This is a genomic window from Nitrosomonas sp. (genome assembly GCF_019752095.1).
In the GTDB taxonomy this organism is placed as follows: Bacteria; Pseudomonadota; Gammaproteobacteria; order Burkholderiales; family Nitrosomonadaceae; genus Nitrosomonas.
The window spans coordinates 57,672-110,697 of sequence record NZ_JAIEMO010000004.1 but is presented as its reverse complement, the minus strand read 5'-3'; the positions used below and the strand labels follow the sequence as shown (position 1 = coordinate 110,697).

Below are 53,026 nucleotides of genomic sequence, written 5' to 3'. Positions count from 1 at the left end.
AGTAGCTCAGTCGGTAGAGCAGAGGACTGAAAATCCTTGTGTCGGTGGTTCGATTCCGCCCTTGGCCACCAATAAAATCAATCTCTTAACAACAAAATATCTAAGTGATTTTTATTTCGCCATGTAAGGCTAGTGTAAGAATATCCGCTGAATACTACACAACAAGAAAACCCGCCATTCGGACGGGTTAATTATTATATTTCTGTTCGACTAGCCATTACCCGCTAGCTCAAGTCTTGGACGTTTAAATTTATTTTCACTTTGTATAACAATACTGTAATGATCTAATATAACGCCACACTTCCATCAACATCGAACACCGACTTAATTTAATATTATCAGATAGTTAGATATCATGCAGTGGCCCACGGGATAATTGTATTTGGATAGCCTCAGCATCCTTTGACATGTATGTAAATTAATAGATATTATAAGCGAATTGGTATTCAATCTGGAGAAAGGCTGCTTAATAAACTATCCAGTTTTGTGAAGCGTCAAACTCTGGTGTGCGTTAACGCCCCCCCCCGCAGATCACCCAAGACGTTTCGTCATTTATACCGCATAATGATCCATATGAGAGAATGGGTTCCGAGCAATACCATTTCTTGCCACAACGTTTCTGAATATAACAGGAGAGCAAATTGATCGAAAAACTAACTCCTGGTCTTGGCTACAAAGAAAAGGAGCCTTCGTCCAAAAAACCCGAAGAGCCACTTTCACTGCAGATTAAGCGGCTTATAGAATCCCAGCCCTTTGCTGTTTTATGTACGCAGGGCGAACAGCATCCTTATGGATCGCTGGTGGCTTTTTCAATGACCGAAGATTTGACCTCAGCAGTCTTTGCCACTCCTGTCACCACCAGAAAATTCAAACTGCTGAATCAGAACGATCGGGCAGCCCTCTTCATCGATAATCGATGCCAGCATCCCGACAACATGATGAATATTGAAGCCGTCACGGCTACAGGTCAAGCCAGACGAGTTGAAAGAGGAAAAGATTTTGAATTATGGTCGCATTTGTTAACAGCTCGTCATGAACATCTTTCCAGTTTCGTTCATTCGCCATCTGTGGCTCTTTTTCGCATTGAAATCGTGAGATATTTTCATGTAGTCCGTTTTCAGGAGGTCCTACAGTGGATTCCCGAAAGAATACCTGGATAGTCTCTCTTGGCGAAACTTCAGCGCTTGACGTAAATATCGCGGGAGGAAAAGCCGCTTCTCTCGCAAAATTGATCAGTGCAGGCATTCCCGTCCCCTCTGGTTTTTGTCTCACTGTTTTTGCCTACCAGCACTTTCTTGCTCAATCAAACCTGCCGAGAATCCTACAAATGGAATTGGAGCGGAAACCGCTGGACAAGATGCGTTGGGAAGAAATATGGGATGCCGCCTTACGAATCAGATCGGCCTTTCTTAAAACTTCTCTCCCTCCCGAGCTGGTGCAGGCGGTCGATGAAGCTTTGCTGCAGCTTCACCCCCAGCGTTCCCTCGCAGTAAGATCTTCAGCGCCTGCCGAAGACTCTGCTCAGCGTTCTTTTGCCGGACTTCATGAATCCGTCACTGATATTCTGGACAAAGATTCGGTGATTCGGGCGATACGAACAGTCTGGGCATCACTGTGGTCGGATGCGGCCTTGCTTTATCGCCAGGAATTGCACCTCGACCCCATGCAAAGTCGCATGGCGGTCATTATTCAGGAAATGATCCCGGCCGAAACTTCTGGAGTGGCCTTTGGCCGGGACCCCCGCAACCAGAAAGTAGACAGTGAAATTGTAGAAGCAGTGCCCGGCGCATGCTCAAATTTGGTTGATGGTCTATTGGAACCTGATCGCTGGATACTGCAGCGGAGTTCCGGTGAGATCGTTGAATGGGTTGCCGGAAAGCGGAATACCGATCAACATGGCTTGCCTCTATTGGATGAGGATGACCTCCGAGCACTCCATACCAGGCTTGGACAAACGGAGGAATTGTTCGGATGGCCACCTGACATGGAATGGGCAAAGCAAGGTGGCGCGCTGTCAGTGCTCCAGGCCCGTCCTATTACTTCCGGTTTGACTGCCCCTCAGTCAGATGAACGCCATTGGTATTTGACCCTTCGGCCGAAACTGCCCAAGCTTCGTCGTCTGGCCGAAAAGGTTTCAAAGACATTGATTCCCGAACTGGAACGCATTGGGCATCAACTGGCCGAACAGAACATTGATGCGCTGGATGACGTCCAGCTTGCTAACTGCATGGAGGAAAGACTTTCTGCATTTTCACACTGGCGGGGAATCTATAAAGATGAGTTCATTCCCCTGGCACATGGAGTACGCTATCTGGGCGCCTATTACAATGATGCGCTCCAACCCCAGGATCCCTATGAATTCATGCTGCTTCTGAAAGGGCAGGATTTTCTTGCTGCGCACCGCAATACAGCTCTGGAAAAACTGGCGGAATATGTCCACAACAATCAACCCCTTCAGGAAATTTTAATAGAAAGGGCACAAGACCTCTCGAACGTTTCCTCCGCATCCTGGGAAACACTGCAAAAACAGATCGCGGATATACCAGAGGGCTCTAACTTCCTCACCCGTTTCGCGCACTTTCTTTCGACCTTTATGGATACCTCCTACAATGGTGAGCGTCTGATGGATCGGCCGGACTCTTTGTTCCATCTGATTTGTCAGATTGGAGCCAGGGCGCAAAAAAGACCCTCGCGCAATGCGCAGAATGAGAAATCCACAGCCATAGCACTGCAACAACGTTTGATAGAAGCTGTAGGAAAGTCACGCGCGGAAGAAGCCCGGGAAGTTATCGCTATCGGACAGTTAAGCTGGCGTCTGCGGGACAATGATAATATTCTTCTGGGGCGAATCGAAAGCCAGTTTCTTCGAGCGTTGCATCTGGGAGCCACACGTTTACGCGCAGCCGGGCGATTGACCGGAAAGAAACCAAACGAGGATTCTGTGGCCCTTGTTGCCCAGACACTGCGGGATCATCAGCACGCCTCCATTCACCTTGACAAAGATGAGCCAGGGGTACTCGAATTTCACCTGCACACCAATGAGAAACCTCGTCAACTCATAGGACAACCCGCTTCTCCTGGCATGGCAGAAGGCCCGGCATGTATAGTTAACAGCATCGAAGATTTTCGGAGATTTAACCAGGGAGACATTCTGGTATGTGAATCAATTCAGCCGACAATGACCCATCTTGTCCTGCTGGCCTCCGCAATTGTTGAGCGACGAGGGGGTATGCTGATTCACGGAGCCATCATTGCTCGTGAACTGGGTATTCCTTGTGTTAATGGCATTTCCCAGGCAACCAGAATTATCAGTCAAGGAGATCAACTGACAGTAGACGGTTATCTGGGAATTGTGACACTTGGTGCTGCGGATTTCGAGCTGGAAAAGCATGTCTGGGCCAAACAATCCAGCTGAACTTAATCAGAATGACCCCTAACTTTTCAGATTTACTATGAACGATGAATTTTCAGATATTTGATATTCGCTTTATACTCACAAATCTTTCCATAGCTTGGTTAATAAACGTTGGAGCGTGCAATATCGTCTTAGCTACAGATTTAATTATTGATGACAGAACCAGCGGTAATTTAAGCTCGGGGCTGGGCACACAATGGCGGCTCGTCACCGACCAGGTCATGGGGGGCGTTTCCAGTGGCGACCTGACAGTGAGCAACTATAAGAACAAGGATTGCCTGCGCATGCGCGGCAAAGTTTCTACCAAAAACAACGGCGGCTTTGTGCAAATGGCATTGGACCTGACACAAGATGAACCCTTTGATGCATCGGCCTATCATGGCGTTGAACTGATTGTTTCCGGTAACAACGAACGCTACAACGCTCATCTCCGTACGACTGACCTCTGGCTCCCATGGCAATCCTATCGCTTCAGCTTTGAAGCCACAGCCGACTGGCAAACAATCCGCGTTCCTTTTGCGAACCTGGAAGCCTATCGAACCACGACTCAATTCCATAAAAACAAACTCAAGCGGATAGGACTGGTTGGTATCGGCCGGAATTTCCAGGCTGATCTGTGCGTGGCATCAGTAAAATTTTATGTCGTGAATTAAAAACTGTAGTTCGGTTAAATAGAAAATTACAGGCCGCCTGACTTGCAAGAAATCAGAGGGTGCAGCCCGCCTAAATTGACACTACCAAGCCATGAATACCGTCAGCACTTAAGGGCAATGAAAATGGATCAAAGCATGAGCCATAAGGGCTGTTGCTACGATAATTCGCCAACAGAACGGTTCTTTGGTAGCCTTAAACATGAATAACTATTCTACGAAAAACTCAAAAATAAGGAAGCAGCAAAAATCAGCATTATTGACTATGTCGATTTTTACAATGGAAAACGTGCTCACTCTAAATTAGGTTATCATTCCCCACTACAATATGAACGTATTTTCTGGAGAAAAACTGTTTAATAAACTGTCCAGTTTTTGTGAAGCATTACAAAAAGCGACTGCGCCGCAAATGCGGCTTCAAAGATGTTCTGGTATTTAGCAACAAATGCCCGGATTGCTGGTTATTACACACGCAAATACTCAGCCTTATCACCCAGCCACCGCGCAATATGCCGCTGTGCGAGTTCAGGATAATTATTCAGCATTTCATTAGCCGAATCTTGCGCGGCCTTCAGTAACTCACCGTCTTGCTCTAAATCGGCAAATCGCAACATCGGAATCCCGCTTTGGCGCGCGCCAAGAAATTCACCAGGCCCTCTCAATCGCAAATCCTGGCGAGCGATTTCAAAACCATCGGTGTATTCAAAAATGACTTTGAGTCGTTTGCGAGCAATCTCCGATAAGGGTTGCTGGAACAACAGAATGCAAACACTCGCCTCCGATCCACGCCCGACACGGCCACGCAACTGGTGTAATTGCGACAAGCCCATGCGCTCGGCATTTTCAATCACCATTAGCGAAGCATTGGGCACATCCACGCCCACCTCAATCACGGTTGTCGCCACTAGTAATTGAACTTTTCCTTGCTTGAACAACAGCATGACTTCAGCTTTCTCTTGCTGGGACAGGCGTCCATGCACCAGGCCCACATTCAATTCCGGAAAAGTTTTTCTCAGATGCTGAAAAGTTTCCACAGCAGTCTGTAGTTGCAATGCTTCAGATTCTTCAATGAGCGGGCAAACCCAATATACTTGCCTGCCCTGTTGGCACGCACGATGTATGCGTGCAATAATTTCGTCACGGCGATTATCTGCGATTAATTTAGTCACCACGGGCGATCTGCCAGGCGGCAATTCATCGATAGCTGACACATCCAGATCGGCGAAATAGCTCATCGACAATGTGCGCGGTATAGGCGTGGCGCTCATCATCAATTGATGCGGCATCAGATCGGATTGCGCGCCTTTGATCCGCAGCGCCAGACGCTGATGCACGCCAAAGCGGTGCTGTTCGTCAATAATCGCCAAGCCGAGCTGTTGAAAGGTTACTTGGACTTGAAACAAAGCATGCGTGCCCACAACAAGTTGCGCTGTACCCGATATAATCTTATCCAACGCAGCTTGCTTTTGTTTTTTCTTCAACCCTCCCGATAACCAGGCAACCTGAACTCCCAGTGGTTCAAACCAAGCGGATAATTTTACGAAATGCTGCTCAGCAAGAATTTCAGTCGGTGCCATGATGGCCGCCTGAAAACCATTATCAATCGCCTGCAATGCAGCCAGCGCAGCCACAATCGTTTTCCCGCTGCCAACATCACCTTGCAATAGACGTTGCATTGGATAAGCGATTGCCAAATCACGGCTGATTTCCTCATACACTTTGAACTGCGATGAAGTCAATTCAAAGCCAAGCTGTGCCAGTAACTGGTTCGTCAATCTATTCTTTTGTTGCAGTACCGGTGCACTGCGGCTTCTTCGCTGTCGGTAATGTAAGCGCATCGATAACTGCTGCGCCAGCAATTCATCGAACTTGATGCGCCGCCATGCTGGATGTGTCCGTGTTTGTAAAGCCTCGATCGATTCTTCCGGGGACGGACGATGCAAGCACAGTACACTATCGCTAAAACCTTGCAGTCGATATTTCCGGATGATTTTCTCAGGTACAGTTTCGGTCAGCGCTTGCACCGTTTGCGCATCCTGCAATCCCTGCCTGATTATTTTCGCTAAAATATTTTGCGTCAAACCCGCCGTGGTGGCATAAACCGGCGTCATCGAATCCGCCAGCGATTCCCCTTCCCGCACGATACGGCATTTCGGATGCACCATTTCGATGCCAAAGAAACCGCCACGAATTTCGCCCAGCAGCCGTACACGCTTACCCACCGCGTAGGTCTTAATCTGGCTGCCGTAGAAATTCAGAAAACGCATGACCAAAATTCCACTACCGTCTTCAACTTGGCAAACCAATTGTCGCCTAGGTCGGACAACCACTTCGTTATTAACGATCACGCCTTCAATCTGTACTGTTTGCCCTTGTGGCGCATCACCGATCGGAAACAAATGCGTTTCATCTTCATACCGGATCGGTAAGTGCAAAATCAGATCTAATGCACTATGGATACCTAAACGGGATAATTTTTCTTGCACACTGGCACTAACAGGCAATGCCTTTTATTCCTGCAATACCATGACCCCATCCATTTCTACCAACGCACCGCGCGGCAGAGCTTTGACACCGATTGCCGCACGCGCAGGATAGGGCTGTACAAAATGGCTAGCCATGATTTCATTGACTAATGCAAAATTGTCGAGATCAATTAGAAAAATATTTAATTTCACAATATCGTTCAAACTACCGCCGCTCGCTTTCGCCACCGCTTTCAGATTAGAAAACACCTGCTGGATCTGTGCTTCGATCCCATCCACCATTTGCATACTGAGCGGATCCAATCCGATCTGACCCGATAGATAAATGGTACCCCCTCCGCTGACCCGGATTGCTTGAGAATAGGTGCCGATGGCTTGTGGTGCATCCACAGTGTGGATTATTTGCTTAGTCATTATTTCTCCCTATGAATTGATTCGATATTTTTTGATATAGTTGGCACTATTGCATAACCTTTATCGCACTATTACGTTATGATGCAGCGAACTTTGGTACATTTCAACCACGAAAGAATATTATTAGAACTTATATTTAAGTTATTCACATTATGCAAAAACTGATTATCCAAGGTGGTGCACCACTGCACGGTGAAATCACCATTTCGGGGGCAAAGAATGCTGCGCTGCCCGTCTTATGTGCTGCACTTCTAACCGAGGAATCTTTAAAAATAAAGAATGTACCGGCGCTTCAGGATATTATCACCATGCTCTCACTGCTCAAACAAATGGGAACAAATGTTTCTGCACCGCATGCTTCGGAAATAACGTTATCAGCAGCCACATTGACTCATCTTGTCGCCCCTTATGAAATGGTTAAAACCATGCGCGCAGCTATTCTGATATTGGGACCTTTGCTCGCCCGCGCAGGAGAAGCCAATATTTCATTACCTGGCGGCTGTGCGATCGGTCTACGACCCGTCGATCAGCATATCAAAGGCCTGCAAATGATGGGCGCCGAAATCCATATCAAACACGGCTATATTCATGCTGTGGCAAAGAAACTACATGGCGCACGCATTGTACTTGACATCATTACCGTCACTGGAACAGAAAACCTGATGATGGCTGCAACCTTGGCGGAAGGCACAACAATAATTGAAAATGCTGCCCGTGAGCCAGAAGTCATCGATCTGGCCAATTGCCTCATCGCTATGGGTGCAAAAATTCATGGTGCAGGCACCGATATCATTACCATAGAAGGCGTACCATCACTGCATGGCGCTGAACACACAGTCATGCCTGATCGAATAGAAACTGGAACTTTCTTGGTCGCGGCCACAGCCGCCGGCGGTGAAGTTCTTTTAAAAGAAACAGATGCCCATTTGCTCGATGCGGTTCTGGACAAACTCACCGAAGCAGGCGCCCATATTGATTCTAATGAAAACTGGATCCATTTAAAAATGGATACCAAACCAAAATCAATCAATATACGCACCGCTCCCTATCCAGCCTTCCCGACCGATATGCAAGCACAATTTATGTCATTGAATTGCGTTGCTTCTGGAACATCCATTGTCACTGAAACAATTTTTGAAAACCGTTTAATGCATGTGCAAGAATTAATACGCATGAATGCCAATATCGAAGTTGAAGGCAATGCAGCCATTGTCCACGGCATTCCCCGGCTTGATGGCGCTCGTGTCATGGCGACCGATTTACGCGCATCAGCCAGTCTCGTGATCGCTGGTTTAGTAGCACAGGGAGAAACCGTCATTGATCGTATCTACCACCTAGATCGTGGCTATGAAAATATCGAGGGAAAATTATCGGCTCTGGGTGCGCAAATCCAACGCACTCAATCTCAATAAACCATAAAAAAGCCTTTGCAATTGCAAAGGCTTTTTAACTAATAGCAAAAAAACTAAACCATGCGATAGTCAATTCGCACTATAGTTTCTGCTGTTTGTAGCTAACAATAACCGTAGCAATTTTCTTGTTCAATCCCATCACAGGAACAACCAGTATCTTTTTACCATCAACATCTGATTTAACAGTGATTTTCTGCAGACTCAGAATCTCTCTAGGAAATAATTCCGCACCATTGGACTCTTCCAACCGTTTGTCCGTTGAAACCAACAGTTTTCCATCATCATCTATTAATACAACACGCTCGGTATCCTTCATTTTGACGATTTCATTCAAATACTGGTCTATTTGATCAATATTATTGCGAATTAACTCACCGCGAACTGCCCAGGACAAAATCTGCCCAAAACGCTCTTCTTCTTTGATATATTGCTTATCAGCATACTCACGAGCTTGCTGTGTAATCAGCACACGCTCTTGCTCAAGCTTCTTGACCATGTCAGATTCTAATTTACTGACAGCAATAAACTTCCAAGCAAAAATAACGACAATGATCCCAACCAACACCACTGCATACTTGCCTGGAAACTGCCTGGTCGGAGCTTTAGCCAACCACTCAAACTTGGCGCTTAATAGTGAAAAAAAGTTATCAACTTGCGATTGTTGGCTCTGATTTTGCTTGTTGCTGGCTGTCATGGATAACTCCTTGTGTTATTGGTAGCGAGGAAATACAAATTATCCACTAATCCTTAAGGAAGTAAAAGCAGCGCGCGCAATTAACTAGTAGTTTTACGCATGATTTGCTATTTTTGCATCAGAACTACAACACATACCACATACGTATATCCTTATCTCACAAGATAACTCACCTTGTATTTTGTTCTATAATAAACACTTCCTAGCATTATGCACAAAAAAAACAAGGAATTTCAGCAACATAATGGACAATAACCCTACAGCAAAAAAAGAAAACCACAAAAATACATGGTCTGGACGTTTCAACGAACCCGTCTCAGCGCTTGTAGAACGCTATACTGCTTCTGTTGATTTTGATCAACGTCTCGCCGAATATGATATCCAGGGATCGCTAGCTCATGCACAAATGCTTGCAGAGCAAGGAATTATCAGCAACGAGGATTTTACGGCCATTCAGCAAGGGTTATATCAAATCCGCGATGAAATCAGACTGCATCAATTCACATGGCTACAAGAACTTGAGGATGTTCATTTAAATATTGAGAAACGTCTAACAGCTTTAGTCGGCGATGCTGGCAAACGATTGCACACCGGGCGGTCCCGCAATGATCAGGTCGCTACCGACATTCGTTTATTTTTACGCACTGCCATTGATGAAATCGTCAACCTGATTAAAGCTATGCAACTTGCTCTGCTAAATTTAGCGGAACAACATATTCACACAATCATGCCTGGATTTACACATCTTCAAGTTGCACAACCTGTATCCTTCGGCCATCATCTGATGGCTTATTTTGAGATGTTAAAACGCGATTTAGAGCGATTGAGCGATTGCAGAAAGCGCGTGAATCAGTCACCACTAGGCGCAGCTGCATTGGCCGGCACTAGCTATCCAATCAAACGCGAACGAGTGGCGCAATTGCTGAGTTTTGATGGCGTTTGCCAAAATTCCCTGGATGCAGTATCAGACCGGGATTTTGCTATCGAATTCTGTGCCTGCGCTGCGTTGATCATGACGCATCTATCGCGGATGTCGGAAGAATTCATTTTATGGATGAATCCTGCTTTTGGTTTTATCCAACTTGCTGACCGATTTTGTACCGGATCGTCCATTATGCCGCAAAAAAAGAACCCTGATGTACCGGAACTGGTGCGCGGCAAAACTGGCCGAGTCAACGGTCATTTGGTAGCGCTACTAACATTGATGAAAGCCCAGCCGCTTGCTTATAACAAGGACAATCAGGAAGACAAAGTGCCACTGTTTGATACAGTCGATACCTTGACAGATACCCTGCGGATTTATGCCGATATGCTCAGTGGCGTGCAAGTAAATCAACAAGCAATGCGTCAATCGGTTTTGCGCGGTTATGCAACAGCCACAGATCTGGCTGATTACTTGACTAAAAAAGGCATTCCTTTCCGCGATGCGCACGAAATCGTGGCAAAGGCAGTGCAATTTGCGGAACAAAAAGGTTGTGATCTCAGCGATCTTGAGCTCAGTGAGTTACAAAAATTTTCTCCACAGATTGAATCCGATATTTTTGCTGTCTTGACGCCTGAAGGTTCGATGCAAAGCCGAAAACACACTGGTGGCACAGCGCCCGAACAAGTACAGGCAGCCATTCAGAAAGCCAAAGAATGGTTAACTGCAGAAAATTTAAAGCATGCAACCATGGCATGAAATTAGCAAGCAAATCTCTGCTGCCACTGATAGCTTCTTCGAAGTTAAACAGACCCACTCCATCGGCGGTGGCTGCATCAGTCAGGCTTATTGTATTACAGACGGAATACAACGCTATTTTGTCAAACTAAATACTTCTGGGAATTTGGCCATGTTCGAGGCCGAGGCCGCGGGCCTCATGGAAATTCACCACTCACACACATTGCGTGTTCCAGTGCCTGTTTGTTTTGGACAAGATACTCATGCAGCATGGCTCATTTTGGAATATCTGGATATTAATAATGGCAAACGTGGCAAGGCATCTGATTTGGGCCAACAACTCGCTGCTATGCATCGTACGACTTGTAGCCAATTTGGCTGGATTCGCGATAATACAATTGGACAAAATCCGCAAATAAACACGATTTCTTCAGATTGGGTCGAATTCTGGCGAATGCACCGTTTAGGGAATCAGCTCGATTTAGCTAAAAACAATGGATTTAATGGAAAACTGCAACAGCTTGGTGAGCAATTACTGGTGAATCTGGAGCAATTTTTTCCAGATACTCCGCCATCATCTTCACTATTGCACGGCGATCTTTGGAGTGGCAATTATGCTTATGATGAAACAGGAAGACCGGCGTTATTTGATCCCGCGGTTTATTTCGGCGACCGTGAAACCGATATTGCCATGACTGAACTTTTTGGTGGGTTTTCAGCTGATTTTTATTCTGCTTACCGCTGTGACTATCCTTTGGATTCCGGTTATAATATCAGGAAAGTAGTTTATAACCTGTATCATGTTCTGAATCATTTAAACCTGTTTGGTGGGGGCTATTACTACCAAGCTGAACAGATGATGAGTAAATTACTTGCAGAAATTCGCTAATAAGTTCTGAATCACGTTGCTCGTTCAAACGACATACAAAAGCCATCTTACTGTTCCAATGAACTATTCAAATTACTATAACCACTCATGACCAAGTATGTCTTTGTGACAGGCGGCGTTGTTTCTTCCTTAGGCAAAGGAATTGCTGCTGCATCTCTCGCCGCACTGCTTGAGTCGCGTGGACTTAAAGTGACAATGCTTAAACTGGATCCCTATATCAATGTGGACCCCGGAACCATGAGCCCGTTCCAGCATGGTGAAGTGTTCGTGACTGAGGATGGCGCCGAAACAGATCTTGATCTGGGTCATTATGAGCGTTTTATTACTACCCGAATGACTCGGCATAATAACTTTACTACCGGTCAAATCTACGAAAGTGTCATCCGCAAGGAAAGGCGTGGCGATTATCTCGGAGGCACCGTTCAGGTTATTCCGCATATTACGGATGAAATTAAGCGCTATATACAAGCTGGCGTGGGTAACGCGCAAATTGCGATTATTGAAATTGGCGGCACGGTCGGTGATATCGAATCACTCCCTTTTCTGGAAGCCATCAGGCAAATGGCCGTACAGAATCCGCGCACGGATACCTGCTTCATCCACCTTACCTTATTGCCCTATATCGGTTCGGCCGGAGAGCTAAAAACCAAACCAACTCAACATTCAGTCAAGGAGCTACGTGAAATTGGAATCCAGCCGGATGTTTTGCTGTGCCGTTCAGACCGTGAATTACCTGAGGAGGAGCGCCGAAAAATAGCGCTCTTTACCAATGTTCAGGAAGAAGCAGTTATATCAGCCATTGATGTGGATAGCATCTATAAAATTCCGGGGTTACTGCATGCGCAGATGCTGGATGGAATTATCTGCCATAAATTGAATATCCTGGCCAAACCTGCAGATCTGAGTGTCTGGAATAAATTGGTTTATGCACTCGAGCATCCCAAACACACGATTACTATTGCCATCGTAGGTAAGTATGTTGATTTAACTGAATCTTATAAATCATTATCTGAAGCTTTGATTCATGCCGGCATCCATACTAACAGCAGGATTAACATCAATTACGTTGATTCTGAGAATATTGAAACGGAAGGCACCCATAGTCTGAGCGAAATGGATGCAATCCTGGTTCCGGGCGGATTTGGCAAGCGCGGTGTCGAAGGTAAAATAATGGCCATCAACTTTGCCCGAACCAATCGCATACCGTACTTGGGGATTTGTTTAGGCATGCAACTAGCCGTGGTTGAATATGCACGCAACAAAACCGGCATGAAAGTTGCTCACAGCACTGAATTCAATCCCGACACACCATTTCCGGTTATCGGACTGATTACCGAATGGCGAACTCGGGATGGACAAATTGAAACACGCGATGAAAATTCCGATATTGGTGGCAGTATGCGGTTGGGAGGGCAAGAATGTATTTTGAAGAAAGATACCCTCGCCTGGAAAACCTATGGAACTGATACAATCATTGAGCGTCACCGCCATCGCTATGAAGTTAATAATCTTTATATCCCTAGATTAGAAAAAGCAGGACTTTGCATTAGCGGCTTCTCAAAGGAAGAGAATCTGTGCGAAATGATAGAGCTGCCTGAATCTGAACATCCTTGGTTCTTGGGTTGTCAGTTTCATCCGGAATTTACTTCCACGCCACGGCTGGGGCATGCGCTATTCAAGTCTTATGTGCAGGCAGCAATCCAATTTTCTGGCAAGCATCAACTTGCTGGGGATGAAAAAATTCACGCAGTACGCAACAGCTGACGGAGCACGAAAACCTTACAATCCAACAACAAAAGATAATCAAAATTATCTATATACATAATTGTATGTTGTAGTAGAAATCACAAAATCACCACCCACTAGTTAATTTAACAGTAAACACAAACAACAGGAAAATGCAGCATGAGTGCAATTGTAGATATCATCGCCCGTGAGATTTTGGATTCTCGCGGCAATCCAACTATTGAAGCAGATGTAATGCTGGAATCCGGAGCTTTAGGCCGTGCCTCAGTTCCTTCCGGCGCATCTGTTGGAACCAAAGAAGCAGTGGAACTGCGCGATGGTGATGCACAACGCTACTCCGGGAAAGGTGTTCTTAAAGCAGTAGAAAATGTTAACACCGAAATCTCCGAGGCATTAATGGGCTTGGATGCCGTCGATCAAAGCTTCATTGATCAATCCTTAATTGATCTAGACGGATCCGAAAACAAATCCAGACTGGGTGCTAACGCAATTCTGGCAGTATCGCTCGCGGTTTCCAAAGCAGCAGCCGAGGAGTCAGGATTGCCGCTATATCGCTATTTGGGAGGGGCTGCTTCAATGTCAATGCCCGTTCCGTTAATGAACTTAATTAATGGCGGCGCGCATGCCAACAATAATATTGACATGCAAGAATTTATGATTATGCCGCTGGGAATCTCAAATTTTCATGATGCCATCCGATGTGGTGCCGAGGTTTTCGGCACGCTCAAAAAACTTATCAACAATAAAAACATGCCTACTACAGTGGGCGACGAAGGTGGATTCGCGCCTAACCTGGAAAACAATGAAGCGGCTTTGCAATTAATCGTAGAAGCCATTGATCAGGCAGGTTATCAACCTGGAAAAGATATTGCAATTGGTATTGATTGCGCCAGCTCAGAATTTTTTCATGATGGCAAATACCATCTATCTTCTGATGGCTTGCATCTGACATCAGCCCAATTCGTTGATTATTTGGCATCTTGGGTGGATAAATATCCCATTATCAGTATCGAGGATGGCATGAGCGAGCATGATTGGGATGGATGGAAGTTACTAACTAGAAAATTGGGTGATTCAATTCAATTGGTCGGCGATGATATCTTTGTCACCAATGCAAAAATCCTGCAGGAAGGCATCAAGCAGGGCATTGCTAATTCTATCTTAATCAAAGTGAATCAGATTGGCACATTAACCGAAACATTCTCGGCCATTGAAATGGCGAAATGTGCGGGTTACACCGCTGTCATCTCACATCGTTCAGGAGAAACTGAAGACACCACCATCGCCGACATCGTAGTAGCAGCCAATGCGTTACAAATCAAAACCGGCTCACTATCTAGATCCGACCGCCTTGCCAAATACAATCAACTATTACGAATTGAAGAAGATTTAGGGGATACAGTAAGATATGCTGGTCGGAGCGCATTTTATCAACTTAAATAATGAAGCTACTGAGTTTCACACTACTAACGCTAGTCGTCGCAATGCAATATCCATTATGGCTGGGCAAAGCAAGCTGGTTGAGAGTTTGGCAAGTAGATCAAGAAGTTGCCACGGCACGTAAAAATAATGTGCTATTACAGAATCGTAATAACAAGTTAGAAGCTGAAGTAAATGATCTAAAACAAGGACTTGAAGCAATCGAGGAACGCGCCCGTAGCGATTTAGGCATGGTCAAGGAAGGGGAAATACTTTTCCAGATTGTTAGAAATGCACGGCCTCAAAATTCCCAGTCAGATATTGCACAATAAAATCCGCCCGAACTCCTGAACGAACTGAACACCCAATACTCTTTATAATCGAATGATCGCTATCTGGATTTTTATCAATTATCCGATTCAGCCTTAACTTAAATAAAACTTGCTTGAAAAAAGACACACAATTCACATATTACTTCTGATCCTTTCAGACTAAATCTTATCGTGGAGCAAAAATAATGAAAAGAGTTTTTCTCTTTATAATTACTAACTTAGCCATAATTGCCGTTCTTAGCATTACCTTACGACTGTTCGGATTTGAAAGAATATTGGACGAACAGGGTACGAATCTGGATATTAATTCATTGTTATTGTTTGCAGCTGTATTCGGATTTGGTGGCTCGTTCATGTCGCTTGCCATGTCAAAATGGACGGCTAAGCGTTTCACTGGCGCACAAGTCATAGAAATGCCACGAAACGCACAAGAACATTGGTTAGTGGCTACCGTGCAGCGACAAGCAAAGATTGCAGGTATTGGTATGCCAGAGGTAGCCATTTATGCAGCGCCGGATGTCAATGCGTTTGCCACCGGAATGTCAAAAAATGCCGCATTGGTTGCCGTGAGCACTGGATTATTAAGTAACATGAGCCAAGATGAAGCTGAAGCAGTGCTGGCCCATGAAGTCAGTCATATCGCAAATGGTGACATGGTTACTTTGGCGCTGATACAAGGCGTCGTCAACACATTTGTAATCTTTCTGTCACGCGTCATCGGACATACGATAGATCGCGCCGTATTCAAAACGCAAGAAGGTCACGGACCCGCTTTCTGGGTTACGACTATTATTGCTGAAATTGTTCTGGGTGTTCTGGCCAGTATCATTGTCATGTGGTTTAGTCGCCAACGCGAGTTTCGTGCCGATGCAGGCGGAGCCAATCTAGCGGGAAAAGAAAAAATGATTGCTGCACTTCGACGATTACAATTAACTCACAAGCATGCTCATTTACCTGATCAGCTAGCTGCTTTTGGTATTTCCGGAAGCAGAAATGGATTGACGAGGTTATTTATGTCGCATCCACCACTGGAAGAAAGAATTGCGGCACTTGAAACACAACAACGCTAGACTTTGACATTAGCAGACAATGAGAAACGCCACGCAAACCGCATGGCGTTTTGTCTTATATAAGAAATCTCTTATAAAACTAGTTGCACTGTAAAAAAATTAATAAGAAGTTTCTCTCGAAAAATCTTCCCAGATATATGGCGGATTTACTGAAGGTTTTAATGGCATCCAGAAGGTTGCCACATCCAATGCTCCAACGAGTGTACGACCCACCGTATGCATGAGACCCATTGCCAGTCCAACGGTGACACCATAAATCGGGCCATCTTTCTGTCCCGTCAGCACAATATTCTTTGGTAATTCTACCCACCCAGTAGTCACGTTAGCTATTCCACTTACAAATCTCTCGCCCGAAGTGTTGAAGTTGCTGCCAGAAGCAACCGCCTGAGACGAGAGAACAAAAGAAATCGCAAGTACCAAAGATAATTTAACAATACTTCTCATCACCCCCCCTTATACAGTTTTTAGAATTAACTGAATTTTGCCTTTGATGGAAACAAGCAAGAATTCCCTAGCAGTTTACCCTTTTGGAATTAATCATACAAATCAAGCTGCAAATATACTGTGATCTATCAGTTTTATACGACTAACGTTGAGTCTCTGTAAATCTCACAGAACAAATCTGCTATGTATACGGATCACCTACAAACATGATTGAGTTTGCAATACACGGCAACCCAATAATTTCTAAAAAAAACAAGCTGAATGTCGATAACTATGTTCCTAGAAAAATTAGTAGCCAACTAATTTACTGATCATACTCAGATTATGTCATTGAAAGGACACCGTAGCATGGAAGGACTTATTGTTGAACCATCCAGAACTTATCAGAAACTTTTGTCATCTGCTATCGAACTAGGTGGATTGGAAACAAAACAAGTTTCAACTGGTAGTGAAGCACTAATGTTGTTGAGAAATCAACCGTTTGACTTGGTATTTATCGCGATGCATTTACAAGATATGAATGCCTCCAAGTTTTCATCTCATCTTCGGGCGGACTCGCATACCTGTCAAATACCTGTGGTTATGATAACTTCAAATGAAGACAAAGAATTATTGGACGAAGCATTTTCGGCAGGTGTAACAGAAATATTTGCCAAGCATGAGCTCGATAAAATCACAAGTTATGCGGCACGATTTTCCAAGAAAAAATGCAGCAAGACAATCTCTGGACATATTCTATATATAGAAGACAGTCAAGCAACTGCTAATCAAACATTGACCATACTCCGAGACAATGGATACACCGTTGACCATTTCACTAGCGGTGAAGAAGGTATGTTAGCATTTCATAAAAATGTGTATGATTTAGTGCTCACTGACATGCTGCTGAAAGGAAAATTAAACGGTCGCGGTATTGTAAAAGCCATCAAACAACATGAGAATCAGAACAAAAATCACATCCCTTTATTAATATTCTCAGTTCTTGACGATGTTGCACACAAAGTGGAATTGCTGCGTTTAGGAGCAAATGATTATGTAACCAAACCACTCATTCAAGAAGAACTACTTGCCAGGATTAATAATCTGATTACCGGCAAGAAACTACTAGACAAGTCAATTGCACAACAAAATATGCTACAAGAAATAGCAATGAAAGACCCATTAACCGGTCTGTACAATCGCTATTTCTTGTTGGAGGCCGCAGCATCAAAAATACGTGATGCAACACGGCATAATATTCCATGTAGTTTAATCATTATTAATACAGATCATCCCAGATTAATCAATGAGAATTATGATCATTCACGGAGTGATACTATTCTAAAAGACATAGCTTCACTCCTTAAAAAATCTATTCGCAGAGAAGATATCGCTGCCAGATTTGATGGAGAAGAGCTTGTGCTTTTGTTATCTCATTGCAACATCGAAGATGCAACGATCATCGCAGAAAAGATTCGCAAATCAATTGAAAATTTGCAGCTAAACAGTTTAAATACGACTGTAAGTATTGGCATTACGGAAACCCATCGTGAATTTACTTTAGATTTCTTAGATTTACTCAGAACCGCTAGGGAAGCTCTTCATCTTGCCCAATTAAATGGAGGTAATGAGGTAGTTGCTCGTACCATTCGCCAATAACTCGCGCCTATAGCTATTAACACGCTCTGTTGCGGTTTACTGCTACCGGAAACTTATCTAAGACAAAAAAAGACATTAGGAATGTAAAATCGCATACTAACGTTACAATGCAAATACACTGTAATAGCGACAAACAGGCAAAGCCACAAAAAACCGATTCATACCAATGGTTTTTCTGAATATCTGAAAGACTTATTTCTTAAGTGCTTCCAGCTGCTCTTTCAAGGCTTTAATTTCCTCTTCTGCCCGAATTTGTGGAGTAATATCGTACTGTACTCCGAGGAAATAGAGGAGGTTTCCATTTGAGTCAAAAAGCGGAGACATCAGTAGGTGATTATAAAACAATTCGCCATTCTTGCGATAGTTTCGCAGTACCACTTCCACGGATTCTTTATTTTTTATGGCTTCCCGGAGTTGATTAACAGCTGTTTGATCACGTTCATTTCCCTGCAAGAAACGGCAATTCTTTCCTACGGTCTCCTCCAATGTATAACCTGTTATGGCTTCAAATGCCTTATTGACATATACCAAAGGCAAATCCTCTTGATCAGGATCAGCCAACGATACTCCATTGACACATGAATCAAGAATCTTGGACAATACTTGTGGAATTAATCCAGGGTCTTTTTCAACGATAAAATCCATGATTTTCTCTCCAGGTTTATCAGCTCTTGGCTAAATGCGCACATTGCGATGATTGATTAGTTTGAACCAGCTCCAGCTATATCAGACTCAATGAGTTTCTTGATGTTTTTTACGGTTCTCTCCGTTCCATCCTGAACCGCAATGCGCACCAGTTTTTCAAAGGGTCTTACATGAAGATCGAGACTTAACAGTTCAAAGGAAAACGTTATTTTGCTTTCAGTCTCATTGATTGATTCCATCAAATAATCGCATCGATAAGGATCGGATGTTCCTTTAAAGCAAATCCGTTTACCATTATCAAAAGCTTCAACTTTAAAAGTTGATTCCGAGCGATTACCTTGGTCCACACGTACTTGCCGACATACCGTTCCCAGTTGTATTGGACCTTCAGTCTGCTTTTCCAATTCCTTGACTTCTGGCGACCAACGAGGATAGTTAACAAGCAAGTCATTGCCAATAAAATTGAAAAGCTTATCTGCCGGGCATTGAATAGTTGTGCTGGCCTTGCCTATTACAGGATTATCTTTAAACAAACCAAGCATATCATATCTCCTGCGTAGTGTTTGCTAAACCAAGTAAGTATCGATACCTGCCAATAATAAATCATATTGAGCTTCTACGAGCTCTTTTATTGTCAGTGCTGGTATGCCTGTGATCAAGTTTCCTTCCGAAACCAACCACCCAACAGCATCCGCAGGTCCAATGCTTACGACGTAGCCTAATTCGTGATGTATGTAGGGTTCAAGTAGTCCAGGAAAGCCTGAATGTCGTAATATATTGCGCGCCACTAATTTTCCTTTACGAACGGCTGATTGTGCTGTCAGGGTATTTGATCCCAACGATTGATAGTGCGAGCAGTCACCGACTGCAAAAATGTTCTGCAAAGGCTTCTGATTAACTAGAACCTGCCCAAAGGCATTAGCCGTATAAGTTTTTTGCTGCTTCTTGCCCAGAAACAAAATTGATGCACTGGACGGCAATTCAAATTGCTTCTTTGTAATCTTTTCGGTTAGAAAAACCGCATCAGGGCGTTGCTCACTGTAATATGTATTAGGGTAAAAAGCAATATTCAAGTCACGCATTCGGGATTCAGCATAAGCCCCAAAACCATCGGGAAATTGCTCAAGCACATGTTCGCCCGAATGAATCAAGCGTAACTCTGCTTTACTTTTCACACGCACCAAAAACTGTTTAATCTCAAACAGAAACTGTATGCCCGTTGCACCGCCACCCACGACAGAAATCGATTGGTTCGAAGCATTGTTTTGATCAATAAATTTTCCTAATAAATCAGATCCATTGGTAGTAGTGAAATCATACAAACTTAATACATTTTTTGAATCCATAGCATCAGATGCGTTATTCTCGCACCCGGATGCTATAATCATATAATCAAATTTAAGAGCCGCTTCATCGAGAATTAATTGTTTGTTTTTTTGACAATTCTGCAATGTATTCTTATCAAAGTTGACTGATGCCAGCACATGTCGGCACCCGAAACGATTTTCCAGATCACTGAAAGAAAATAATAAATCTGTTAATGGATACCTGAATGTTTCATGCAAATGTGTAATCTTCAGATGCTGCGTTCTGGGATCTATGAGTGTGATATCTGTATCGGGAGCGAATTGCAAAAGATTTGTTAATGCCGCAAGCCCTGCGTATCCTCCGCCCACAATAACTACTTTCAGTTTTTTTTGTTTCACTATATTAAAAGGCAAAAAAGCCACAACATCTCCTTACCTGATGTTACTAGGGAACATGATTTATCTCGGTATCTTTAGTTTCAATCTAAGCAATTTTCAGGGATATTGCTGATCTTCGATACTACAGACTAGCACAAATATTACTTTGATAGCTTCAATTCGAAACTAATCACATTCACATAAAATCATCATGGAATAAGATTGATTTGCCAATTCTCTCTAGCCCATTGCCAGAAGGATGAAAGATCACCTTCGAGAATCTCCAGAGGGGGTTTTTGTCCCAAGAAATACAGCGCCTTGACTAGTTGCGGCAGTGCATTTGCGAGTTCTATTGGCTCAGCGTTTGTTTGTTTACTGAGCTTCTCACCCTCTGCATTAGTTACGACTGGAAGATGCATATATCGCGGCGTGCTATAACCTAATAATTGCTGGAGAAATATTTGGCGTGGCGTAGAATCTAAAAGATCTGCGCCACGTACGACATGCGTGATACTTTGCTCAGCATCATCGACTACAACCGCCAATTGATAGGCATAAACTCCGTCAGCTCGGCGTAGTACAAAATCGCCAATCTCCAGCTTGAGTTTTTGCGAATATGATCCCTTTAAGATATCTTGAAATTGAATTTGATTTTCATTGGTTTGAACACGCAGCGAATATGATTTACCCAATAAGGGAGGATTTTTCAAACACGTTCCGGGATAAATAGGCCCACTAAAACCAATAATGCTGGAATCAGCAATTTCTTTTCTTGAGCAGGTACATGGATAAGTTAAATTTTGGTTCTCTAGCGCATTAAGTGCTTCTTGATAAGCTTCGGAGCGTCGACTTTGAAAAATAATTGCTTCGTCCCATTCCATTCCTAGACTTTCTAACGCAAATAGAATTTCACTCGCAGCTCCCGGCACTTCACGCTGAGAATCAATATCTTCAATTCTAACTAGCCACTTACCTCGGTTGAATTTTGCATCGAGATAACTGCCCATAGCCGCAACTAGCGAACCAAAATGCAAAGGTCCAGTTGGTGATGGCGCAAACCGGCCACGATAATCTTTTTCTATCAACGAATGAGTACTCACAAGAGAAAGGTTGTTGAATTTATAAAATACTACACTACTACATTGCATCAGTATTACTGACTAAACTTATGAACTATAATTTAGCAATCAGAACAATTGATTTGTTTTTCTATTTCTTCTAAACGAAATTCTTTTAAGCTGGGTCATGCACATTCACATACTTGGAATTTGTGGCACTTTCATGGGGGGGATTGCAGCCATTGCGCGAGAATCCGGGCATAAGGTAACAGGCTGCGATCAAGATGTTTATCCGCCGATGAGTACACAGCTTGAGTCTCAAGGCATAGAATTAATATCAGGCTACTCAGCCGAACAAATCCAACTTCAGCCAGATATATTCGTAATTGGTAATGTAATTACCCGCGGAAATCCACTGATGGAAGAAATTCTTAATCGAAATTTACCTTACATTTCCGGCCCACAATGGTTATCAGAAAATATTCTGAGGCATCGCTGGGTACTTGCTGTCGCCGGAACACACGGCAAAACCACAACCAGCTCAATGCTGGCCTGGATATTAGATTACGCTGGATTAAACCCAGGTTTTTTGATTGGCGGAATTCCCGAGAACTTTGGCCTATCTGCAAGAATTGGAAATATTCCATCAGAACAGGCACAGGATTTCGAATCAAATTCTGCTGAAATTTCACCGTTTTTCGTTATTGAGGCAGATGAATATGACACGGCTTTCTTCGACAAGCGTTCTAAATTTGTTCATTATCATCCCAGAACTGCGATATTAAACAATATTGAATTTGATCATGCTGACATCTTTCCAGATCTTTCAGCCATCAAGCGTCAATTCCATCACTTTGTACGAATTATTCCCAATAACGGTTTGATCGTAGCCAATAGAAAAGATGAGAATATAAAACAAGTTCTGACACAAGGCCGCTGGACTCCAGTGGAGGAGTTTGGGGCTGAAGCTAGTTGGAATGCCCAATTGCTCGCAAACAATGAAATGGATATATATTGTGATCGGATCCATCAAGGACGGTTGCATTGGGATTTATTAGGCGAACACAACCGCATGAACGCTTTGGCAGCATTAATCGCTGCCAGACATGCTGGAGTACCCGTTGAAACAGGAATTACAGCATTGTCAGAATTCAAGAATGTTAAACGTCGCATGGAGATGTGCGGCACCGTCAACGGCATTACTGTTTATGATGATTTTGCACATCATCCTACCGCAATTCAAACAACGCTGAATGGTTTAAGAATCCACATTGGTCAAAAAAGAATCATTGCGGTACTCGAACCTCGCTCTAATACGATGAAAATGGGTGTTTGGAAAGATTATCTTGCGCACAGCCTGCAAGACGCTGATCATGTTTTTTGCTTCACACGTGATTCGCAATGGGCAAAATCAGCCCTTAGCACATTAAACGAGCGAGTCGATTACTGCGATGATTTAAATCAGTTAATACAAAATATCGTTGCCATTACAAAACCTGGGGATCATATCTTGATCATGAGTAATGGCAGCTTTGGTGGTATTCATGATAAGTTATTATCAGTCTTGCAAGAGAATCAGTGACACATTCTGGCACAAATGCTTGGAACAGGTTAGTGTAGAATGCTCACTCGCCCTCGAATTCACATAATGCAAAGACTCTATGTCCCAATTTCTCCAAGCGAGCTCTCCCCCCAACGCCTGGTAAATCAATCACGAAGCAGCATTCTACGACTTTTCCACCCATATCTTCTATAAGGCCTGCAGCCGCTTCTGCAGTCCCACCAGTTGCAATCAGGTCATCGATCAAAAGTATCTGATCTCCTGGTTGAATTGCATCTACGTGAATCTCAATACGGTCACTGCCATATTCCAATTGATAGTCTCTTCCCAGAGTTTCCGCAGGCAGTTTATTTTGTTTACGGATAGGGACAAAACCTTTACCTAATTGATAGGCAACCGGTGCGCCAATGATGAATCCACGTGACTCGATTCCGGCCACTTTATCAATTGTGACCGCATCATAACGATTAGCAATTTCCTGTATGGTTGTATACAACCCAAAAGGATCTTTTAATAGTGTTGTGATATCACGAAACATGATTCCATGTCGTGGATAATGAGGGATAGTGCGAATACGAGATTTAATGGGCATATTCGAATGATATTTATAAACAATATAATGAGCAAAATGCACACATTGCTAATGAAAAAGGCCTCAACCCTTTATAAGGTTGAGGCCTTTTGTTTTATATGCCTTTAATAGCTACACTAAGTCAAATCTTAGTGATCCATTGCAGCTTTCGCATCAAAGCTTGCAGGAGCTTTGAGCTGAGTCATCAGGTCATCATTCCATTTACCTTCAACGTTCATATGCAGCGCAGCGCCTAGCAATACAGCTTCAATCAGGTTATGACTGAGGTATACATACAGACCTGGTTGTTCAAATTGATAGGCTGCAGCAACTGCTGAACCGGCTGGAACAAACCAAGTTTCTTGGCTGGTAAGCGGTGTATCGCTGAATGAACCACCTACCCAGTACAGATCAGCATGACCACCAATCAAATGTGGATAAGAAGCGCGATTAGCTTGAGAATGGATAAACAGAACTTTCTCACCTACTTTAGCTTTCAGTGCATTGTCACCGGTAATCGCACCAACTGCACCGTTAAATACTACGTGAGTTGGAATGAGTCCTTTAGATACTTCTAACATGTCTGCCATACCTTCGGCTGGTGAGCCATAGGTTTTGAAGTTACCTTTATCGTCTTTTGGCAGATAGAAATCTTGTTCACCAATGTAAAAAGCTTTATCGTATTTATATGGTTTGCCTTTTGCGTCTTTCAGACCATCGCGCGGCAACACCATAATAGCTCCGTTCATGCCAGAGATAACATGAAATGGAATCATGGTTCCGCCAGGCGCACAATGGTATACAAATACGCCTGGTTTAACAGCTTTCCAGCGTACAACGACTTCTTCACCCGGTTGTACCAGTGTTAAACCAGCACCACCCAATGCGCCGGTTGCTGCATGGAAATCCACGTTATGAGCCAACGTGCTGGATTTTGGATTGGATAATGTCAATTCGACATAATCGCCTTCATGCACAATGATGAGTGGACCAGGGATACTGCCATTGAAAGTCATACCCCAAGCTTTCGCACCAGGAGCAATCTCTACGAGTTTTTCCTCGAAAGCCATTTTTATTTCAACAATCTTTGGTCCACCTTTAGCAACCTGGTCGTGCACAGGAACATTTGGCGGAGCCACCAGTTGTTGTTTTACACGTGGTAATTTAGAAATGTCTTGTGCTACCGCTACCTGAGTAGCAGCAAAACAAAGCAATCCCAGTCCCACAACCGCCTGAACAGCTTTAATCATATAACCCTCCATAAATGATGAACTTTGCGCTTTTTTTATGCGCCATTCTTAATTTGTTGAGACAATCTCAAATTGCTTCAACACTTTCCCTTTTCTGAATCACAAGAGTAAAGGGCAGCGTGGGAACTATACACTTTCTTCGTTGTACTGTCTATTTTTACGTGACGTAAACCACTGAAATCTTTTTAATAAAGTCACAATATGAATAGGGTATTTTCTCATTACATGAATGAAAAATAATTCTTTTATCCTTGTAATAATTTAATTTCTGCAGCAGCCAAATTATCTTGTGTACCTCTGAGTACAATAACGTCACCCGCTTCAAGTCGTGTCTCGCCAGTAGGCATTAATCCACGAATGTTTCGCCTTCTCACTGCAGTTACCTCAACAGCTAAGCCAACCAAATCAAGATCGCGCAAAGTTTTATTGATAGCCGCTGCGCCCGGAGTAATCATTATTGTGAGTAACCGTGGAAATATTTTCTCATGATCGTTTTCCGTCTCATCGGTCAATCCGTGATAGAAGCCACGCAATAAGCTGTATCGCTGCTCACGAATTTCTCGTATGCGGCGCAATATGCGCCCCGTCGAAATATCAACAAACATTAAAGCATGGGATGCCAGCATCAAGCTCCCTTCCATGATCTCTGCCACGACTTCCGTAGCACCCGCATCCTTCAATAAATCAATATCGGAATCATCACGGGTTCGAACGACAACAGACAGTTCTGGACGCAGTTCCTGCACATGTTTCAAAATCTTTAAGGTCGAAATGGTATTGGAGTAGCTCACAACCAATACTCTCGCACGCATCAACCCTGCTGCAATTAATACTTCACGACGCGCTGCATCGCCATAGACAACTGACTCCCCTGCACTGGTCGCTTCATGAATACGTTGCGGATCAAGGTCCAATGCAACAAACGGTATTGATTCTTGCTCGAAAATACGCGCTATGCTTTGCCCACTTCGCCCATAGCCGCATACAATGACATGATTTTGTGTCACCATGGTTTGTGTTGCGATGGATGTTATTTGCATAGCACGATGCATCCAATCCGAGCCGTAAAAGCGCTGAATCATTGGCTCACTATATTCAATCAGGAATGGTGCAACAAACATCGACAGCACCATCGCTGCCAAAACAGGCTGGAGAATTGAATTCTCCATTAATCCAACTGCACTCGCCTGCGCCAGCAAAATAAACCCAAATTCACCACCTTGCGCTAAACTTAACCCTGTTCTTATCGCCACATTGGACTCAGCACCGAATAAGCGCGACAAACCAGTAATCACGATAATTTTAAAAATAATGAGTGTTATCAGAATGACAAATACCCAGAAAAAATTCTCTATAAGCACCTGCATGTCCAGCAACATGCCAATAGTTACAAAAAACAAGCCTAATAATACATCTCGAAATGGTTTGATATCGTCTTCAACTTGATAGCGGTATTCCGTCTCGGAAATCAACATGCCCGCAAGGAATGCACCCAAAGCCAGTGACAAGCCAGCCGATTCCGTCATCCACGCCAGCCCAAGAGTAATCAACAATACATTTAAAACAAACAGCTCCGAAGATTTCTGCCTAGCAACTAAATGAAACCATGGACGCATGAGCTTTTGCCCAATGAATAAAATAAATGCCAATGCAATAACGATTTTCACAATTGCGATCGTCAGCATAGTACTAAAATCGTTGGTATCCGCATCAACTTCAACCCTCAATGCGGGTATGATAATGAGCAATGGAATGACCGCTAAATCCTGAAAAAGTAATACACCTATTATTTGCCTTCCATGTGATGTATTAAGTTCAGCCCGTTCAGCCAGCATTTTGCTTACGATGGCAGTGGATGACATGGCTAAAGCCCCTCCGAGCACCAATCCAATGCGCCAATCCATTTGCAGCAACCACGCAATCACGATAACCACCAAAATCGTGATTACCACTTGCGCCGTTCCAAAGCCAAACACAATTCGCTTCATGGCAATAAGTTTAGTCAAACTAAATTCCAGGCCAATACTAAACATCAGAAAGACCACACCAAATTCAGCCAGATGACGCGTTTCTTCGTTATCCGAAATCCACCCTAAAGCATGTGGCCCAATACTGACACCTGCCAACAAATAACCTAGCATTGGAGGTAAGCGCAATAGTCGAAAAACGACCACGGCCAGAACTGCGATAGCCAATAAAATCAGAACCGGTTGCAGCGGATTAACCATGACAAGCAAATAGCATCAGGAAATATATGAAAAACATAAGATACTTGAGGATCGGACTGATCACAATCTATTTAATCCATAATGCTATAATGGCTCTGGTTCAATAATTCAAAGCAAAATGCCAGTACCTCATCTTTCCACAGCCCTGCGCGGTCCGATTCTTGACCTCGAAAACCGTATCATTAATGCCATGCCAACCATTGAACACTGGATAAGGGGAAAATGGCGCGAATACGCAGTGCCGTTTTATTGTTCTGTTGATTTACGTAACAGTGGCTTTAAATTAGCACCGGTTGATACTAATTTATTTCCCGGCGGGTTTAACAATTTAAATCCGGAGTTCATTCCTTTATGCGTGCAAGCGATGATGAACGCTATCGACAAGATATGTCCGGACACGCATAGTTTATTGTTGATCCCAGAAAATCACACACGCAATATTTTTTATCTGCAAAATATTGCCACCTTACAAAATATCATGCAGCGAGCCGGATTGAATGTACGTATCGGCACCTTATTGCCGGAAGTCACTACTGCAACTAGCATTGATCTTCCAGATGGACAATCTATTAAGCTTGAACCGATTGCGCGCACAAACAACAAGTTAGGTTTAGAAAATTTTGAACCCTGCGCTGTGCTACTTAACAATGATCTATCAACTGGCATTCCTGAAATTTTACAAAATTTGAATCAAATCGTGATTCCACCTTTACACGCCGGTTGGGCAACACGCCTTAAATCTAACCACTTTTCCGCTTATGATCGTATTGCGCTTGAATTTGCAGAATTAATTGGTATTGACCCTTGGTTAATCAACCCCCGCTTTAATTCATGCGGAGAAATTAATTTTCATGAAAAACAAGGAGAAGAATGTGTAGCAGCCGCTATTGATCGAATTCTCTCGGTGATCAAGAAGAAATATCAACAGTATGGTGTCAAGGAAGATCCATTTGTCATTGTCAAAGCTGACTCAGGAACCTACGGAATGGGAATCATGACCGTAAAAGACGGTTCGGATATTTATAAACTCAACCGCAAGCAGCGCAACAAAATGGCTGTAGTGAAAGAAGGATTACCGGTCTCCCATGTACTGGTGCAGGAAGGTGTTTATACCTTTGAAACGATCAATCATGCGGTAGCGGAGCCAGTCATCTACATGATTGATCGCCACGTCGTCGGCGGTTTTTATCGCGTTCATACCGGGCGCGGCATGGATGAAAACTTAAATGCTCCCGGTATGCATTTTGTGCCGCTGGCATTTGAAACCACCTGCCTGGAACCGAACGCATCCCAGTCAAACATTATTCCAAATCGGTTTTATGCCTATGGTGTTGTGGCGCGTTTGGCACTACTAGCCGCCGCATTAGAATTGCAACAAACCGATTCCTCTGATGCAAAATTAAATTCCGCATAAACTTTGCCATGAAGCTTGCCTTTATCATCGATCAGTTGGATTCCATTAAAACTGATAAGGACACGAGCTATGCCTTGATCTGTGAGGCCATTGCTAGAAACCACCAGATATCCGTACTTTATCAACATGACATTGCATTGATCAATCATTTTGTCACAGGCTTCGCACGCGTGTTGTCACTCACGAATCCAACAACATCGGATGGGCATTGGTACAAAATTAGTGATATTTCGGCAACTCCTTTGTGCGAATTCGATGCTGTATTAATGCGCAAAGATCCGCCATTTGATATGGAATATGTTTACAGCACGTACTTGCTGGAATTAGCTGAAACTCAGGGCGCTTGGGTAATTAACAGCCCCAGCAGTGTCCGCGATTACAACGAAAAGCTTGCCATTACTAAATTTCCACAATTTGTCACGCCTACATTAGTAACCAGTCAGGCGCATTTAATTAGAGAATTTCTTAGTATCTATCAAGACATTATCTTAAAGCCACTGGATGGTATGGGAGGTGCCAATGTATTTCGCGTCCATCTTGAAGATTATAATATCAGCGTGATTCTCGAAATGCTGACTCACTATGGGACGCGAACCATCATGGTGCAACGCTTTATTCCTGAGATTGCTCAAGGCGACAAACGTATCCTACTCATTGCTGGCAAAGCGGTACCTTTTGCTTTAGCGCGCATTCCGAAACTCGGCGAAACACGTGGCAATCTCGCTGCGGGGGGTACGGGCAAAACACAACCACTCTCCGCTCGCGATAAGGAAATTGTAGAATCGCTAGGCCCGGAATTGGCTAAAAAAGGTTTAATGCTGGTTGGGTTGGACGTGATCGGAGACTATTTAACCGAGATTAACGTGACCAGCCCTACGGGAATGCAGGAAATCACACAGCAAACGGGATTTAATGTAGCAGCTATGATGCTGGATGCTATTGAAGAAAGCTTCGAATTGAGAAATACAAAAATAATTAATATGTAAAATATCTTTAACAAAACAAACTGCCTCACGATTATTCTCAGTTTCCACATTGATTTGAGGAACCGCCAATTCTCGTTACATTACTAAAATTCACTAGCACAAAACTGCATATCCAAAATAAAAATATTGCCTCGGTTAGACATCTGTCAGTAAAATCCCATTTCAACTCATTCAAAAATATCCAATCATCATGCGCCTCAATCCAGCCTTATATAAAACCGTATTGCTTGTCTGCTTGTTTTTTTCATCCCCCATTACGCACGCTAACAAAGTTGCCTGCTTTACAACCAATATGGGGCAATTTTGTATTGAACTTTTTGAAACGCAGACACCGATCACAACAACCAACTTTATTGACTACACTAATAGTGCGACCTACACAAATGGCATCTTTCATCGCAGCGTTCCTGATTTTGTCGTTCAAGGCGGCGGTTTTAAAATTATCTCTGGTACCGCTGGCGAATCGCTCACTGCTGTAAATACTTTTGCTCCGATCATCAATGAATTTAAAATCTCCAACACACGAGGAACCGTCGCCATGGCAAAACTTGGCAACGACCCCAACAGCGCAACCAGTCAATGGTTTGTTAATTTAAAGGACAATTCCCCGAACTTGGATAATCAAAATGGTGGCTTTACCGTATTTGGTCGCGTTATTTTTGATGGAATGAATGTCTTCGATGCTATTGAAAAACTCCCCATAAGAAGCTTTGGAGGCAGCTTCTCTGAAACGCCACTGAAAGATTATGATGGCTCTTCAGCTGTCTCGTTTAATAATTTGGTGCGGATAAATAATGTTGCACTCATTGATGTAACAAGCATTTTCAGTCAAGGAATTTTGAGTTTTGCAGTGGATATCGGGACGGGCAATGCACTGGAAGTCAGTTTACGGTTGATTCAAGATAGCCCTTCGATTGTATTTGAACTCGATCCAGACAGTGTAGTATCGCTGAATAATAAACCACTCAATATCGCCACATTCTCGAGCACAAGTGGTCAATTACGTATTCCATCAGCGATGATCAATGCATCTACCGTTATCAATAACGTACAAATGCAATTAACCAATGCAGAATCATTTCAATTTACATTAGTCAGTTACGAATAAAATTTCGATGTAACAAGGATATAATTCAAAGAAATAAATCCATCAATCAATCTGGAGTCCGGGCTTGTCAATGTGATGCACTGGAAAAACGATCGCTTGCTTTAATTTAATTATTTCGGGTTGATTGAGTGTTTCTTTTTGCAATAGATCTTGCGCAGCTTGATCCAGCAACCCGCGGTTGGATTGAAGTATATTGATTGCACGTTCCAGGGCTTGATCAACCAGTACGCGCACTGCAATATCTATCTTGTTGGCAGTTTCTTCGCTGTAGTTTCGACTTTGCGGCATAGGAACATTGGGCTGTAGAAATGCCGACTGTTCCCGATCATACGCAACATTACCCAAAGCCTCGCTCATGCCATAACGCAGCACCATGGCACGAGCAATATCAGTGGCACGCACCAGGTCATCCGCCGCACCAGTGGATATTTCGTCAAACACGATCTGCTCGGCTGCACGCCCACCCAATAGCACAGCCATTTTATTTTGCAGTTCCACGCGAGTCATCAGATAACGGTCTTCGGTCGGACGCTGAATGGTGTAGCCCAGCGCGCCGATACCTCGTGGAATGATGGAGACTTTGTGTACTTCGTCGGTACCTGGAAGCGCTAACGCCACCAACGTATGTCCAAGCTCATGAAACGCCACTACACGGCGTTCGTCGGGATTCAGCAAACGGTTACGTTTTTCCAATCCTGCCACGATGCGCTCAATGGCATTACTAAAATCTGCCATCGCAACAGATGACGCAGCTCGCCGAGTCGCTAATAAAGTTGCCTCGTTAATAAGGTTCGCCAGATCCGCGCCGGTAAACCCCGGTGTTAGCGCTGCAATTTCTTCAATCCTAACATCGTTATGCAATTTTACTTTTTTCGCATGTACATTAAGAATTTGTTCCCGTCCAATTTTATCTGGACGATCTACCAGCACTTGGCGATCAAATCGTCCGGCACGCAGTAATGCCGGATCAAGAATTTCCGGGCGATTGGTCGCTGCCAGCAGCACGATGCCACTGCTGGAATCGAAACCATCTAGCTCAGCCAACAACTGATTCAGGGTTTGTTCTTTTTCGTCATGACCGCCTCCCATGCCGTAAGCACCTCTTGCACGCCCCAACGCATCCAGTTCATCAATAAAAATTATCGCCGGCGCCATTTGTCTTGCCTGTTCAAACAAATCACGGACCCTGGCCGCGCCAATACCGACAAACATTTCTACAAATTCCGAGCCGGAAATGGAGAAAAAAGGTACACCCGCTTCACCCGCTACTGCACGTGCTAGCAAAGTTTTCCCAGTACCTGGCGGTCCCACTAGCAAAATACCTTTCGGCGCTCGTCCGCCTAAACGACCATAATCCACCGGATTCTTCAAGAAATTGATAATTTCGACCAATTCCTCCTTAGCTTCGTCGACTCCCGCCACATCATCGAAAGTCTCCTTGGTTTCCTTTTCTACAAACACTTTGGCGCGGCTTTTACCGATCGACATCAATCCGCCTCCCATGCCGCTTCCCATACGACGTATCACAAACAGCCAGATTCCGACGAAAATTGCTGTCGGCACAATCCAGGATAATAAATCGCGCAACCAGGTGCTTTGCACCACACCGGTATAGACCACATGATATTTATCCAGGATTTCAGCTAACTCAGGTTCCACTCGGGTAGTGACAAAATCCTTATAGCCATCCGCATGCTTTTCCTTTAATGTTCCGAAAATCTGGTTCTCGGTAATTGCAATCTCGGCTACCTGCCCCTTCTCCAAGAGATGCTGGAAACGACTATAGGGAATAGGCTCAACTTGAGTGTATTGCTTATATAAATTTTGCACTAACAGCAAAGACAATAGTGCCACAGTAAAAAACCAGAAATTAAGGCGTATGTTTTTGTCCATTGATTAATCCCGAAATTTGGTTAGAAAATTTATCCATCACACCGATGGAAGCAACGTTATAGGATAATGTAACTCTGCATAAGTTTCGGCACCGCAACCCGCCAATTCCAATGGCTAGGGCTAGGGCTAGGGCTAGAAACGCCAATCTAGTTGCAGGCCACCAATATTGATTTGCTCAGAAAACTGCCCAGAAAGAAAATCCCCAGTCACGCTCCTTCGACTGATCGAGGGGTTATCCATGAACAGATGCGCATACGCACCATGAATAAAAATATTATTCCGAACTGCATAAGTAAAGCCAGCGGTCAACCAATAGCGGTTGCTATCGGGAATTCGGGGCGATCTGTGTTGTGCATTGGGAACCGGCGTTTCATCATAAGCAAATCCCGTTCGCAGGATCCACTTATTGGTTGCGGAAAAATAATTAACCCCAAAAGCATAGCGCCACGTATCGTTCCATCTCAGGTTTTGTACATCATCGGATTGTGATGAAGAGAAATTTGTTCTGAGCTCTCGAACCAAGCTCCAATGCGTCCATAACGCATCGGCGGAAACTTCCCAGCGCGGATTGAGATAGTGCGAGAAACCGAACAAGACCGTGTCTGGCAGAGTCACCGAAGTAACCGCATGAGTGTCCACCAGAATATTACCTTGCGTCAATGCAATGGCTTTATCCGGTATCGTGAAATTCGCATCTCCTTTCACGTCATGGGCAATTCGAGAACGGTAACTGACACCGAATCGAGTATCAGGTGCCAACGTGTAAAATGCGCCAAAATTGTAACCAAAACCGACACTATCACCCTTGAGCGAGACATGTCCATCCGCAGTTTGCGGTGCAATTCCCTGGCTGAGGCATGGCAATGCTCCCTGCAATAAAAAGCATGCTGGTCCTAGATCAACTGCGTTAGTTAGCTTAGCCCGCAAGTACTGCACGTTAAAACCAGCACCTAGAGAAAATTTTTCGGTTACCTTGAACGACAAAGACGGGTTCAAATTAATAGTCAGAATTTCCGAATCAATGGCTTGGTAGCGTCCTTTCCAGTCCGAATCATAGCTATTGCGCATACCATAAGGTATATTAAATCCAAAACCGAAGGCTATTCGGTTTGACAATTCCTGCACGTAATAAAAATTTGGAATAAAAACCGATTGCGCAGAATCTCCGCCATTCCCACCCGTAAGCGGCGTGCCGCCCAATTGCGGACTCAATTGCGAAGAACTATTATGAAAAGTTGCAGACGGCGCGATATAGTAACTCGCAACCGAAATCAATTTACCACGCACCTGGCTCATCGCAGCCGGATTAAAGAACACCATACTGCCGTCACTCGTATTAGTGGGTGCACCGGAGAACGCCTGCCCCAATTCCTTGACACTGTGCTCCATCACAGCGATGCCGGCACCGGATACTGGCGCTGAAGCCACGAGTAAAATGAATCCAGCACGAGACAGAAACTTCTGACAAAATAAACTAGTTGCGATATATCTCGTTTTAATGAGTATGCTCCTGTAATTTTTTATCCAGCGTCTTACCCGGCATGTTGCAATATAGCAGCTAACTTTACTTAAAATAAATGTTAAGTATAATTTTTCGAGTATTAAATATATAAGAATCTTCTGGCTTCTAATGTGATGAATACTTTTTATCTTATACGCTATCAACGTCTTGGCATAGAAAATTGCACATTTTCTATCAGATTTCAAGTTGCTGAAAAGCTTTGTATATCTTTACCCCAAATTAACTATTGCAGATTCATTGGTAAACATTTAGAAACACCCCTACAATCTCCATAGTTCTCCCGTAAAAAGCCTTATTATATGGAGCCAAGATTCAATAATCGCAATGTGAATTCTCAACCTCCCTCCCCCAACCATTCTGGCTCATTACTGGCCGAACAAATCAAACTAGCTTACCAGCAAGCTCCTAAGGCGCTATTTGTCACATTGATTGTTGCTGCTATGTTGATTCTTATTTTTTGGGATCTAATCGAAAAGGACTGGCTTCTAGGCTGGCTGGCGGCAATTTATTCCCTCACTTTCGCAAGATTTCTGTTGGTCAGAGCCTATTTTCGCAAAAACCCATCCGTTGCCGAATCAGTAGTTTGGGGACATTGGTTTCATGTTAGCGTATTGTTAGCGGGGATACTATGGGGTTCCGCTGGAAGCATTTTTTTTGTTACCGACAGTGAAACCCATCAATTATTTCTGGCGTACTTACTGGGCGGCATAGTCGCAGGCGCAATGGCTACCTTATCGTCGTATAAAGGCGCCTTTTTAGCCTTTTCGATACCCGCTGTGCTTCCTTTCACCTATCAGGTCATCACGCATGAAAGCGATATTCAGATGATCATCGCGCTTACTTATTTACTGTTTGTATTCACTATGGGAAGAATTTCATTCCAACTACACCAAACAATCACAGATTCACTCAAATTTCGTTTTGATAACATTCAGCTGCTAAAACGCCTGATTCAAACCAAAAACCAACTGGAGCAACGAGTTGTAGAACGTACCGAGGCACTCACCATATCTAACGATATCCTACACCAGGAAAAAGAGCTATTTCAAATCACATTAGCGAGTATCGGCGATGCAGTCATCACCACAGATACCAGTGGAAAAATCACTTTTATAAACCCAACCGCAGAAATACTTACCGGCTGGAGCAATGAAGAAATACACGACACTCCGCTATCGAAAGTATTCAACATTATGGACATAACTACTCAGGAGCCGACCACGAATCCACTGCCCGATCACTTAAATGAGTTCGAAAATTCTCACAAGAACCGTGAATGCATATTGATCCACCGAGACAAAAAAAAATACATCATTGATTACGCCGTAGCACCGATCCAGAACGAACAAAAGCACGTGATTGGCACCGTGATAACTTTCCGCGATATAACAGAACAGCGCAAGCTGACACAAAAGCTTGCCTATCAAGCCGCACATGATTCACTGACCGGTCTGCTTAATCGCCAGGAATTCGAAAATCGCCTCAGCAAAATTCTGATATCCACACGCAAAAATGACATACATGCGCTGCTCTATCTCGACCTTGATCAATTCAAGATCATCAACGACAGTTGCGGCCATAGCGCCGGTGACAAATTGTTGCGCCAGGTAACCGCATTGTTGCATTCCAAGCTGCGCACACGAGACACGCTAGCACGTCTGGGCGGCGATGAATTTGCAGTTATCCTTGAACACTGCCCTAGAAATCAAGCGTTACAAGTAGCGCACACATTGCGTGAACTGGTGCAAAGCTTCCGTTTCCAATGGCAAGGCAAAACTTTCACTATTGGCGTAAGCATCGGAATATTTCCCATCACTCATGGAAACCAAGGTATTGAACATGCACTCAATGCAGCTGACAGCGCCTGTTATGCCGCCAAGGAACAAGGACGCAACCGAGTGCAGGTGTATCAATCCGGTCATCACCTGCAAGATTCGACCGAAATACAATGGCTGCCTCGCATTCAAAGCGCCCTAGAAAAACAGCACTTTCAACTTTATTACCAACCAATCCGGTTACTCTCGGAACATCCAGAGCAACAACAACAGGGTGAAATCTTATTACGATTGAAGGATGAGAACGGCCAACTAATTATGCCCAGTGCATTTCTACCTGCCGCCCGGCGGCATGATCAAATGTTGCTCATTGATCGCTGGGTGGTACAACAATCATTACAGCTAATACGAGCACACGCAGCACACACGGCCAATGCGATCTACACCATTAATATATCCGGGCAAGCACTGGAAAGCGAAGATTTCCTTAATCTCACGATAAATAGTATTAAAGCCAACCAACTGGATCCCGCCTGCATCTGCTTCGAAATCAGCGAACAAGACGCGCTGAACGATTTAAAGCATGTCATACATTTCGTCACTACCCTAAAGGAATTAGGCTGTCGCATCTCCATCGATGACTTTGGCAGCAACCTATCATCGTTCAGTTATTTAAAGGATATCCCACTTGATTATCTAAAAATAGACGGACAATTAATCAAAAATATGCTTACCGACTCAGTCAACCTGGCAATGGTTGAATCGATTCATCACATCGGCCATATCATGCGGCTTAAAACCATCGCCATATGGGTGGAAAATGATCAAACACTACAAGTTCTGGAAAATATCGGTGTTGATTATGTACAAGGCTTCTGGGTGGCTGAGCCCACCCCTCTTGATGCTAACTTACCCTTGCCTGGCAATAAGACTCAGTAATAATTTGCTTTGCATCACATATGAATCCGATTGGACACGAGCAGCAGTAACGTGGCATAAATTCAAGTTTCCATACAAGAGACTTCAATGCGACAACTATATCCGGTAAACTGGAAACCAGTATTTGACACTAAGCGTTATAGCGGGAGAAATACTTGCCGAGGATTCTTTCGTTTTGCTCCTTAACGACTTGGTAGCACTCGCAGGTGGCAGCCAGCAAGCCCTTCCGATCAAGTAATTCTATTTTACCGTGCGTGTATTTTATAAGCCCCTTGGCTTGAAGTTGAGCGGCCGCAGTGGAGATGCTTTCACGGCGTACACCCAGGACATTTGAAATGCGTGCCTGGGTCAAATGAAAGACTGTGGATCGCAGCGTGTCGTTATAAATCAGCAAATATCGGCAAAGTTGCTGATCTATAGAATGCAGACGATTGCAGATTATACCTTGAGAGAGCTGAACAATCAGTGTCTGTGTATAGCATAAACAGATTTCCTGAAAACACGGCAATTCCTCAAAATATTTCTCGGCATCATTAGCCTTCATGATATAGGCTTGACCAGGATTCATGACAACGGCTCTTTTAGCCATCCTGGCATCTCCGACAAACGTTACGATGCCAACCATACCTTGCCGGCCTGTCATTCCAACCTCAATCGAATCTCCGTCCTCAGTGTCGTAGAGCATACAAATCATGACGGTAGTAGGAAAATAGATATGTTTACGTTTTTCATCCATTTCCCACAAGACTTGATCCCTTTCCAGATCGACTAGTTTTAATGAAGATGCTATCTCGTCAAATTCATTCTGCGGCAAAGCCGCCAAAAGCTGATTCTGTATTTCAGGAGATGTTTCTTCAACCTCTGGTATACAGGTATCTACAATGATTCGGTCTTTATCTACATTATCAGTTGTTTTAAGAGTCATCACATTTAAGAAATCGTAGCACGCTAAATATTTAGCCTATCAGGCTGAGCAATCATTCGCAGTAGTTTGTTAACTTGCTTTAGTCGCACCGTAGTTTTTTATCTCAGCCTCTTAACTGGGCTGCCCGAATCTATTAAAACATATCAAACCCTTAACAGCACAAAATCCCACACGGCTTTATTGACAACCGGCAGTACCAAGCCAATCGGAAAACGCTCCTGCATCATGTATGATGCCATCATTTCCAAACATGTAATACACATGATTATCCGTAGAGGAAACTGCTAAGTAAGAATCTGTCACAGGATAATAACGATATGTATAAGGCGGAAAAGTCAATAAGCTTACGTTCCCTGCGGGCGCAAAAAACTGGGGATAGTTAGACTCAGCCCAACTGAAAAAACATAATATCGGATTTATCGTCCCTTGGCTTGAAACATTAATAGTGCCTCTCATAAACGGATGGAATCGACAAAAATAGGTATAAGTGCCAGGGGTATTAAACATAAAATTAAATGACTCACCAGTATTTAAATCGCTGCTCCACAAATTAGCATCCTGAGTTGCGCTATGCACTGCACCATCCTGGTTAACCCAATTTACTGAATCTCCTACATTAAGCGTAATTGTATTAGGATTGAACACAAAATTTTGGATACCTACCGTTACTGTTGCCGCAGTTGCAGTAACCGAAGATGCGAAAAATAGACTAATTAGCCATAGAAGTGTGAGACGTAACATAACAAACCTCCACTCGATAAAATAGACATGTGTATTTGACATTACACTTAAAATATGCGCTAGTCTATATATATTTCATCGGGTATATTTCCGATAATCTAGGAATATCACAGCTCTTTAAATTCAACTGGTTGCCACTGCACTACGCAATCTTGAGGATACCGCAGGTCTCATTAAGAGCCTGAACGAAATTGAATTATTAATGTAGCTCTACTGCCAATTAATCTATGAAATCTCTGCTAATAATAGACAGTTACTCATGATTAAATTATTGCCACTTAAAACATATCTCATCTGTCTCTTGGCCGTCGTGCCAAGCGGTCAAGCGTTGGCACAGGCTGTCATCAATGAGACTGAGTTTCTGCATTCGAATCGCCCTGAAGCATGGGCAATGAATTATGTTACGTCAATCACACTCCTATCTGGGCTCAGCGTACCGCGCAGTCGAGCATTAGGTTCGATCGAAGGCGGAGTCGAATTGGACTGGATTCCCCAACTCAGCTCTGCGCAGCGACAGATTGGTTTCAATGGCATCAAGGAAGAAGATCTGAACAAAGCTCCTATTTTTGGCCGACCACGCCTCACTTTCGGGCTTCCGGGGCGATTTGCCTTGACCCTTTCCTACGTACCACCCATTAGAATTTTTGGACTTAAACCAAATCTCTTCGCATTCGCGCTGGAACGCCCCTTGTACGAACGTGATCCCTGGACTATCGGCATTCGAATGTATGGACAGATTGGGAACGTGGAAGGCGCATTTACCTGTCCTGGCAATGTTGCCCAATTCCCACCGGGTTCTCCAGAAAACTTGTACGGTTGCGAGAGAAAATCGGCGGACAAGTCGAGCCAGCGCTATGCAGGACTCGAATTGAGTGGTGCATATCGTATCGAGCAATTAAGAGGATTAACCCCTTTTATTGCCGTATCAGGGAACTATCTTGATACACAAGTTCATGTCAATGCCCAGACTTTCGGCGTCATCGATAATACCCACCTCGTGGCCAAAACATGGACGTTTGCGGCCAGCGCCGGCGTTGCCTATTCCCTGACCGACAAACTCAGGCTGAGCGTGGGAATGTTCTATAGCCCGCTATGGGTAACACGCCCTCCAGCAACTTCTAGTCAGAATGATGCGCTTTTCAATGTTCGCGCGCTACTCACCTACCAATTGAAATAGACGTGAGCCAAAATCAAGTTGGCTCAGAGTTTTATCTATTATTTTTCTGAGAACCAGATATCACCATACCATGCTGTAGCCACTGCGCCCGTGTTGTCTGTGTCAGTCATGATTGCTACCGCACCAACTTGCCCCGGTTCTTCACCGAATGCACGGCGGTAATCGGCACGCACATCTCGACGTTCGTTGATCCACTGACCGACCCGACCAGAGCCTGATTCAATCGCGATCATCTGTGCATGATCGGTAAAAGCATTGGGCCAACGACTGCCGATCGGTTGGTGGTTCGACCACACATAATTGATGGCGCGCGTTCGCCAAAACATGATTCCACCGGAAAACACCACATAAACCCGCGCCGGATAATCGTCGCCAGCTCGAGTACGCTCATCGTTCCCGGTTAATATGCCGCCGACCTTCCAGGCCCAGTTGAGTATGGGCGTTTGGTTAAGATCGATGCGTACCTCGCGATAACGACCTGAAGCTGCTGCATCGCTATCAGCACGCAAGACAAGCTGTCCATCCGAATGATCTAAAGAATAGCGAGTTTCACCAGCAAAAGCCTTTTTTTGCCAGCCGTTCAGATCGCCTTGAGAAAAACGGGCAATATCGACACGCATGTCTCCCGCCCATACAATAGTCGGCAAACTAATGGCTACCCAAAATAGAATTCTCTTCATACTTTATGGTGTCCTTTCAAATAACGATTCAATAAGAAAAGCATCGTCAAAATGTCGGCGCCCGTTAAAAGCAGTAGCATGACGACCCCACTGGCGCATTGCACCTGGCGAGCGGATTCCCATGGGCCAAAAAAGAAATCGCTCGGATCGTTCCGTTCCAGCAACCAATCCATATTTTCCGAATAAGCTACGAGATCCTTCATCCGAGGGCAAAGAGCGTAGCTCATCATAATCCTCCCACAGCAATGGCTGGTTTTCCTGTATCGCCGATGATTGAATGTTCGGTGCGTTATCAGAATAAATCCGCTGAATGAAATGCGTATGATGAGCGATACGCAGCACCAGAGATTGTTGCTCGGGTGCAGATTGCGGTAGCAGTGGCGATTCAAAATAGGCAGAAGGAAGGTCTTTACGCAAACGTAACTGATGACTCAGGAAGAACTTGTGATAGCAACCGCAATTATGAATGACATCGTAAAGCCAAGGCTTACCGTCTGGCCCTAGCGTTACCCGCCAGTTGATGCCATCGAGTCGACCTGCGTAAATATCGCTACCCGATCGTGCTGGAAACCAGACAATGTAATTGAGCTGTAGCAGCACTTGTTGACCAAAGCGAGTGTATGAAACATTGCGATAAAATGTCGGGTAAGCGATGTCTACGGAGGGCCCGTTTTCCAAATGCATCCTACCAATGCGATCATTATCATCAGCAACATCCACCTCCCATATGGGCGCAAATGTATTAAAAATCTGATCCAATTCAACATCTTCTGGCATGGGAATGCCCAGTGGATCGAGCGATCGATACAGAATTTTGCTGATCTGTTGGGCAGTGAGCGATTGATCAGGTAACGAAGCATCCATTCCTGGCGTCATGGCAGTTGATATCGGCACCCAACGTATCAGCTTTCCCGTAACCGGTAACGATGCAAACGGTATCGCGAAAATCTCATGTGTTTTGCGATGCCATTCAGATATTCCTACAGCAATAACAGGGGCAGTGAGCGGATACAGGCCAAGTGCCTGCCACCATGTGACATAATCATCTGGCACATGGGCGATATCGCTTAGTCGTGTGCGCTGCTGAGGATTCGCAAGATCAATGGATATTAATAGATCGCGACATTTATTGAGTTCATCAAGCAAAGTATCCTTAGGTTGACTTAGCACTGAAGAAGGTAGATTACGCAACTCTAATGCACGCGATTGAGCATCGAGATCAGCCAAGTGAGCAACCCATGCCAACCACTGTGGTGATTTATCGTTTAATTCATGACTGAATGAAGCCAACAGACGTGTTGTACGAAGGTAAGGAAACCCCTCAATCATTGATGAACCATAATCACGCACACCCACGTTGTCAATAGTAGCATCAATTTCTTGATACAAGGCCCGGCAGGCAGTGGCGGCAATATCTCCCGGAGCAGCCGTGGATCTAGTTTCAACTGTGGTGCAACCAGTCAGAACCAGTATGCCGATACTGACGATAAAGATCATCTCTGTCATGATCGGTGAGATATGGGCTGAATTGTTGCAATTATTCATAAGTGTCTCCTTCTGACTGCCAGCACAGAGATCTCAATTTATATCTAACTTCACGGAGCCAATGTGATTTTTATCACTTAATGACATAACCTAATTCGGTATCATGCATTATTGAGATAGCAGCAAAGTAGAAGAGAAATTAATGATAACCTAACTCATTAAGCTAACAATTGCTAAATCCCAATTGCCGTAATTGACCCAAGTGTTTGCAAATACAGCTATAGAAGACGTAATGTTTATTACCCAAATCAAGAATAGTCCAAATTCCTATTCGATCAGTATCGATGGTGAAGCCACTACTTGTCAAAAAGCAGCAATGAGCCGAAACTGTGTCGTGGCAGCAACAATGACATTAAATTAGACGCCGAATTCGAATTATCGCTAGATGCTGGATCATTAACTAATCCTGAGAATTAATATTGACAATTAATTTTAAACTTTAATAGTTGAAGAATTGTATGGTTATTAGGGATTAGCTAAATTTCGGATAATCTCACGGCAAAAAATAAATTACTCTGGGATCTTTCAAAACTTGAAAATGCCGGCAGAAACCCCATGTTATTATTAGTTTTGTGTCAGCGCAGTATGATATCAATAGTACTTCTTCAAATTATTATGTGGAGGTAGGCAGCGATGATCAAAGAACTTTCTTTTGATGATGATGACGATGGCTTTTATTCTGCCAATGATTCGGATGGTGGAGAAGATGTGATAGCAAATAGCGAAATTCCACCTAGTCATCTAGCAAAAATTATTGATGAATTTGGAAGCAACAAAGATGATTCTGATGATGACGAATTCGAAACCATCAAAAAGGATTTTTCTGATTATGATGACGAAGGGGATGAGATTACGCTTGAGTCGTTAGGACTGCATTAGTCTCCAGGCTCTGTAATACTGCTATCCGCTTCCGACAGTGTGTGTGCATCACACACGATGGAATATCCATTAGCCAAGTTTTACGCGATACTGCGCTTAAATGCTTCGTCACATGTGTTGTTTTTTGTGCAAAATTTTCTATTTTTGAACCGAAGATAGGGCAAAATTCAACACCTAATTTGTTCTATTTTAAAAAATAAAACTGTTTTTGGTGTATATTTACTAATTGGCACATACTGTGTAGCGGCTTATGTTCCCTCATTGTTATAACGCTACGCAACAAATTGCATATATTACCCGCTAAATGTGTGCTTTACTGTACCAACCTTTTTGAGGAAGCAAGCCATCATCAATGGCTCTCACTAAAATAAAACACAAGGAGAATCAGCATGAATAAATTAAAAGCCTTAACAATAGCAGCCACTGTTTGTACAGCTTGTTATGCAGGGAATGTACTTGCTTTCGATAAAGCTTTTCATCCAAACCATCAATTTACCGAGCAAGAAAGCATTGGACCAAATTTTGAGCCCGGTTATATTCTCGATGAAGAGAAAGCTGCAGAAACAAAAACTGCAGAAGAATATATGCAGCTTCCTTCGGAACCAGTAATTCCAAGCGATCCTTCACCCAAGAACTCAAACATTCCTTCTGGGGAAGAGCTCAGATTAGTTCCATCCATATAGCCAATTCTTAGCACTGGCTGTTCTTGCAGCGCTAAGGGAAGTCCTCCCCGCAGCCTTTCTGCGGGGCATTACATCCCTTCGAAATCTGTCTACTTGTTCTCTCTACCCGCAGAACTAAGCCGAATTACAGGCGCACACTCTCCCAAAGCTTCTGCAACCGCTTAACAGATACCGGACAGGGAGTTTTTAACTCTTGCGCGAACAAAGAAACTCGCAATTCTTCGATCTGCCAGCGAAATTCGCTTAAATTTTTATCAACATATTCAATTTCTTGATGCTTTGCCAGGCGTTGTAAATATTGCTGCCACAGCGCATTAACTTCAAGGCCGTTGTGCTCATCGCGTTCCGGATTTACGGGCAATTTCTCGATACGCAGCCCCATGCCTTTTAAATAACGGGGTATGTGCAATATGTTGTCCCAGGGCGTATTGCTGACAAATCCAGGGTAAATAAGATTCTCAAGCTGCGCATTTAATTCAGTTTTCACTTTATCGATCCGAATCTTAGTGAATTTCTGCAATAGCGTTTGATACTCGCGGCCTATCTGTTGCAGCGAGCCAGACAGAAAAACAGAAACTTCCGGGAGGCGATTCTTAGCACGTTCCCTTTGCTCAATAAATACTGATTCAGTGCGAGGAAGCGGATCATCGCTCAACAATGCGCGGTCTATAATAGCATTCAGCATATCCTGTTTCAGATCACCCGGATTTATCCTTGCTGTCAATTGCATGCTGATTTCCCTTAATCCGGGCAGATTCTTTTCCAATTGCTTAAGCTGGTCTTTCAGCACTAAACATAATAACCGTCTAATACCCAAACGCATCGCCGTTTCAGCCGCTGCTCGCGTATCAAACAATCGGATGGCGACACTATCGGTGTGATCAATCAACGCCGGATAACCTGTCAATTGTTGGCCACCTCGCATAAATACTATTTCATCGGGCAAATCGCCAAAATCCCATTGCGTTATCTGTTCGCGCTCAATAGAATTTTTCTCGCTCTCGTCATCACGCTTCACAAAAATCATCTGCGCCGCTTCACCGAGCCGCTTCTGCAATACATTGAAATCCCGGTTCATAGCCAGTTCTTGTTCCGCATCATCAAACACTCGAATATTCATCAATAAATGCACTGGAATATCGTTTGTTTTCCAAGTCTCAAGCGGAACTGTCAAGGTGGTTTCTTTTAACACAAATTTCTCTAATGCTTCTTGCAATGCGAGCAAATGCGAAGATTTGGAATGACTTTGCAAAAATTTCGTGACTGATTCCGGAAGCGGCACCAGCATACGGCGGATATTTTTAGGCAGTGCTTTCAAATACCAAGTAATCTTTTCACGTATTAAACCGGGCACCAGATAATCCAACTGCTTGCCATCCAGCCGGTTCAACAAAGGTAATGGTACAGAAACGGTAACGCCATCCAATATATGACCCGGTTCAAAGCGATAGACAAGGGGCAACACGCTACCATCCGGCAAAGTCATACATTCAGGAAATTGCACTTCAGTCACATGATCGGCCTGGTGGCGCATGAGTAATTCACGCTTTAAATACAGCAACCGTGGATCCTGTTGTTCAGCTTGCTTGCGCCATTTCTCGAATCCGGCACCGTTGGTGACTGTTTCCGGAATGATGGCATCGAAGAAGGCAAAAATTTCCTGCTCATCGACCAATACGTCTTGCCTGCGCGTTTTATGCTCCAACGCTTCTATTTCTTGAATTAATGCCTGATTATGGTGAAAAAACGGCGCTTGCGTTACCCATTCACCGGCCACTAACGCCGAACGAATAAAGATCTCACGTGCTTCTTGCGGATTAATGACGCCATAATGAACCGGTCGTCTGGGAACAATTATCAAGCCATACAGTGTTACTTGTTCAAAAGCCACGACCTGCGCCCGTTTCTTCTCCCAGTGCGGATCAGAATAGTGTCTTTTGCACAAACTACCGGCAATCCTTTCCAACCAGGACGGATCAATTTTTGCCGCGCAGCGCGCAAATAACTTACTGGTTTCGACCAATTCCGCAGCAACTACCCATTTGCTCTTACCTTTTCTCAATACAGAACCGGGAAAAATCGCAAACTTGATGCCTCGAGCCCCCAGATACTCGCCCTCTTTCTCGGATCTAGAACCAATATTACCGAGCAATCCAACAAGCAAGGCGCGATGAATTTCATCATAACTTGCGGGTATCTCGTTGGGCCTGAAACCCAGCTCTGTCATCAATACATGCAGTTGCCCATGAATCTCGCGCCATTCACGCAACCGCCGATAGGATAGAAAACTTTCACGACATTGCGCGATCAGTTTGCGGGTGGATTTCTTATGCTTTAATAATTCATCAAAGAAATCCCAAAGCTTGAGATAGGAAAGAAAATCCGAGCGTTCGTCTTGAAAACGCCGGTGTGCCTCGTCAGCCGCTGCCTGTTGTTCAAACGGTCGATCTCGTGGATCTTGCAGGCTTAAAGCCGAAGTAATGATCAGTATTTCGTGCAGGCAGTTTTCCTGTTTTGCCGCTAAAATCATACGGGCGATTTTGGGATCAATCGGAAATTTAGCCAAACGCCAGCCAATCGCGGTCAGCTGTCTTTTTTCGTCAACTGCACCCAATTCCGCCAGCAATTGATAACCATCGGCAATCATGCGTGGCGCTGGCGCCTCCAGAAAGGGGAAGCTTTCCACCTCGCCAATTTTCAGCGATTGCATGCGCAGAATAACAGCGGCCAACGATGAGCGCAGAATCTCCGGGTCAGTAAAGGGCACACGCGCCTGATAATCCTGCTCTGAATACAAACGGATACAAACGCCATTGGCCACCCGGCCACATCGCCCTGCCCTCTGATCAGCCGATGCACGGGAAATTTTCTCGATCAGTAACTGCTCTACCTTATTGCGATAGCTATAGCGATTCACCCGCGCCGAACCGCTGTCAATCACGTAATGGATGCCTGGAACCGTCAATGAAGTTTCAGCCACATTCGTCGCCAGCACGATGCGACGACGATTGCTGTTCAATTGAAACACCCGCTCCTGTTCGGCAAACGATAACCGTGCAAACAAAGGCAAGATTTCTATTCCGCCCCGCAAGCGATCAAAATGATGTTTGCGCAAGGTTTCCGCCATCTCGCGGATTTCACGCTCGCCCGGAAGAAAAACCAGAATATCGCCCGAACCCGACACCATCAACTCATCAACCGCATGAATGATGCCACGCTGCATATCGCGATCTTCCTCATCATCGGTGTGCAGCGGGCGATACAAAATTTCTACCGGATACAGACGTCCGGTCACTTCAATCACAGGCGCATCATTAAAATGTTGCGAAAAGCGTTGCGCATCAATCGTAGCTGAAGTGACGATAAGCTTAAGATCGGGCCTTCGGGGCAATAACTGCTTGATAAACCCAAGCAGGAAATCAATATTCAGACTGCGCTCGTGGGCCTCATCGATAATCAGCGTATCGTAAGCCTGCAATAAGGGATCGCCTTGCGTTTCCGCCAGCAAAATCCCATCGGTCATCAATTTGATATAACTATCGGAACTGATCTTGTCCGAAAAGCGAACTTTATAACCGACGGCCTGACCCAACGGGCTATTCAGCTCAGCAGCAATACGCGCAGCAACCGTCCGCGCTGCGATACGGCGCGGCTGCGTATGACCGATCAAACCATAAACGCCGCGTTTAAGCTCCAGACAGATTTTAGGAATTTGCGTGGTTTTTCCCGAACCGGTTTCACCGCAAATGATGACCACCTGATGATGCTCAATCGCTTGCTTGATTTCCTCGCGGCGCACATTGACGGGCAAATCTTCTGCATAAGTAGGGGTAGGAAGATGCGCGAGCCGCTTGGTGATGATATCGGGAGGAAATTTTTTCATTGCGGTATCAATTCAACTGCACAGAGAAGGGGTAAGGTCGCTAAAGGAGAATAATATGTTTATATTTTAAGCCATGATAAGATTGCCGCATGCAAAATTTCATAATGAACTTGACCTTGGCTGTTTCAGGAATTCTTGATTTTGGACCTGATACCTTTTTTGTTTGCTGCTTTATGCCATTTTTGAATGCTGAATGTCTAAACTTGAGTTATTAATGAATAGATTTGACTCTTATTCTTTGGCTCAATTTTATAACCTTACTATCACTTTTTTACAGGCAAATGGTATCGTCCTTTTTCCGACCTATCGTAAGTAAAGCGCAGTCGGGAAGCATCCATCTCGAGCTCTCCCGTTGCGCCTTCCCTTTTTAGACGCTCAGTCTCCAGAAAATCCATACAAGCGTGATCAATGTAGAACAAGCGACTGAAGTGGACGGTTACATGATAGTCTTTTGGCAAGCTTTCCAACGTGGATGCCAGTTTCGGTAGCGTAATTACGGTAGCGGCTCCAGACATATGAACATCGATTTGTTTTTTTTCTTTGTCGACCGTTGTCTCTATACTCAGCGCCGAAAAGGTGAATATCAGGCGAATCAATGATGCGCCAACGCCTAGCAGCACTCCAGTCAGAAGATCTGTCGCGACTATTCCAATTAAGGTTACAAAGTAGATGATGAGCGCAGGCCTTCCATATCTGGCAAGATTTTTGATGATTACCGGGTTTATCAATTTGTATCCGGTAAATACCAATATAGCCGCCAGTGACGCCATGGGGATGAATCGAAGCAGGTGAGGAAAAAACAGCACAAAAACAAACAACCAGGCTCCATGAAAAATTGCTGCTCCACGAGTTTGGCCGCCAGCCTTTATGTTTGCAGAACTTCTTACTATCACACCCGTCAAGGGAAGCGTACCAAGCCAGCCGCAAACTGTGTTTCCCACACCTTGCGCGAATAATTCCCTGTCATAGTCAACCTTGGCATCCAGGCGCATCTTGGTCAATGCAGATGCGCAAAGCAAAGTTTCAGCACTTGCAATCAGTGCAAGTCCAAAAACAAATGGCAGAATATCGGGTTGAAAAACCTGAAGCATCCTGTCCATCGAGGGCCATGTGATTAGAGTCGCAAACGAATCGGGGATGGAAACTTTTTTTACCGGCAAATCGAAAATCAAAGTAACCAAGGTGCTCCCGAAACCAGCAATAAGCGGGGCGGGGATCATTCTTAGTGGATTACGCTTAAAAAACTCCCAGCACCACATAAAGATAAACGTTCCCAAACCCAAAACACCCGCAAAGATAGCTTCCGACCCACGTCCGTCCGGAACAAACGTTTTAAGGAGTGAATGAGGAATATAGATCAAGTTCTGAATACCGCTTCCATAGGGATTTTTGTCCAACATCACATGAAACTGGCTCGTGAAAATCAGTACCCCGATCCCTCCTAACATTCCATGGATTACTGCTGGACTGACCGCCCTAAACCATTGCCCGAGTTTAAAAAAACCAGCAATTGCCTGGAAAAGACCGGCCAGCAAAACCACTGGTCCCAGCATTTCTATACCGTGGCTTTGGACAAGTTCATACACGAGTACGGTAAGACCGGCTGCTGGACCGCTAACCTGTAGCGGAGCGCCTGCAATAAAACCCACGACCAGGCCACCGACGATGCCAGTGATGATCCCCAGCATCGGAGGAACACCGGAAGCGATAGCGATCCCCATACAAAGAGGTAGCGCGACAAAAAAGACTACGATTGAGGACAAAAGGTCCTTGTGAAAAGTCTGTTTGAAATACTCCATAATCAGTGCCAATTCTGCTAGAAAGGATTTCTAAGTAGAGCCTCTTGCAAAACTCCATCAGACCGAGCGCGCAAGTGGCAATAAATCGAATTAAGCCAAATTTTAACCCAGATAAGCTTAACATGAGGAGAAATAGGGTCAGGTCGCGAATCGGAGAAATAGGGTCAGGTCGCGAATCGAGAATAAAAGATGTATACTTTAGACCATGACAAGACCACTCCGTTTAGAATTTCCGAATGCACTTTATCACGTCACATCGCGTGGAGATCGCCGCGAAAACATTTTTGAAGATGACGACGACCGGTTGCGGTTTTTAGAAATCCTTGGAATAGTTGTGTGTGATTATAACTGACTGTGTCATGGCTACTGTTTGATGGATAACCATTATCATCTCATCATTGAAACGCATGACGACAATATGTCAAAAGGTATACGCCAGCTCAATGGCGTTTATACCCAAGCGGAAAAATCGGCCGATTGCAAGGCCTTTGCCTAAGATTGCAGCGCAACACAAAGACCGAAAAACAACAATCATTGCAGCCTACAAAACAGGCGCATACAACCAGCGAGAAATCGGAGCACACTATCAATTGCATCCAACGACGGTTGAAGTTATTCTTCGTAAGAATAAGAACTCTTGATTATGGACCTGACCCCATTTTTTCTTTTGAGATCTTTCCTGACACCATTAACACCCAAATGGGGTCACGCACCCAAATGGGGTCAGGTCGCGAATCAAGAATAAAAGATGCATACTTTAGGCCATGACAAGACCACTCCGTTTAGAATTCCCTAATGCACTTTATCACGTCACATCGCGTGGAGATCGCCGCGAAGCCATTTTTGAAGATGATGAAGACCGGTTGCGGTTTATAGAAATCCTTGGAATGGTTGTGTGTGACTATAACTGGCTGTGTCATGGCTACTGTTTGATGGATAACCATTATCATCTCATCATTGAAACGCTGGACGGCAATCTGTCAAAAGGCATGCGCCAGCTCAACGGCGTTTATACGCAAGCGTCGAATCGGCGGCATGGACGCAGCGGCCATCTTTTTCAAGGGCGATACAAAGCAATTCTGGTGGATAGAGACCGATATTTGCTTGAGCTTTCCCGGTATGTCGTTTTGAATCCGTTAAGAGCCAAAGGCATGGTCAAGCGGCTTGAAAACTGGCCGTGGAGTAGTTTTCGAGCAATTGTTGGAGATGCTGCGAAGCCTGAATGGTTAACAACGGATTGGATATTATCCTTGTTTGGACAGCAAAGAATGATTGCAATGGATAAATACCGGCAATTTGTCCTGGAAGGCGTGCATCAGCAACCTGAGATATGGACGAATCTGAAGGGTCAGATTTATTTGGGGGATAAAGCTTTCGTCGCGGAGATGCAGAAAAAAATCGGCAAGGAAAAGGACGATTTAAATATACCCAAGCAACAAAAGCGGCCGATTGCAAAGCCTTTGTCTGAGATTACAGCGCAACACAAAGACCGCACAACAGCAATCGTTGCAGCCTACAAAACAGGCGCATACAGCCAACGAGAAATTGGAGAGTACTATCAATTGCACCCAACGACGATCGGAGTTATTCTTCGTAAGAACAGGAATTCTTGATTCTGGACCTGACACTTTTTTGTTTTGACACCTCTGTTTCAATACGGACACCGCAGAATAAAACCGCGCCGCTGATTTGGGCGTTATGCTTTAAAGGAGTAAATCGTGTTAGCTCTTGAACTTCGGATCCCTCCAGTTATTCAGGTGGTCATAATTGGTGCCGCAATGTGGAGCCTATCGTCCTTTTTTCCAGCATTTAATGCGCCTTCAATCGCTACCACAGCCGTCGGGGCTATCTTCCTTTTAATCGGAATAGCACTTGCTGCGCTTGGCGTGCTCGAATTCAGAAAAGCTAATACAACGGTAGATCCACGTTTCCCAGATAAATCGTCCCAATTGGTGGAAACTGGCGTTTATCGTATCAGTAGAAATCCGATGTACCTTGGTTTTCTCCTAATGCTGTCTGGATGGGCTTTTTATCTGATGAACTATATGGCTTTTGTTCTGCTGCCTGTGTTCGTTCTTTATATGAATACCTATCAGATAAAGCCCGAAGAAAAATACATGATGCAGAAGTTTAGCAAAGAGTTCAAAGCATATGCTGCAAGGGTTCGGCGATGGATATAAAACCTAACAATTTGCTTCACACCGATAAATTACTCGCTGCGCTCCTAATTTACCGATGAGCAAGCGTTACGCACAAAAAATGATGGGGCAATCTTCAAATGAATAACCATACTGATATTCAAACGTTGCTTGAACAATGGGCGCGTAGTACAAGAATGGGAGAGCAGGATAGGATCTTAAATAATCACTCCGAATCAGTCATCATCTACGACGTATTGCCACCAATGAAATATGAGGGAGTAGAAGAATATCGGAAAAGCTGGGATGAATGGCAACCTGAGACGACTGGTGAAAATATTTTTGATCTTCATGAGGTTAAAATTACAGCAGGACATGATGTCGCATTTGCCTATGGGTTCATTCATTGTGGTGGCACTTTGCCTGATGGAAAAACATTTGAAGACTGGGTCAGAGCCACCTTCTGCCTGGAAAAACTGAACGGAAAATGGCTGATTACTCATCAACATATTTCAATGCCACGCGGCTAATTGAAGTTATGCTTTAAAAAGGCAATCGCAAAAAAAGCATAAGCAGGGTCAGATCGGGTTAACAACGGACTGGATATTATCCTTATTTGGGCGGCAAAGAATCAATGCAATGAATACAAACAATTTGTCCTGGAAGGCATACAGCAGCAACCTGAAATAGGGTCGAACCTGAAAGATCAGATTTATTTAAGGGCTAAAACTTTTATCACTGAAATACAGAAAAGAATCGACAACGAAAAGAACGATTTAAATATTCTAAAACAGCAAAAATGGCTGATTGCAAAGCGTTTTTCTGAGATTGCGGCGCAACACAAAGATCGCACAACGACAATCATTGCAGCTTACAAAACAGGCACATACAGCCAACGAGAAATCGGAGATACTATCAATTGCACCCAACGACTATTGGAGTTACTCTTCGCAAGAGCAAGAATAATGACACTTTTTTGGACATGATCAGGACTTGCTCACTGCGGGGAAGTATGCCAATAAAAAAGGCCAATAGCCTGGCCAAGTTATAGAGGAAGGGGAAACAGCAATGTTTAAGCAAAGCATGCTGGTTTTCAGTACACTGGTCTTAGCCGCGTGCGCACAATTGTCGGGCGGGACTTTCGGCGACAATGCCGACTTGACGCTGGATAAATCAAGTACCGAAACAACCGGGCGCGAGCCTGCCTGGGACAATGCTATCCTTACGTGGGCTCGGCAACAATACGGCTCAAGCCTGTACGAACCCGTGCAAACATTCTATGGGGATTTCACCGGTGACGGGGTTGCCGACGCACTGGCTTGGGTGATGTTTCCCAGTGGCGGTAACAGCGACATGCTGAACGTGGCGCTGTTTCGTAACGAGAGCGGAGTAATGGTCTATTTTCGAAGCGCCGATGATGTATTCGGTATAGATCCGCGCAATGTCTTGTTTACGCCCGGTCGTATCACGTTGACATCCACCATGCCTCGACCAGGCGATCCGCGTTGCTGCCCGACTGGGTCGCAGAATTGGGTGATCGACACGAAATGAGAGCCCAGTTTTCTCGTTGCAAGCTTTTATTATTTTCAAGTCTAAACCGCTTCACGGTGTGACTTAACCTGGCATTGGATCCTTTACAAACATGCGAAAAATTCTCATCTCTTTTCTTCTG

Annotated in this window: 43 protein-coding genes and 1 pseudogene; 25 read left to right on the top strand and 19 right to left on the bottom strand. The window is 44.2% G+C overall.

The window, feature by feature from the left end; genetic code table 11:
* The first annotated feature begins 641 nt into the window (after positions 1-641).
* The 4 genes and pseudogenes from K2Q13_RS02260 to K2Q13_RS13285 form a co-directional block, all read left to right on the top strand.
* A complete protein-coding gene (locus K2Q13_RS02260) occupies positions 642-1,160 on the top strand; it encodes a pyridoxamine 5'-phosphate oxidase family protein (RefSeq protein WP_292919032.1) in 519 nt (172 codons plus the stop codon).
* Positions 1,133-3,415, top strand: a complete 2,283-nt coding sequence (locus K2Q13_RS02255; protein WP_292919031.1) for a PEP/pyruvate-binding domain-containing protein — start codon at positions 1,133-1,135, stop codon at positions 3,413-3,415. The genes K2Q13_RS02260 and K2Q13_RS02255 overlap by 28 nt, the downstream gene beginning before the upstream one ends.
* Positions 3,416-3,459: 44 nt before the next feature.
* Entirely contained in the window at positions 3,460-4,068 is a 609-nt protein-coding gene (locus K2Q13_RS02250) for a CIA30 family protein (protein ID WP_292919030.1), read from the top strand.
* Between the two features lie 234 nt (positions 4,069-4,302).
* Positions 4,303-4,425, top strand: a pseudogene (locus tag K2Q13_RS13285) (IS3 family transposase); the annotation flags it as partial.
* 104 nt (positions 4,426-4,529) lie between these two features.
* Here the strand turns inward: K2Q13_RS13285 and recG are convergent.
* Entirely contained in the window at positions 4,530-6,569 is a 2,040-nt protein-coding gene (gene recG, locus K2Q13_RS02245) for an ATP-dependent DNA helicase RecG (RefSeq protein WP_292919029.1), read from the bottom strand.
* A gap of 6 nt (positions 6,570-6,575) precedes the next feature.
* Positions 6,576-6,965 carry a RidA family protein gene (locus tag K2Q13_RS02240; protein ID WP_292919028.1) on the bottom strand — a complete coding sequence of 130 codons (390 nt, stop codon included), beginning with the start codon at positions 6,963-6,965 and terminating at the stop codon, positions 6,576-6,578.
* Positions 6,966-7,117: 152 nt separating this feature from the next.
* On the opposite strand from K2Q13_RS02240, the gene murA reads away from it, so the two are divergent.
* Positions 7,118-8,377 (top strand): UDP-N-acetylglucosamine 1-carboxyvinyltransferase, encoded by a 1,260-nt coding sequence (gene murA / locus K2Q13_RS02235; RefSeq protein ID WP_292919027.1) that lies wholly within the window; start codon positions 7,118-7,120, stop codon positions 8,375-8,377.
* Between the two features lie 79 nt (positions 8,378-8,456).
* Here the strand turns inward: murA and K2Q13_RS02230 are convergent, their stop codons facing one another.
* Entirely contained in the window at positions 8,457-9,071 is a 615-nt protein-coding gene (locus K2Q13_RS02230; RefSeq protein WP_292919026.1) for a hypothetical protein, read from the bottom strand.
* Between the two features lie 244 nt (positions 9,072-9,315).
* On the opposite strand from K2Q13_RS02230, the gene argH reads away from it, so the two are divergent.
* From argH to htpX, 6 genes are all read left to right on the top strand, one after another.
* Positions 9,316-10,752 carry an argininosuccinate lyase gene (argH, locus tag K2Q13_RS02225; RefSeq protein ID WP_292919025.1) on the top strand — a complete coding sequence of 479 codons (1,437 nt, stop codon included), beginning with the start codon at positions 9,316-9,318 and terminating at the stop codon, positions 10,750-10,752.
* Positions 10,736-11,620: a fructosamine kinase family protein gene (locus K2Q13_RS02220; protein WP_292919024.1), complete on the top strand. Its 885-nt coding sequence runs from the start codon at positions 10,736-10,738 to the stop codon at positions 11,618-11,620. The genes argH and K2Q13_RS02220 overlap by 17 nt, the downstream gene beginning before the upstream one ends.
* Positions 11,621-11,707: 87 nt before the next feature.
* Positions 11,708-13,384, top strand: a complete 1,677-nt coding sequence (locus tag K2Q13_RS02215; RefSeq protein WP_292919023.1) for a CTP synthase — start codon at positions 11,708-11,710, stop codon at positions 13,382-13,384.
* Positions 13,385-13,525: 141 nt separating this feature from the next.
* Positions 13,526-14,809 (top strand): phosphopyruvate hydratase, encoded by a 1,284-nt coding sequence (gene eno, locus K2Q13_RS02210; RefSeq protein ID WP_292919022.1) that lies wholly within the window; start codon positions 13,526-13,528, stop codon positions 14,807-14,809.
* Positions 14,809-15,117: a cell division protein FtsB gene (gene ftsB, locus K2Q13_RS02205; RefSeq protein ID WP_292919021.1), complete on the top strand. Its 309-nt coding sequence runs from the start codon at positions 14,809-14,811 to the stop codon at positions 15,115-15,117. The genes eno and ftsB overlap by 1 nt, the downstream gene beginning before the upstream one ends.
* 185 nt (positions 15,118-15,302) lie before the next feature.
* Complete coding sequence (htpX, locus tag K2Q13_RS02200) at positions 15,303-16,187, top strand: protease HtpX (RefSeq protein WP_292919020.1); 885 nt, start codon at positions 15,303-15,305, stop codon at positions 16,185-16,187.
* A 99-nt stretch (positions 16,188-16,286) separates the two neighbouring features.
* On the opposite strand, the gene K2Q13_RS02195 is transcribed toward htpX, so the two are convergent.
* Positions 16,287-16,631, bottom strand: coding sequence for an exosortase system-associated protein, TIGR04073 family (locus K2Q13_RS02195; RefSeq protein WP_292919019.1), 345 nt, complete (start codon positions 16,629-16,631; stop codon positions 16,287-16,289).
* Positions 16,632-16,979: 348 nt separating this feature from the next.
* Here K2Q13_RS02195 and K2Q13_RS02190 point away from each other — a divergent pair, with 348 nt between their 5' ends.
* The gene (locus K2Q13_RS02190; RefSeq protein ID WP_292919018.1) at positions 16,980-18,269 is read left to right on the top strand and encodes a diguanylate cyclase; all 1,290 of its coding nucleotides are present in this window, start codon (positions 16,980-16,982) and stop codon (positions 18,267-18,269) included.
* A gap of 192 nt (positions 18,270-18,461) precedes the next feature.
* Here the strand turns inward: K2Q13_RS02190 and K2Q13_RS02185 are convergent, their stop codons facing one another.
* The 4 genes from K2Q13_RS02185 to gluQRS all read right to left on the bottom strand — a co-directional run bounded on the left by K2Q13_RS02185 (position 18,462) and on the right by gluQRS (position 21,699).
* Complete coding sequence (locus K2Q13_RS02185) at positions 18,462-18,914, bottom strand: PAS domain-containing protein (RefSeq protein WP_292919017.1); 453 nt, start codon at positions 18,912-18,914, stop codon at positions 18,462-18,464.
* A 56-nt stretch (positions 18,915-18,970) separates the two neighbouring features.
* Positions 18,971-19,456, bottom strand: coding sequence for an SRPBCC family protein (locus K2Q13_RS02180; RefSeq protein WP_292919016.1), 486 nt, complete (start codon positions 19,454-19,456; stop codon positions 18,971-18,973).
* 24 nt (positions 19,457-19,480) lie between these two features.
* Positions 19,481-20,644, bottom strand: a complete 1,164-nt coding sequence (locus tag K2Q13_RS02175) for an FAD-dependent oxidoreductase (protein WP_292919015.1) — start codon at positions 20,642-20,644, stop codon at positions 19,481-19,483.
* Between the two features lie 164 nt (positions 20,645-20,808).
* The gene (gene gluQRS, locus K2Q13_RS02170) at positions 20,809-21,699 is read right to left on the bottom strand and encodes a tRNA glutamyl-Q(34) synthetase GluQRS (RefSeq protein WP_292919014.1); all 891 of its coding nucleotides are present in this window, start codon (positions 21,697-21,699) and stop codon (positions 20,809-20,811) included.
* Between the two features lie 145 nt (positions 21,700-21,844).
* Between gluQRS and mpl the strand changes: the two genes are divergently transcribed.
* Positions 21,845-23,239 (top strand): UDP-N-acetylmuramate:L-alanyl-gamma-D-glutamyl-meso-diaminopimelate ligase, encoded by a 1,395-nt coding sequence (gene mpl, locus K2Q13_RS02165; RefSeq protein ID WP_292919013.1) that lies wholly within the window; start codon positions 21,845-21,847, stop codon positions 23,237-23,239.
* A gap of 43 nt (positions 23,240-23,282) precedes the next feature.
* Here the strand turns inward: mpl and K2Q13_RS02160 are convergent, their stop codons facing one another.
* From K2Q13_RS02160 to K2Q13_RS02150, 3 genes are all read right to left on the bottom strand, one after another.
* Complete coding sequence (locus tag K2Q13_RS02160; protein ID WP_292919012.1) at positions 23,283-23,810, bottom strand: adenine phosphoribosyltransferase; 528 nt, start codon at positions 23,808-23,810, stop codon at positions 23,283-23,285.
* 128 nt (positions 23,811-23,938) lie between these two features.
* A complete protein-coding gene (gene nirK, locus K2Q13_RS02155; RefSeq protein WP_292919011.1) occupies positions 23,939-25,039 on the bottom strand; it encodes a copper-containing nitrite reductase in 1,101 nt (366 codons plus the stop codon).
* Between the two features lie 245 nt (positions 25,040-25,284).
* Positions 25,285-27,267 carry a monovalent cation:proton antiporter family protein gene (locus K2Q13_RS02150; RefSeq protein ID WP_292919010.1) on the bottom strand — a complete coding sequence of 661 codons (1,983 nt, stop codon included), beginning with the start codon at positions 27,265-27,267 and terminating at the stop codon, positions 25,285-25,287.
* A gap of 118 nt (positions 27,268-27,385) precedes the next feature.
* Here K2Q13_RS02150 and gshA point away from each other — a divergent pair, with 118 nt between their 5' ends.
* The 3 genes from gshA to K2Q13_RS02135 all read left to right on the top strand — a co-directional run bounded on the left by gshA (position 27,386) and on the right by K2Q13_RS02135 (position 30,775).
* Positions 27,386-28,681, top strand: coding sequence for a glutamate--cysteine ligase (gshA, locus tag K2Q13_RS02145; protein WP_292919009.1), 1,296 nt, complete (start codon positions 27,386-27,388; stop codon positions 28,679-28,681).
* An 8-nt stretch (positions 28,682-28,689) separates the two neighbouring features.
* Positions 28,690-29,667: a glutathione synthase gene (gene gshB, locus K2Q13_RS02140; protein ID WP_292919008.1), complete on the top strand. Its 978-nt coding sequence runs from the start codon at positions 28,690-28,692 to the stop codon at positions 29,665-29,667.
* 190 nt (positions 29,668-29,857) lie between these two features.
* The gene (locus K2Q13_RS02135; RefSeq protein ID WP_292919007.1) at positions 29,858-30,775 is read left to right on the top strand and encodes a peptidylprolyl isomerase; all 918 of its coding nucleotides are present in this window, start codon (positions 29,858-29,860) and stop codon (positions 30,773-30,775) included.
* Positions 30,776-30,817: 42 nt separating this feature from the next.
* Here K2Q13_RS02135 and ftsH read toward each other — a convergent pair whose 3' ends face one another.
* Positions 30,818-32,668 carry an ATP-dependent zinc metalloprotease FtsH gene (ftsH, locus tag K2Q13_RS02130; protein WP_292919006.1) on the bottom strand — a complete coding sequence of 617 codons (1,851 nt, stop codon included), beginning with the start codon at positions 32,666-32,668 and terminating at the stop codon, positions 30,818-30,820.
* 132 nt (positions 32,669-32,800) lie between these two features.
* On the bottom strand, positions 32,801-34,096 hold the full coding sequence (locus K2Q13_RS02125; protein ID WP_292919005.1) for an outer membrane protein transport protein: 1,296 nt from the start codon (positions 34,094-34,096) through the stop codon (positions 32,801-32,803).
* Positions 34,097-34,489: 393 nt separating this feature from the next.
* Between K2Q13_RS02125 and K2Q13_RS02120 the strand changes: the two genes are divergently transcribed.
* Entirely contained in the window at positions 34,490-36,904 is a 2,415-nt protein-coding gene (locus tag K2Q13_RS02120) for an EAL domain-containing protein (protein ID WP_292919004.1), read from the top strand.
* 130 nt (positions 36,905-37,034) lie between these two features.
* On the opposite strand, the gene K2Q13_RS02115 is transcribed toward K2Q13_RS02120, so the two are convergent.
* Positions 37,035-37,829 (bottom strand): Crp/Fnr family transcriptional regulator, encoded by a 795-nt coding sequence (locus K2Q13_RS02115; RefSeq protein WP_292919003.1) that lies wholly within the window; start codon positions 37,827-37,829, stop codon positions 37,035-37,037.
* Positions 37,830-38,006: 177 nt separating this feature from the next.
* Complete coding sequence (locus tag K2Q13_RS02110) at positions 38,007-38,570, bottom strand: cupredoxin domain-containing protein (RefSeq protein ID WP_292919002.1); 564 nt, start codon at positions 38,568-38,570, stop codon at positions 38,007-38,009.
* A 271-nt stretch (positions 38,571-38,841) separates the two neighbouring features.
* Here K2Q13_RS02110 and K2Q13_RS02105 point away from each other — a divergent pair, with 271 nt between their 5' ends.
* Entirely contained in the window at positions 38,842-39,747 is a 906-nt protein-coding gene (locus tag K2Q13_RS02105; protein WP_292919001.1) for a hypothetical protein, read from the top strand.
* 38 nt (positions 39,748-39,785) lie between these two features.
* On the opposite strand, the gene K2Q13_RS02100 is transcribed toward K2Q13_RS02105, so the two are convergent.
* Positions 39,786-40,427, bottom strand: a complete 642-nt coding sequence (locus K2Q13_RS02100; RefSeq protein ID WP_292919000.1) for a DUF3047 domain-containing protein — start codon at positions 40,425-40,427, stop codon at positions 39,786-39,788.
* 3 nt (positions 40,428-40,430) lie between these two features.
* Positions 40,431-41,972, bottom strand: coding sequence for a hypothetical protein (locus tag K2Q13_RS02095; protein WP_292918999.1), 1,542 nt, complete (start codon positions 41,970-41,972; stop codon positions 40,431-40,433).
* A gap of 633 nt (positions 41,973-42,605) precedes the next feature.
* Here K2Q13_RS02095 and K2Q13_RS02090 point away from each other — a divergent pair.
* Both K2Q13_RS02090 and K2Q13_RS02085 read left to right on the top strand, forming a co-directional pair.
* On the top strand, positions 42,606-42,851 hold the full coding sequence (locus K2Q13_RS02090) for a hypothetical protein (protein WP_292918998.1): 246 nt from the start codon (positions 42,606-42,608) through the stop codon (positions 42,849-42,851).
* 389 nt (positions 42,852-43,240) lie between these two features.
* Complete coding sequence (locus K2Q13_RS02085; protein WP_292918997.1) at positions 43,241-43,534, top strand: hypothetical protein; 294 nt, start codon at positions 43,241-43,243, stop codon at positions 43,532-43,534.
* A gap of 124 nt (positions 43,535-43,658) precedes the next feature.
* On the opposite strand, the gene hrpA is transcribed toward K2Q13_RS02085, so the two are convergent.
* Positions 43,659-47,417 carry an ATP-dependent RNA helicase HrpA gene (gene hrpA, locus K2Q13_RS02080; RefSeq protein WP_292918996.1) on the bottom strand — a complete coding sequence of 1,253 codons (3,759 nt, stop codon included), beginning with the start codon at positions 47,415-47,417 and terminating at the stop codon, positions 43,659-43,661.
* A 263-nt stretch (positions 47,418-47,680) separates the two neighbouring features.
* Entirely contained in the window at positions 47,681-49,216 is a 1,536-nt protein-coding gene (locus tag K2Q13_RS02075) for a SulP family inorganic anion transporter (RefSeq protein WP_292918995.1), read from the bottom strand.
* Positions 49,217-49,623: 407 nt separating this feature from the next.
* On the opposite strand from K2Q13_RS02075, the gene K2Q13_RS02070 reads away from it, so the two are divergent.
* The 5 genes from K2Q13_RS02070 to K2Q13_RS02050 all read left to right on the top strand — a co-directional run bounded on the left by K2Q13_RS02070 (position 49,624) and on the right by K2Q13_RS02050 (position 52,905).
* Complete coding sequence (locus K2Q13_RS02070; protein WP_292918994.1) at positions 49,624-49,857, top strand: hypothetical protein; 234 nt, start codon at positions 49,624-49,626, stop codon at positions 49,855-49,857.
* A 123-nt stretch (positions 49,858-49,980) separates the two neighbouring features.
* Positions 49,981-50,829, top strand: coding sequence for a transposase (locus K2Q13_RS02065; protein WP_292918993.1), 849 nt, complete (start codon positions 49,981-49,983; stop codon positions 50,827-50,829).
* A gap of 105 nt (positions 50,830-50,934) precedes the next feature.
* On the top strand, positions 50,935-51,396 hold the full coding sequence (locus tag K2Q13_RS02060) for an isoprenylcysteine carboxylmethyltransferase family protein (RefSeq protein WP_292918992.1): 462 nt from the start codon (positions 50,935-50,937) through the stop codon (positions 51,394-51,396).
* A 98-nt stretch (positions 51,397-51,494) separates the two neighbouring features.
* A complete protein-coding gene (locus K2Q13_RS02055) occupies positions 51,495-51,884 on the top strand; it encodes a nuclear transport factor 2 family protein (protein WP_292918991.1) in 390 nt (129 codons plus the stop codon).
* 538 nt (positions 51,885-52,422) lie between these two features.
* Positions 52,423-52,905 carry a hypothetical protein gene (locus tag K2Q13_RS02050; protein ID WP_292918990.1) on the top strand — a complete coding sequence of 161 codons (483 nt, stop codon included), beginning with the start codon at positions 52,423-52,425 and terminating at the stop codon, positions 52,903-52,905.
* The last annotated feature ends 121 nt before the right edge of the window (positions 52,906-53,026 follow it).

What these genes read in the sequence shown, in the direction of transcription:
- K2Q13_RS02240 (WP_292919028.1), bottom strand. Translation starts at nt 6,965, where the DNA reads ATGACTAAGCAAATAATCCACACTGTGGATGCACCACAAGCCATCGGC.
- K2Q13_RS02135 (WP_292919007.1), top strand. Translation starts at nt 29,858, where the DNA reads ATGCGCCTCAATCCAGCCTTATATAAAACCGTATTGCTTGTCTGCTTG.
- hrpA (WP_292918996.1), bottom strand. Translation starts at nt 47,417, where the DNA reads ATGAAAAAATTTCCTCCCGATATCATCACCAAGCGGCTCGCGCATCTT.
- murA (WP_292919027.1), top strand. Translation starts at nt 7,118, where the DNA reads ATGCAAAAACTGATTATCCAAGGTGGTGCACCACTGCACGGTGAAATC.
- ftsH (WP_292919006.1), bottom strand. Translation starts at nt 32,668, where the DNA reads ATGGACAAAAACATACGCCTTAATTTCTGGTTTTTTACTGTGGCACTA.
- nirK (WP_292919011.1), bottom strand. Translation starts at nt 25,039, where the DNA reads ATGATTAAAGCTGTTCAGGCGGTTGTGGGACTGGGATTGCTTTGTTTT.
- htpX (WP_292919020.1), top strand. Translation starts at nt 15,303, where the DNA reads ATGAAAAGAGTTTTTCTCTTTATAATTACTAACTTAGCCATAATTGCC.
- K2Q13_RS02050 (WP_292918990.1), top strand. Translation starts at nt 52,423, where the DNA reads ATGTTTAAGCAAAGCATGCTGGTTTTCAGTACACTGGTCTTAGCCGCG.
- argH (WP_292919025.1), top strand. Translation starts at nt 9,316, where the DNA reads ATGGACAATAACCCTACAGCAAAAAAAGAAAACCACAAAAATACATGG.
- K2Q13_RS02115 (WP_292919003.1), bottom strand. Translation starts at nt 37,829, where the DNA reads ATGACTCTTAAAACAACTGATAATGTAGATAAAGACCGAATCATTGTA.
- eno (WP_292919022.1), top strand. Translation starts at nt 13,526, where the DNA reads ATGAGTGCAATTGTAGATATCATCGCCCGTGAGATTTTGGATTCTCGC.
- mpl (WP_292919013.1), top strand. Translation starts at nt 21,845, where the DNA reads ATGCACATTCACATACTTGGAATTTGTGGCACTTTCATGGGGGGGATT.
- K2Q13_RS02150 (WP_292919010.1), bottom strand. Translation starts at nt 27,267, where the DNA reads ATGGTTAATCCGCTGCAACCGGTTCTGATTTTATTGGCTATCGCAGTT.
- K2Q13_RS02070 (WP_292918994.1), top strand. Translation starts at nt 49,624, where the DNA reads ATGACGACAATATGTCAAAAGGTATACGCCAGCTCAATGGCGTTTATA.
- K2Q13_RS02160 (WP_292919012.1), bottom strand. Translation starts at nt 23,810, where the DNA reads ATGCCCATTAAATCTCGTATTCGCACTATCCCTCATTATCCACGACAT.
- K2Q13_RS02190 (WP_292919018.1), top strand. Translation starts at nt 16,980, where the DNA reads ATGGAAGGACTTATTGTTGAACCATCCAGAACTTATCAGAAACTTTTG.
- ftsB (WP_292919021.1), top strand. Translation starts at nt 14,809, where the DNA reads ATGAAGCTACTGAGTTTCACACTACTAACGCTAGTCGTCGCAATGCAA.
- gshB (WP_292919008.1), top strand. Translation starts at nt 28,690, where the DNA reads ATGAAGCTTGCCTTTATCATCGATCAGTTGGATTCCATTAAAACTGAT.
- K2Q13_RS02230 (WP_292919026.1), bottom strand. Translation starts at nt 9,071, where the DNA reads ATGACAGCCAGCAACAAGCAAAATCAGAGCCAACAATCGCAAGTTGAT.
- K2Q13_RS02120 (WP_292919004.1), top strand. Translation starts at nt 34,490, where the DNA reads ATGGAGCCAAGATTCAATAATCGCAATGTGAATTCTCAACCTCCCTCC.
- K2Q13_RS02185 (WP_292919017.1), bottom strand. Translation starts at nt 18,914, where the DNA reads ATGGATTTTATCGTTGAAAAAGACCCTGGATTAATTCCACAAGTATTG.
- K2Q13_RS02110 (WP_292919002.1), bottom strand. Translation starts at nt 38,570, where the DNA reads ATGTTACGTCTCACACTTCTATGGCTAATTAGTCTATTTTTCGCATCT.
- K2Q13_RS02215 (WP_292919023.1), top strand. Translation starts at nt 11,708, where the DNA reads ATGACCAAGTATGTCTTTGTGACAGGCGGCGTTGTTTCTTCCTTAGGC.
- K2Q13_RS02055 (WP_292918991.1), top strand. Translation starts at nt 51,495, where the DNA reads ATGAATAACCATACTGATATTCAAACGTTGCTTGAACAATGGGCGCGT.
- K2Q13_RS02195 (WP_292919019.1), bottom strand. Translation starts at nt 16,631, where the DNA reads ATGAGAAGTATTGTTAAATTATCTTTGGTACTTGCGATTTCTTTTGTT.
- K2Q13_RS02075 (WP_292918995.1), bottom strand. Translation starts at nt 49,216, where the DNA reads ATGGAGTATTTCAAACAGACTTTTCACAAGGACCTTTTGTCCTCAATC.
- K2Q13_RS02095 (WP_292918999.1), bottom strand. Translation starts at nt 41,972, where the DNA reads ATGAATAATTGCAACAATTCAGCCCATATCTCACCGATCATGACAGAG.
- K2Q13_RS02065 (WP_292918993.1), top strand. Translation starts at nt 49,981, where the DNA reads ATGACAAGACCACTCCGTTTAGAATTCCCTAATGCACTTTATCACGTC.
- K2Q13_RS02090 (WP_292918998.1), top strand. Translation starts at nt 42,606, where the DNA reads ATGATCAAAGAACTTTCTTTTGATGATGATGACGATGGCTTTTATTCT.
- K2Q13_RS02220 (WP_292919024.1), top strand. Translation starts at nt 10,736, where the DNA reads ATGCAACCATGGCATGAAATTAGCAAGCAAATCTCTGCTGCCACTGAT.
- K2Q13_RS02250 (WP_292919030.1), top strand. Translation starts at nt 3,460, where the DNA reads ATGAATTTTCAGATATTTGATATTCGCTTTATACTCACAAATCTTTCC.
- K2Q13_RS02085 (WP_292918997.1), top strand. Translation starts at nt 43,241, where the DNA reads ATGAATAAATTAAAAGCCTTAACAATAGCAGCCACTGTTTGTACAGCT.
- gshA (WP_292919009.1), top strand. Translation starts at nt 27,386, where the DNA reads ATGCCAGTACCTCATCTTTCCACAGCCCTGCGCGGTCCGATTCTTGAC.
- K2Q13_RS02100 (WP_292919000.1), bottom strand. Translation starts at nt 40,427, where the DNA reads ATGAAGAGAATTCTATTTTGGGTAGCCATTAGTTTGCCGACTATTGTA.
- K2Q13_RS02180 (WP_292919016.1), bottom strand. Translation starts at nt 19,456, where the DNA reads ATGCTTGGTTTGTTTAAAGATAATCCTGTAATAGGCAAGGCCAGCACA.